Source organism: Bradyrhizobium sp. AZCC 1721 (assembly GCF_036924715.1).
In the GTDB taxonomy this organism is placed as follows: Bacteria; Pseudomonadota; Alphaproteobacteria; order Rhizobiales; family Xanthobacteraceae; genus Bradyrhizobium.
Map to the genome: position 1 here is coordinate 283,885 of NZ_JAZHSB010000001.1, position 56,605 is coordinate 340,489.

General features: G+C 62.7%; 53 protein-coding genes and 3 pseudogenes (1 of these 56 cut by a window edge). 15 read left to right on the forward strand and 41 right to left on the reverse strand.

The features are described 5' to 3' along the window. The first annotated feature begins 69 nt into the window (after positions 1 to 69). Positions 70 to 597 (forward strand): SH3 domain-containing protein, encoded by a 528-nt coding sequence (locus V1273_RS01365; protein WP_334365903.1) that lies wholly within the window; start codon positions 70 to 72, stop codon positions 595 to 597. Positions 598 to 724: 127 nt separating this feature from the next. Here V1273_RS01365 and irrA read toward each other — a convergent pair whose 3' ends face one another. Next, positions 725 to 1,195 (reverse strand): iron response transcriptional regulator IrrA, encoded by a 471-nt coding sequence (irrA, locus tag V1273_RS01370; protein ID WP_334369096.1) that lies wholly within the window; start codon positions 1,193 to 1,195, stop codon positions 725 to 727. A 356-nt stretch (positions 1,196 to 1,551) separates the two neighbouring features. Between irrA and fabA the strand changes: the two genes are divergently transcribed. The 3 genes from fabA to fabI all read left to right on the forward strand — a co-directional run bounded on the left by fabA (position 1,552) and on the right by fabI (position 4,339). Beyond that, positions 1,552 to 2,076: a 3-hydroxyacyl-[acyl-carrier-protein] dehydratase FabA gene (fabA, locus tag V1273_RS01375; RefSeq protein WP_057844746.1), complete on the forward strand. Its 525-nt coding sequence runs from the start codon at positions 1,552 to 1,554 to the stop codon at positions 2,074 to 2,076. Between the two features lie 61 nt (positions 2,077 to 2,137). Next, positions 2,138 to 3,361 (forward strand): beta-ketoacyl-ACP synthase I, encoded by a 1,224-nt coding sequence (gene fabB, locus V1273_RS01380; protein WP_334365904.1) that lies wholly within the window; start codon positions 2,138 to 2,140, stop codon positions 3,359 to 3,361. A gap of 171 nt (positions 3,362 to 3,532) precedes the next feature. After that, complete coding sequence (gene fabI, locus V1273_RS01385) at positions 3,533 to 4,339, forward strand: enoyl-ACP reductase FabI (RefSeq protein ID WP_334365905.1); 807 nt, start codon at positions 3,533 to 3,535, stop codon at positions 4,337 to 4,339. Between the two features lie 137 nt (positions 4,340 to 4,476). Here the strand turns inward: fabI and V1273_RS01390 are convergent, their stop codons facing one another. The 4 genes from V1273_RS01390 to V1273_RS01405 form a co-directional block, all read right to left on the reverse strand. Then, complete coding sequence (locus V1273_RS01390) at positions 4,477 to 5,073, reverse strand: glutathione S-transferase family protein (protein WP_334365906.1); 597 nt, start codon at positions 5,071 to 5,073, stop codon at positions 4,477 to 4,479. A gap of 191 nt (positions 5,074 to 5,264) precedes the next feature. Then, positions 5,265 to 6,101 carry a hypothetical protein gene (locus tag V1273_RS01395; RefSeq protein ID WP_334408482.1) on the reverse strand — a complete coding sequence of 279 codons (837 nt, stop codon included), beginning with the start codon at positions 6,099 to 6,101 and terminating at the stop codon, positions 5,265 to 5,267. 80 nt (positions 6,102 to 6,181) lie between these two features. Then, complete coding sequence (locus V1273_RS01400) at positions 6,182 to 6,637, reverse strand: GNAT family N-acetyltransferase (protein WP_334408484.1); 456 nt, start codon at positions 6,635 to 6,637, stop codon at positions 6,182 to 6,184. Between the two features lie 28 nt (positions 6,638 to 6,665). Then, entirely contained in the window at positions 6,666 to 7,604 is a 939-nt protein-coding gene (locus V1273_RS01405) for a LysR substrate-binding domain-containing protein (RefSeq protein WP_334365909.1), read from the reverse strand. Positions 7,605 to 7,707: 103 nt separating this feature from the next. Between V1273_RS01405 and katG the strand changes: the two genes are divergently transcribed. Further along, positions 7,708 to 9,861 (forward strand): catalase/peroxidase HPI, encoded by a 2,154-nt coding sequence (gene katG / locus V1273_RS01410; protein WP_334408486.1) that lies wholly within the window; start codon positions 7,708 to 7,710, stop codon positions 9,859 to 9,861. A gap of 81 nt (positions 9,862 to 9,942) precedes the next feature. Here the strand turns inward: katG and V1273_RS01415 are convergent, their stop codons facing one another. The 10 genes from V1273_RS01415 to rimP form a co-directional block, all read right to left on the reverse strand. Further along, positions 9,943 to 10,689, reverse strand: coding sequence for a superoxide dismutase (locus V1273_RS01415; protein WP_334365911.1), 747 nt, complete (start codon positions 10,687 to 10,689; stop codon positions 9,943 to 9,945). Positions 10,690 to 10,913: 224 nt separating this feature from the next. Continuing rightward, positions 10,914 to 13,070: a polyribonucleotide nucleotidyltransferase gene (gene pnp, locus V1273_RS01420; RefSeq protein WP_334365912.1), complete on the reverse strand. Its 2,157-nt coding sequence runs from the start codon at positions 13,068 to 13,070 to the stop codon at positions 10,914 to 10,916. Positions 13,071 to 13,389: 319 nt separating this feature from the next. After that, the gene (rpsO, locus tag V1273_RS01425) at positions 13,390 to 13,659 is read right to left on the reverse strand and encodes a 30S ribosomal protein S15 (RefSeq protein ID WP_028347859.1); all 270 of its coding nucleotides are present in this window, start codon (positions 13,657 to 13,659) and stop codon (positions 13,390 to 13,392) included. A 2-nt stretch (positions 13,660 to 13,661) separates the two neighbouring features. After that, positions 13,662 to 14,816 (reverse strand): tRNA pseudouridine(55) synthase TruB, encoded by a 1,155-nt coding sequence (gene truB / locus V1273_RS01430; RefSeq protein ID WP_334408487.1) that lies wholly within the window; start codon positions 14,814 to 14,816, stop codon positions 13,662 to 13,664. Beyond that, a complete protein-coding gene (gene rbfA, locus V1273_RS01435) occupies positions 14,816 to 15,229 on the reverse strand; it encodes a 30S ribosome-binding factor RbfA (RefSeq protein WP_334408488.1) in 414 nt (137 codons plus the stop codon). Before rbfA ends, truB begins: the two co-directional genes overlap by 1 nt. Next, the gene (locus V1273_RS01440; protein WP_334408489.1) at positions 15,226 to 15,801 is read right to left on the reverse strand and encodes a YcxB family protein; all 576 of its coding nucleotides are present in this window, start codon (positions 15,799 to 15,801) and stop codon (positions 15,226 to 15,228) included. Before V1273_RS01440 ends, rbfA begins: the two co-directional genes overlap by 4 nt. 149 nt (positions 15,802 to 15,950) lie before the next feature. Next, positions 15,951 to 18,605, reverse strand: a complete 2,655-nt coding sequence (gene infB, locus V1273_RS01445) for a translation initiation factor IF-2 (protein WP_334379588.1) — start codon at positions 18,603 to 18,605, stop codon at positions 15,951 to 15,953. Between the two features lie 75 nt (positions 18,606 to 18,680). After that, a complete protein-coding gene (locus V1273_RS01450) occupies positions 18,681 to 19,364 on the reverse strand; it encodes an RNA-binding protein (protein WP_334408492.1) in 684 nt (227 codons plus the stop codon). Between the two features lie 75 nt (positions 19,365 to 19,439). Next, entirely contained in the window at positions 19,440 to 21,050 is a 1,611-nt protein-coding gene (gene nusA / locus V1273_RS01455; protein ID WP_334408493.1) for a transcription termination factor NusA, read from the reverse strand. A 3-nt stretch (positions 21,051 to 21,053) separates the two neighbouring features. Continuing rightward, positions 21,054 to 21,812, reverse strand: coding sequence for a ribosome maturation factor RimP (gene rimP / locus V1273_RS01460; protein ID WP_334408494.1), 759 nt, complete (start codon positions 21,810 to 21,812; stop codon positions 21,054 to 21,056). A 340-nt stretch (positions 21,813 to 22,152) separates the two neighbouring features. On the opposite strand from rimP, the gene V1273_RS01465 reads away from it, so the two are divergent. Continuing rightward, positions 22,153 to 23,223, forward strand: coding sequence for a DUF2336 domain-containing protein (locus V1273_RS01465; RefSeq protein ID WP_334408495.1), 1,071 nt, complete (start codon positions 22,153 to 22,155; stop codon positions 23,221 to 23,223). A 48-nt stretch (positions 23,224 to 23,271) separates the two neighbouring features. On the opposite strand, the gene V1273_RS01470 is transcribed toward V1273_RS01465, so the two are convergent. The 6 genes from V1273_RS01470 to V1273_RS01495 form a co-directional block, all read right to left on the reverse strand. Beyond that, positions 23,272 to 24,183, reverse strand: coding sequence for a heme o synthase (locus tag V1273_RS01470; protein ID WP_334408496.1), 912 nt, complete (start codon positions 24,181 to 24,183; stop codon positions 23,272 to 23,274). Between the two features lie 69 nt (positions 24,184 to 24,252). Then, positions 24,253 to 24,660: a cytochrome C oxidase subunit IV family protein gene (locus tag V1273_RS01475; RefSeq protein ID WP_334365919.1), complete on the reverse strand. Its 408-nt coding sequence runs from the start codon at positions 24,658 to 24,660 to the stop codon at positions 24,253 to 24,255. A 9-nt stretch (positions 24,661 to 24,669) separates the two neighbouring features. Continuing rightward, on the reverse strand, positions 24,670 to 25,392 hold the full coding sequence (locus tag V1273_RS01480; protein ID WP_334365920.1) for a heme-copper oxidase subunit III family protein: 723 nt from the start codon (positions 25,390 to 25,392) through the stop codon (positions 24,670 to 24,672). Between the two features lie 11 nt (positions 25,393 to 25,403). After that, positions 25,404 to 26,108: a cytochrome c oxidase subunit 3 gene (locus V1273_RS01485; RefSeq protein WP_334365921.1), complete on the reverse strand. Its 705-nt coding sequence runs from the start codon at positions 26,106 to 26,108 to the stop codon at positions 25,404 to 25,406. Beyond that, entirely contained in the window at positions 26,105 to 27,880 is a 1,776-nt protein-coding gene (locus V1273_RS01490) for a cytochrome c oxidase subunit I (RefSeq protein ID WP_334379584.1), read from the reverse strand. The genes V1273_RS01485 and V1273_RS01490 overlap by 4 nt, the downstream gene beginning before the upstream one ends. A gap of 76 nt (positions 27,881 to 27,956) precedes the next feature. Further along, positions 27,957 to 28,790 carry a cytochrome c oxidase subunit II gene (locus tag V1273_RS01495; protein ID WP_334365923.1) on the reverse strand — a complete coding sequence of 278 codons (834 nt, stop codon included), beginning with the start codon at positions 28,788 to 28,790 and terminating at the stop codon, positions 27,957 to 27,959. Positions 28,791 to 29,317: 527 nt separating this feature from the next. On the opposite strand from V1273_RS01495, the gene V1273_RS01500 reads away from it, so the two are divergent. Further along, positions 29,318 to 30,226 (forward strand): DUF2189 domain-containing protein, encoded by a 909-nt coding sequence (locus V1273_RS01500; protein ID WP_334365924.1) that lies wholly within the window; start codon positions 29,318 to 29,320, stop codon positions 30,224 to 30,226. Positions 30,227 to 30,695: 469 nt separating this feature from the next. Here the strand turns inward: V1273_RS01500 and trmB are convergent, their stop codons facing one another. The 18 genes and pseudogenes from trmB to murJ form a co-directional block, all read right to left on the reverse strand. Further along, the gene (gene trmB, locus V1273_RS01505) at positions 30,696 to 31,469 is read right to left on the reverse strand and encodes a tRNA (guanosine(46)-N7)-methyltransferase TrmB (RefSeq protein WP_442893788.1); all 774 of its coding nucleotides are present in this window, start codon (positions 31,467 to 31,469) and stop codon (positions 30,696 to 30,698) included. Beyond that, positions 31,469 to 32,596, reverse strand: coding sequence for a M20 family metallopeptidase (locus V1273_RS01510; RefSeq protein ID WP_334408497.1), 1,128 nt, complete (start codon positions 32,594 to 32,596; stop codon positions 31,469 to 31,471). The genes trmB and V1273_RS01510 overlap by 1 nt, the downstream gene beginning before the upstream one ends. Before the next feature lie 121 nt (positions 32,597 to 32,717). After that, positions 32,718 to 33,134 carry a helix-turn-helix domain-containing protein gene (locus V1273_RS01515; RefSeq protein ID WP_334365927.1) on the reverse strand — a complete coding sequence of 139 codons (417 nt, stop codon included), beginning with the start codon at positions 33,132 to 33,134 and terminating at the stop codon, positions 32,718 to 32,720. Between the two features lie 260 nt (positions 33,135 to 33,394). Further along, positions 33,395 to 35,006, reverse strand: a pseudogene (gene lnt, locus V1273_RS01520) (apolipoprotein N-acyltransferase). Then, positions 35,003 to 36,121 (reverse strand): hemolysin family protein, encoded by a 1,119-nt coding sequence (locus tag V1273_RS01525; RefSeq protein WP_334408498.1) that lies wholly within the window; start codon positions 36,119 to 36,121, stop codon positions 35,003 to 35,005. Before V1273_RS01525 ends, lnt begins: the two are co-directional and overlap by 4 nt. 1 nt (position 36,122) lies before the next feature. Beyond that, the gene (gene ybeY, locus V1273_RS01530) at positions 36,123 to 36,635 is read right to left on the reverse strand and encodes an rRNA maturation RNase YbeY (RefSeq protein WP_334412148.1); all 513 of its coding nucleotides are present in this window, start codon (positions 36,633 to 36,635) and stop codon (positions 36,123 to 36,125) included. A gap of 62 nt (positions 36,636 to 36,697) precedes the next feature. Further along, positions 36,698 to 37,753 carry a PhoH family protein gene (locus V1273_RS01535; protein WP_035726726.1) on the reverse strand — a complete coding sequence of 352 codons (1,056 nt, stop codon included), beginning with the start codon at positions 37,751 to 37,753 and terminating at the stop codon, positions 36,698 to 36,700. Positions 37,754 to 37,757: 4 nt separating this feature from the next. After that, complete coding sequence (gene miaB, locus V1273_RS01540; protein ID WP_334408499.1) at positions 37,758 to 39,176, reverse strand: tRNA (N6-isopentenyl adenosine(37)-C2)-methylthiotransferase MiaB; 1,419 nt, start codon at positions 39,174 to 39,176, stop codon at positions 37,758 to 37,760. 199 nt (positions 39,177 to 39,375) lie between these two features. Further along, positions 39,376 to 41,298 (reverse strand): ArnT family glycosyltransferase, encoded by a 1,923-nt coding sequence (locus V1273_RS01545; protein WP_334408500.1) that lies wholly within the window; start codon positions 41,296 to 41,298, stop codon positions 39,376 to 39,378. Between the two features lie 249 nt (positions 41,299 to 41,547). Beyond that, a complete protein-coding gene (locus tag V1273_RS01550) occupies positions 41,548 to 41,943 on the reverse strand; it encodes a hypothetical protein (protein ID WP_334365933.1) in 396 nt (131 codons plus the stop codon). Positions 41,944 to 42,021: 78 nt separating this feature from the next. Continuing rightward, complete coding sequence (locus V1273_RS01555; protein WP_442894050.1) at positions 42,022 to 42,684, reverse strand: HAD family hydrolase; 663 nt, start codon at positions 42,682 to 42,684, stop codon at positions 42,022 to 42,024. A 54-nt stretch (positions 42,685 to 42,738) separates the two neighbouring features. Then, positions 42,739 to 43,189: pseudogene (locus V1273_RS01560) on the reverse strand (Fur family transcriptional regulator). Between the two features lie 52 nt (positions 43,190 to 43,241). Continuing rightward, complete coding sequence (rimI, locus tag V1273_RS01565) at positions 43,242 to 43,727, reverse strand: ribosomal protein S18-alanine N-acetyltransferase (RefSeq protein ID WP_442894051.1); 486 nt, start codon at positions 43,725 to 43,727, stop codon at positions 43,242 to 43,244. After that, entirely contained in the window at positions 43,724 to 44,419 is a 696-nt protein-coding gene (gene tsaB, locus V1273_RS01570) for a tRNA (adenosine(37)-N6)-threonylcarbamoyltransferase complex dimerization subunit type 1 TsaB (protein ID WP_334408502.1), read from the reverse strand. The genes rimI and tsaB overlap by 4 nt, the downstream gene beginning before the upstream one ends. A gap of 87 nt (positions 44,420 to 44,506) precedes the next feature. Beyond that, on the reverse strand, positions 44,507 to 45,076 hold the full coding sequence (locus tag V1273_RS01575) for a NifU family protein (RefSeq protein WP_334365936.1): 570 nt from the start codon (positions 45,074 to 45,076) through the stop codon (positions 44,507 to 44,509). Positions 45,077 to 45,191: 115 nt separating this feature from the next. Further along, positions 45,192 to 45,686 carry a universal stress protein gene (locus V1273_RS01580; protein ID WP_334365937.1) on the reverse strand — a complete coding sequence of 165 codons (495 nt, stop codon included), beginning with the start codon at positions 45,684 to 45,686 and terminating at the stop codon, positions 45,192 to 45,194. A 92-nt stretch (positions 45,687 to 45,778) separates the two neighbouring features. Next, positions 45,779 to 46,831, reverse strand: coding sequence for a tryptophan--tRNA ligase (gene trpS / locus V1273_RS01585; RefSeq protein WP_334379571.1), 1,053 nt, complete (start codon positions 46,829 to 46,831; stop codon positions 45,779 to 45,781). A gap of 193 nt (positions 46,832 to 47,024) precedes the next feature. Then, positions 47,025 to 48,569, reverse strand: a complete 1,545-nt coding sequence (gene murJ / locus V1273_RS01590) for a murein biosynthesis integral membrane protein MurJ (protein ID WP_334379569.1) — start codon at positions 48,567 to 48,569, stop codon at positions 47,025 to 47,027. Between the two features lie 112 nt (positions 48,570 to 48,681). Between murJ and V1273_RS01595 the strand changes: the two genes are divergently transcribed. The 5 genes from V1273_RS01595 to V1273_RS33975 all read left to right on the forward strand — a co-directional run bounded on the left by V1273_RS01595 (position 48,682) and on the right by V1273_RS33975 (position 51,429). Then, on the forward strand, positions 48,682 to 49,683 hold the full coding sequence (locus tag V1273_RS01595) for an adenosine kinase (protein WP_334365940.1): 1,002 nt from the start codon (positions 48,682 to 48,684) through the stop codon (positions 49,681 to 49,683). A 155-nt stretch (positions 49,684 to 49,838) separates the two neighbouring features. Next, positions 49,839 to 50,045: a hypothetical protein gene (locus V1273_RS01600; protein WP_334408503.1), complete on the forward strand. Its 207-nt coding sequence runs from the start codon at positions 49,839 to 49,841 to the stop codon at positions 50,043 to 50,045. Positions 50,046 to 50,049: 4 nt separating this feature from the next. Then, positions 50,050 to 50,250: a hypothetical protein gene (locus V1273_RS01605; RefSeq protein ID WP_334365942.1), complete on the forward strand. Its 201-nt coding sequence runs from the start codon at positions 50,050 to 50,052 to the stop codon at positions 50,248 to 50,250. Positions 50,251 to 50,617: 367 nt separating this feature from the next. Further along, the gene (locus tag V1273_RS01610) at positions 50,618 to 50,782 is read left to right on the forward strand and encodes a hypothetical protein (RefSeq protein ID WP_334365943.1); all 165 of its coding nucleotides are present in this window, start codon (positions 50,618 to 50,620) and stop codon (positions 50,780 to 50,782) included. A 344-nt stretch (positions 50,783 to 51,126) separates the two neighbouring features. Continuing rightward, positions 51,127 to 51,429 carry a LuxR C-terminal-related transcriptional regulator gene (locus V1273_RS33975; RefSeq protein WP_442893789.1) on the forward strand — a complete coding sequence of 101 codons (303 nt, stop codon included), beginning with the start codon at positions 51,127 to 51,129 and terminating at the stop codon, positions 51,427 to 51,429. On the opposite strand, the pseudogene V1273_RS01615 reads toward V1273_RS33975, so the two are convergent. Continuing rightward, positions 51,417 to 51,816, reverse strand: a pseudogene (locus V1273_RS01615) (hypothetical protein). The gene V1273_RS33975 and the pseudogene V1273_RS01615 sit on opposite strands and share 13 nt — an antisense overlap. Positions 51,817 to 52,060: 244 nt before the next feature. On the opposite strand from V1273_RS01615, the gene V1273_RS01620 reads away from it, so the two are divergent. Next, on the forward strand, positions 52,061 to 52,324 hold the full coding sequence (locus tag V1273_RS01620; protein ID WP_334379567.1) for a hypothetical protein: 264 nt from the start codon (positions 52,061 to 52,063) through the stop codon (positions 52,322 to 52,324). A gap of 1,729 nt (positions 52,325 to 54,053) precedes the next feature. Here V1273_RS01620 and V1273_RS01625 read toward each other — a convergent pair. Further along, complete coding sequence (locus V1273_RS01625; RefSeq protein ID WP_334379565.1) at positions 54,054 to 55,247, reverse strand: serine hydrolase domain-containing protein; 1,194 nt, start codon at positions 55,245 to 55,247, stop codon at positions 54,054 to 54,056. Between the two features lie 355 nt (positions 55,248 to 55,602). On the opposite strand from V1273_RS01625, the gene V1273_RS01630 reads away from it, so the two are divergent. Next, complete coding sequence (locus tag V1273_RS01630; RefSeq protein WP_334365946.1) at positions 55,603 to 55,926, forward strand: hypothetical protein; 324 nt, start codon at positions 55,603 to 55,605, stop codon at positions 55,924 to 55,926. Between the two features lie 117 nt (positions 55,927 to 56,043). Then, a protein-coding gene (locus V1273_RS01635; RefSeq protein ID WP_334365947.1) for an NAD-dependent succinate-semialdehyde dehydrogenase crosses the window boundary here: on the forward strand, positions 56,044 to 56,605 show its 5' end (the start). 935 nt of this gene lie beyond the right edge of the window; the window shows 562 of its 1,497 coding nt (coding positions 1-562); it begins with the start codon at positions 56,044 to 56,046; the stop codon falls past the right edge of the window.

Here is a 56,605-nt window from a genome sequence, read left to right on the forward strand (position 1 = left end):
TTCGGGCGTTAGCGGGCGGTTTCAACTCGGAGAATTCGAGTTGGGCGTGGCTCGGCAGGAGACGGGTTGATGGCGTTGGGGCGTTTCTGTTCGGTAGCGGTGCTGGCGGCGTGCTGGCTTGTCGCTTCCGTCAGCACAGGGTTTTCGGCCAAGGATTCGGCCACCACCACGAGCGGCCTGCCGGTGCCACGATATGTCAGCCTCAAATCCGATCATGTGAATGTGCGGGCCGGTCCGACCAAGGACAACGACGTCGCCTGGGTCTATACCCGCTCGGGCCTGCCGGTCGAAATCACCGCCGAGTTCGAGAACTGGCGGCGCGTGCGCGATTCCGAAGGCGCCGAGGGCTGGGTCTATCATTCGCTGCTGTCCGGCCGCCGCACTGCGGTCGTAACCATGAAGAGCAAGGACGAGTTGGCGTCGCTGTACGATAGTCCCGATCCGACCAGCGCGGTTGCGGCCCGCCTGCAAGCCGGCGTCGTCGCGCAAGTCAAGAAATGCGCCAATGGCTGGTGCCGCGTCGTCGGCAACGGCTTTGACGGCTGGATCGAGCAGCAGCGCCTATGGGGCGTGTATGCAGACGAGAGGGTGGATTGAGGATATTGGTCGTCCCTGCGAACGCAGTGACCCATACGCCGCGGCTTCTCAATAGGGCGCGCGGGTAGACGCCTTTCCTCACAACATAGATTTGTGGTTATGGGTCCTGCGTTCGCAGGGACGACAGCTAGCGCTTCTTGCGCAGTCGCACGACCATGTCGACGCGTGCGATCTCGTAGCCCTCGGGCACGTCGGGCATCTTCGACAACACCAGGTGCGGATCGGGAATGTCGACCAGTTCGTGATTGTTCTCGAGATAGAAGTGGTGATGCGCGGTGACGTTGGTGTCGAAATAGGTCTTGGTGCCGTCGACCGAGACCTGGCGCAACAGGCCGGCGTCGGTGAGCTGATTAAGCGTGTTGTAGACCGTGGCCAGTGACACCGGAACCTTGGCGAGCGTAGCTTCTTCGTAGAGCATTTCCGCGGTCAGATGGCGGGCACCCTTGCCGAACAGCAGCCAGCCCAGCGCCATGCGCTGGCGGGTGGGCCGAAGACCCGCGGCCTGCAGCATTTCGTTGACGTCGTGCCATGGACAGCCGGTCAACGCCGGCTGGTGTCCGGAGGCGCGGGCAGCCGGATCGATACCGTCGTCGTTCAGGGGCGAGGTCTGGTCGTTTCTGTCCACTTCGGTACCACACGCGCTAACTTGAGCAATATTCTTGCCCAATATAAAAGGAAATCAGGTAGATGCAAGTTTTTCGCAACTAGAACCGGCCCAAGGTTAAGAGGAACCAGCGAGACTATGGGGCGTTTTAGCCCGTTCCAGTGCTTTGCCGGGCCGTAATGCCTATGTTACAGAGCGCGCGGACCACATATGCGATTTCGGCAGAGACTAGTGCCGATAGCACCCTAAGTAGCGCCAAATTGCGGGAGCCAAACGTTCTCCCGTGGGGAAACGGGTCCGGTTCGCTCAAAAGCGCTCCATCGGGACATCTTAAGGTGAGGCTGAATACGATGCTGGATCGGCGCAGCGGTTATGAATACGAGGATTTGCTTGCCTGCGGCCGCGGCGAGATGTTCGGCCCCGGAAATGCGCAGCTACCGCTGCCGCCGATGCTGATGTTCGACCGCATCACCGAGATCACCGACAAGGGCGGCGAGTTCGGCAAGGGTCTGATCCGCGCCGAACTCGATGTGAAGCCGGACCTGTGGTTTTTCGGCTGCCACTTCAAGAATGACCCGGTCATGCCGGGCTGCCTTGGCCTGGACGCGATGTGGCAGATGGTCGGATTTTACCTCGGGTGGATCGGCGGCGAGGGACGCGGCCGGGCGCTGGGGCTTGGGGAATTGAAGTTCTCCGGCCAGGTGCTGCCGAACGCCCGCAAGGTTGTGTACAACATCGACATGAAACGCGTGATGCGTTCAAAGCTGGTGCTCGGCGTCGGCGACGGCTGGCTTTCCATGGATGGCGAGATTATCTATCGCGCCAAGGATCTGAAGGTCGGGCTGTTCAAGCAGGGCTCCGCGCCGGGCGGCTGAGCAACACGGTCACGCAGCAGCAAACCTTCACAGAACACGTAAACGGCGAGGCGAGGCGATCATGAGGCGGGTTGTCATCACGGGGATGGGTATCGTCTCATCCATCGGAAACAACACCCAGGAAGTGCTTGCGAGCCTTCGCGAGGCAAAATCCGGCATCACGCGTGCGGAAAAGCACGCCGAGCTCGGTTTTCGCTCGCAGGTGCACGGCGCGCCAACGCTCAATCCCGCTGACGTCATCGATCGTCGCGCCATGCGATTCCTTGCCGAAGGAGCGGCTTGGAATCACGTCGCGATGGAGCAGGCGATCCGCGATTCCGGCCTTGAACCCAACGAAGTCTCCAATGAGCGCACCGGCATCATCATGGGGTCGGGCGGACCGTCGACGCGGACGCTGGTGGAAGCGGCCGACATCGCGCGCACCAAGGGTCCGAAGCGGATCGGCCCGTTCGCGGTGCCGAAGGGCATGTCATCAACGGCCTCGGCGACATTGGCGACCTGGTTCAAGATCAAGGGCGTGAACTATTCGATCTCGTCGGCCTGCGCGACCTCGAACCATTGCATCGGCAACGCCTACGAGACGATCCAGATCGGCAAGCAGGACGTGATCTTCGCCGGCGGTTGCGAGGAGCTCGACTGGACCCTGTCGGTGCTGTTCGACGCCATGGGCGCAATGTCGTCCAAATACAACGACACGCCGGCGACGGCCTCGCGTCCCTACGACATCAGCCGCGATGGTTTTGTCATTGCCGGTGGCGCCGGCGTGGTGGTGCTGGAAGAGCTCGAACGTGCCAAGGCGCGCGGCGCGCGCATTTACGGCGAACTGGTCGGCTATGGCGCGACGTCGGACGGTTACGACATGGTGGCGCCGTCGGGCGAAGGCGCCGAGCGCTGCATGCGCATGGCGATTTCGACGGTGAAGACGCCGATCGACTACATCAATCCGCACGCCACCTCGACGCCGGCCGGCGATCCGCCGGAGATCGAGGCGATCCGAAAGGTGTTCGGCACCGGCGACAAGTGCCCGCCGATCTCGGCGACCAAGGCGTTGACCGGCCATTCGCTCGGCGCTACCGGCGTGCAGGAGGCGATCTACTCGCTTCTGATGCTGAACAACGGCTTCGTCTGCGAGAGCGCCCATATCACCGAACTCGATCCGGTGTTTGCCGACATGCCGATCGTGCGCAAGCGCATCGACAACGCCAAGCTCGGCACCGTGCTGTCGAACTCCTTCGGCTTCGGCGGCACCAACGCCACGCTGGTGTTCAAGCGGTTGGATGCGTGATGTACTCGTCATGCCCCGCCACCGGGTCTCGCCTTCGGCGAGCCCGATGACAGGCTCCGTCGGGGCATCCAGTGCGCCGCGGCCTCTCGGCTAAATCACTGACCCCTCTGGAATACTGGATCACCCGCATTCGCGGGTGATGACGTCGAAGACAATGGGAGCGAGCGTACGATGCAAGACCTGATGAAAGGCAAGCGCGGGCTGATCATGGGCGTCGCCAATGATCATTCGATCGCCTGGGGCATCGCCAAGACGCTTCACGCGCAGGGCGCCGAACTCGCCTTCACCTATCAGGGCGAGGCGCTCGGCAAGCGCGTCAAGCCGCTGGCGCAATCGCTCGGCGTCGATACGGTGCTGTCGTGCGACGTCGAAGACCTTGCCAGCGTCGATTCGGTTTTCGCGGCGCTGAAGGCCAAATGGGGCGGGCTCGACTTCGTCGTCCACGCGATTGCGTTCTCCGACAAGAATGAGTTGAAGGGGCGCTATGCCGATACCACGCGCGAGAACTTTTCGCGCACCATGCTGATCTCCTGCTTTTCGTTCACCGAAATCGCCAAGCGCGCCGCCGAGCTGATGCCCGAGACCGGTGGCTCGATGATCACGCTGACCTTCGGAGGGTCGGTGCGCGTGATGCCGAATTACAACGTGATGGGTGTGGCGAAAGCGGCGCTGGAAGCGTCAGTACGCTATCTCGCCGCCGACTTCGGCCCGCGCAAGATCCGCATCAATTCGATCTCGGCCGGCCCAGTGCGCACGCTGGCGGGCTCCGGCATCGGCGATGCGCGCGCGATGTTCGCCTTCCAGCAGAAACACTCGCCGCTCGGTCGCGGCGTGACGCTGGAAGAACTCGGCGGCTCCGCGCTCTATCTGTTGTCCGACCTGTCAGGCGGTGTCACCGGGGAAATCCACTACGTCGATTCCGGCTACAACGTGATCTCGATGCCGCGGCCCGAAGAGCTGAAGGGAACGGCCGAATAGCCCATTTCTCGTCATGCCCCGCGTATGCGGGGCATCCAGTACGCCGCGGCCTCTCGTTTCAATCACCAACGTCTCTGGGATACTGGATCACCCGCCCCAGTGCGCAATTGCGCACAAGGCGGTGATGACGGCGAGGTTCACCCCGCCGCGATCTTCTCCGCGCGCTGAAAGGCCGGACGCGCCGCGCAGCGGTCGATATAAGCGTCGAATGACGGCCGTGGCGGCACCATCTTGAACATCCGCACCGCAAAATTCAGCCCCGAGCCGAGCATGATGTCGGCGGCCGAAAACTTCTCGCCGAGAATCCAGGGGCCCTTCTGCAGGGCGGCATCGAGCACGTCGAACGTTTGGGTCGCGCTGCCCCATGACGCTGTGCTCGACGGCACCTCCAGCTTCGTGAAGAGCTGGATCAGCGCCGGTTCGATGCAGCTCGGCGAGAAGAACAGCCACTGCAGATATCTTGCGCGCAGCGGATCGGTGGCGGCCGGCGCAAGGTTGGTTTCGGGATAGCGGTCGGCGATGTAGGCGCAGATCGCTGCCGCCTCCCCGAGCGCGGCGTCGCCGTCCTTCAATCCCGGCACCTTGCCCATCGGATTGATCGCTAGATATTCCGGCGCCTTCTGCGCGCCCGTAGTGATGTCGGTGAGCACGCGTTCATAAGGCAGCCCGGCTTCTTCCAGCAGCCAGATCGCGGAGAAGGAGCGGGAGCGCGGCGACCAGTAGAGTTGGATCATGGGACGAGCCTTTCTTCGGCGTGGACGAACAGCGCTTGTTCATTGCGCGTCTGCCGCGAATTGGCAACGCACTATGCCTGGAACCAACGAGCCGTGCTCCAACGATATGTTGGTCAACTTCATTTCGCGCAGCAGATCGGTTGGCAGTTTCCAGAGACTCTAACCACCGGGGCCCCGCCATGCAGGAGTGCTCAATCGTTCTTGAGATAGTCGGGCAGCGTCTGATCGAGCCTTGCCGCAACCAGCGCACGGGTTCTTTCGCGAAGCATCGCATTACCCGGAACGGCTGTCGCCGGCTCGGGAAACAGCGAGTTGTCGAGTTTGGTGAGCGGATCCTCGGTCAGTCGCAAGCCTTCGGCCAGTCGCGTGCCTAAGCCAGCGAACGGACGACCAATAGTCTCGTAGTTGCCGCCGTCGAGCAGAGTCACGCCAACATTGGCGAACAGGTGCGAGTGCCTGACGACCGATCCTAGTCCGCGACTATATGCGCCGATGCCGTCAAGCATCAGATTGGTGCCCGGCACCTGCCCCTTGAATCGGGTTACAACAAGGTAGCGCTCGCAGTTCGCAGCCGGCGTGATGCTTCTGACGATCGCCGGCAGGCCCTCGCGGGGATCGGGTAAGAATCGTGACGTCGGATTATAGAAGGGCTCAAACGCGCCCTTCGGATAGGTGATCCTCCGCACGGCTGGATCAGTGCCGGTTGCCGCGCGTACCCGCGCGACTACGAGATCATCGAGTCCCCACCCCTCGACCGTGACCGCGCTCTCCTCGGTCTCAAATATCGTGAGGCCAAATCTTTGTACGGCAAAGCGGTCCCCGAGCGCCGAAATGACGCCAAGTCGGCAGGGACCCGTTTCCGCAGCAAGTGGTTGCTTCGCGGCCGCCTTGGCCTTGGGCGCCGCCTTCTTTGCGGCGGCTCTTGCGGGTGTCGATGCCGCCGGGGCACTGGTTGCTGAAGGGGACTGGGCCCACCCGTCTACCGCGAAGCATGACACGAGGATGGCGGCAGCGAAGCTACGGAACATGGCCTGAAGAACGAGAGTTGATGACAGTGAGCAAATAAACTAGAGGATGCGGGCTCCGTTCGCAAGCCGAGCGATGGCCTTCACGCCGATTTTCGCCAGCGATAATATTTCATGAAGCGGCTGATCGCCGGTTCGACCTCTTCCTTCTCGAACACAAAGCCCTCGCGCTCGTACCAGCGCCAGGCCTTTTCGTTCTCGCGCACGCAGCGCAGCCAGATTTCGTCCGGCAGATGTTTGCGCGAAAAGGCGAGTAGTTGGCGTCCGACGCTGTTGCCCTGATATTCCGGCGCGACGAACAACTGGTCGAGATAGCGATCTGAAAGATGCAACGCGAGCATCGCCGCCAATTTCCCGTTGTCGTCGGCGACGTAAAGGCTCCAGCCCTTCTCCACCTCCATCGGGACACGCGCGCGCAACTTTGCCAGCAGGGCGTCGCTGGCATCTTCCAATCCGGTCGAGACCCAACTGTCCATCCAGACCCGGGCGATACGGTCATACTCGTCTGGTCGGGCGAGGCGGATGATGATTTGTGACACGGTGATATCTCCCGAGGCGCCTGATGCGTCAGGTCCGTGATTTCCGTGATGACGATCCCGTCTTGCGCTGTTCGCGCAATGCGTCGGCTGCGAGGCAAACCACTTCGGAGATTTGCTGGAGCTGTCCGGCGAGCGGGCTTGTCTTGCGCCAGACCATGCCGATGGTTCGCGACGGCTGCGGATTCCTGAAGCGGGCAACGGAGACCGGCGCCGAGCGGGTTTCCACCGCAACCGCCATTTCCGGGATCAGGGTGACGCCGATACCGGCGCCGACCATTTGCACGAGCGTCGACAGCGAGCTCGCGTCCAGAACTTCCCGCGGCGGCGAGGACTGCATGTTGCAGAACGACAGCGCCTGATCGCGGAAGCAATGGCCCTCCTCGAGCAGCAAGAGCCGCATTTCGCGCAGCGTGTCGTGGCTCGGTACCGGCGTTCCTTCATCCTCGCCCGGCCGCACCAGCAGGAAATTCTCAGAAAAGCACGCGACCTCGGTCAGTGAAGGCTCCGACACCGGCAGCGCAACGATCGCGGTATCGAGCCGGCCCTCGACAACTTCCTTGATCAGCTTCGGCGTTAGCGTCTCACGCACGTGAATGTCGAGCTCCGGATGCAGGCGCGCGAGATTCTCGATTACCTTCGGCAAAAGATAGGGCGCAATCGTAGGAATCATGCCGATGCGTAAGCGCCCTGCGAGCCGGTCACGCGAGGCACGGGCAAAATCTCCGAGTTCGTCGACCGAGCGCAGGATGTCGCGGACACGCTGGACGATCTCTTCGCCGAACTTCGTCAGCGTCACCTGTCGCGCGCTTCGTTCCAGCAGCACGCCGCCCAGGACCTCTTCCATTTCCTTGATTTGCATCGACAGCGCCGGCTGCGAGATCGAACATGCCTCCGCTGCGCGTCCGAAATGGCCGTGACGTGCCAGCGCATCGAAATAGCGAAGCTGTCTGAGTGTCATCTGGATCATCAGAATATCTTATCAGATCGATCATTAAAATCAACTTCACCTGATGGAAGGCACTGCTTAGAGTGCTTCCAATCCGAACAGGAAGCGACCTCAGGAGACAATCATGGATGACAAGACCAAATGCCCGTTCTCGGGCGGCAACCGCGCGCGCACGAACCGCGACTGGTGGCCGGACGCGCTCGACGTTTCGATCCTTCACCGCAATTCCACGCTCTCCGATCCGATGGGCGAGGCGTTCGACTACGCCAAGGAATTCAAGACGCTCGACCTCAATGCCGTGATCAAGGACCTGCACGCGTTGATGACGGACTCGCAGGAATGGTGGCCGGCCGACTTCGGTCACTACGGCGGCCTGATGATCCGCATGGCGTGGCACAGCGCGGGCACCTACCGCATCACGGATGGCCGCGGCGGCGCCGGCGCCGGTCAGCAGCGCTTCGCGCCGCTGAATAGCTGGCCTGACAACGCCAACCTCGACAAGGCGCGCCGGCTGTTGTGGCCGATCAAGCAGAAATACGGCCGGAAAATCTCATGGGCCGACCTGATGATTCTGGCTGGCAACGTCGCGCTGGAATCGATGGGCTTCAAGACGTTCGGCTTCGCCGGCGGCCGCCCCGACGTCTGGGAGCCCGAGGAGCTGTTCTGGGGGCCTGAGGGCACCTGGCTCGGCGACGAACGCTATAGCGGCGAACGCCAGCTCGCCGAGCCGCTCGGCGCCGTGCAGATGGGCCTCATCTACGTCAACCCGGAAGGGCCGAACGGCAATCCGGACCCGATCGCGGCGGCCAAGGATATCCGCGAGACCTTCTTCCGCATGGCGATGAACGACGAGGAAACCGTCGCCCTGATTGCGGGCGGCCACTCGTTCGGCAAGACCCACGGCGCCGGCGACCCGTCGCTGGTCGGAGCGGACCCGGAAAGCGGTGCGCTCGAGGATCAGGGCCTCGGCTGGAAGAGCAAGCATGGCACGGGCGTCGGCGCCGACGCCATCACCGGCGGCCCTGAAGTCACCTGGACGCAGACGCCGACCAAGTGGAGCAATCTGTTCTTCAAGAACCTGTTCGAAAACGAATGGGAACTGACGCAGAGCCCGGCTGGCGCGAAGCAGTGGAAGGCAAAAGGGACGGAAGCCACGATCCCGGACGCCTACGACAAGTCGAAGAAACATGTGCCGACCATGCTGACCACCGACCTGTCGCTGCGCCTCGACCCGGCCTACGAGAAGATCTCGCGGCGCTTCTACGAGCATCCGGACCAGTTCGCGGATGCGTTCGCGCGTGCCTGGTTCAAGCTCACGCACCGCGATATGGGCCCGATCGCGCGTTACCTCGGCCCGCTGGTGCCGAAGGAAACGCTGATCTGGCAGGACCCGATTCCGGCGGTCGATCATCCGCTGATCGGCGAGCAGGACATCGCCGCGCTGAAGGCGAAGATTCTCGCCTCCGGCCTGTCGGTGTCCCAGCTCGTCTCGACTGCATGGGCATCGGCCTCGACGTTCCGCGGCTCCGACAAGCGTGGTGGCGCGAACGGCGCGCGGATTCGCCTCAGCCCGCAGAAGGACTGGGAGGTCAACCAGCCGGCCGAGCTCAAGACCGTGCTGCAGAAGTTAGAGTCGATCCAGAAGGAGTTCGGCAAGAAGGTTTCGCTTGCCGACCTGATCGTTCTCGCCGGCTGCGCGGCGGTCGAAAAAGCCGCCAAGGACGCCGGACTGGACGTCAAGGTTCCGTTCTCGCCGGGTCGCATGGACGCCTCGCAGGAGCAGACCGACGTCGAATCCTTCGCCCCGCTCGAACCGCGTGCCGACGGCTTCCGCAACTTCGTCAGCGCCAAGAAGCACCAGTTCATGAAGCCCGAGGAAGCATTGGTGGACCGGGCGCAGTTGCTGCGGCTGACGGGGCCCGAGATGACAGTTCTCGTCGGCGGCCTGCGTGTCCTCGGCGCCAATTTCGGCGGGTCGAAGCACGGCGTGTTCACCCAAAAGCCCGGCACGCTGACGAACGACTTCTTCGTCAACCTGCTCGACATGGGCACGCAATGGCAGCCCGCCGGCTCCGACGGCGTATACGAGAGCCGAGACCGCAAGACGAATGCCGTCAAGTGGACCGGCACCCGCGTCGACCTGATCTTCGGTTCGCACTCGCAGCTCCGCGCCTTCGCGGAAGTCTATGCGTGCACGGACTCGAAGGAGAAGTTTGCGAAGGATTTCGTGGCGGCGTGGACCAAGGTGATGAACCTCGATCGATTCGACATCGCCTGATCCTGGCAAGAGCCATCCGGAAAACAAAAAAGGGCGGCCGAGAGGCCGCCCTTTTCACATGGGATTTCACTTGGGATGCGCTCAAACGCCGAGTGTACCGGCCTTCGCCGCGGCATAACGCTCGGCGATCTTGGCCCAGTTCACCGTATTCCACCACGCTTTCAGATAATCCGCGCGGCGGTTCTGGTAGTTCAGGTAATAAGCGTGCTCCCAGACGTCGTTGCCCATCAGGGCGCGCTTGCCGTCCATCATCGGATTGTCCTGGTTCGGACGGGTCTCGATCGCAAGCTTGCCGTCCTTGCCCACCGTCACGAACACCCAGCCCGAGCCGAACTGGCGTCCGCCGGCAGCATTAAAATCGTTCTGGAATTTTTCCATGCCGCCGAGATCGCGGTCGATCGCCGCCAGCACCTCGCCTTCCGGCTTGCCGCCGTTCGGACCCATGATCTCCCAGAACATGGTGTGGTTGGCATGGCCGCCGAGATTGTTGCGGACGGTGAATTTGATGCTGTCGTCGAGCGCATTCAGGTTGCCGAGCACGTCCTCGATCTTCGCCGTGCCCAATTGCGCATTGGTCTTGGCGACGTTGTTGAGGTTGGCGACATAGGCTGCATGGTGCTTGCCATGGTGGATTTCCATCGTCTTGGCGTCGATGTGGGGTTCGAACGCGTTGGTCGGATAGGTCAGCGGCGGCAGCGTGAACGGCCCGGTTGGGGCGGCGGCCGGGGCGGGAGCGGCGGCCTGCGCGAAGACGAGACGTGGGGCTGTAGCCACGGCCGCGATACCGGTTGCAGCAAACATCAAGTGGCGTCGGGACATGGATGGCATCGACTTCTCCTGTAAGTGAACTGAGTGAATATCCGTTGGACAGAACGCCGTAGGCCGCTGCGCGCGGCAATGTACGGATGATGGGCAGGATCGGGTTTCGTTTTCTGTCCTCGTAAGCCTGCGACGTAATCGCACAGGTGCTGCCGTCCCGACAATGTAACTCAGGCCGCCAACAAAAAAGGGCGGCCGTTCGGCCGCCCTTTTGTTCACATTTTAGCGATGCCTTACTCGCCGGCGGCTTCACGCGGCGCCTGGCCTTCTGCCTTCTGTTTGGCCTCGAGGTCCTCGCCGGTCACCTGATCGACCACCTTCATCGACAGCCGTGTCTTGCCGCGGTCGTCGAAGCCCAGCAGCTTGACCTTGACCTTGTCGCCTTCCTTAACGACGTCGGAGGTCTTCTGCACGCGGCTGGCGGCGAGCTGGCTGATGTGGACCAGGCCGTCCTTGGCGCCGAAGAAGTTCACGAAGGCGCCGAACTCCATCACCTTGACCACGGTGCCCTCATAGATCTGGCCGATCTCCGGATCGGAGGCGATCGACTTGATCCACTTGATCGCGGCCTTCATCGCCTCGCCGTCGTTGGAGGCGACCTTGACGGTGCCGTCGTCCTCGATGTTGACCTTGGCGCCGGTCTTTTCGACGATCTCGCGGATCACCTTGCCGCCGGTGCCGATCACTTCACGGATCTTGTCGGTCGCGATCTTGAAGGTCTCGATCCGTGGCGCGTATTCGCCGAGCTCGGCGCGGGCGTTGGTCAGCGCCTTGGCCATTTCGCCGAGGATGTGGACACGCCCTTCCCTCGCCTGACCGAGCGCGACCTTCATGATCTCCTCGGTGATGCCCTCGATCTTGATGTCCATCTGCAGCGAGGTGATGCCCTGGTCGGTGCCGGCGACCTTGAAGTCCATGTCGCCGAGATGATCCTCGTCGCCGAGAATGTCGGACAGAACCGCAAAGCGTTGGTCTTCCAGGATCAGGCCCATCGCGATACCAGCGGTCGGCCGCTTCAAGGGAACGCCGGCATCCATCAGCGCCAGCGAAGCGCCGCACACCGATGCCATCGACGAGGAGCCGTTGGATTCGGTGATCTCGGAGACCACGCGCACCGTGTAGGGGAATTCGTGGTGCGGCGGCAGGACCGGGTGGATCGCGCGCCAGGCGAGCTTGCCGTGGCCGATCTCGCGGCGCTTGGTGCCGCCGAGGCGTCCGGTTTCACCGACCGAGTAGGGCGGGAAGTTGTAGTGCAGCAGGAACGTTTCCTTATACGTTCCCGACAGCGCGTCGATGTACTGCTCGTCCTCGCCGGTGCCGAGCGTGGTCACGACCATCGCCTGGGTCTCGCCGCGGGTGAACAGCGCCGAACCATGGGCGCGCGGCAGGACGCCGACTTCGGCGATGATGTTGCGCACGGTCTTGACGTCGCGGCCGTCGATGCGCTTGCCGGTATCGAGAATGTTCCAGCGAACGATCTTGGCTTCGAGCTCCTTGAACACGCCGGCGATGCGCAGCTTGTCGTATTTCGGCTCCTGGCCTTCCGGGAAATAGTGCGCAATCACCTTTTCCTTGGCCTTGCCGACCGCTGCATAGCGCTCCTGCTTGACCGGAATCGCGTAGGCCGAGCGCAGGTCCTGCTCGACCAGGCCGAGCATTTCCTTCTCGATCTCGCTGTTGTCGATGATGGTGACTTCGCGCGGGTCCTTGGCGGCCTTTTCGGCCAGCTCGATGATCGCCTTGATCACCGGCTGGAAGTGGCGGTGACCGAACATGACCGCGCCGAGCATGATCTCTTCCGAGAGCTCCTTGGCTTCGGATTCGACCATCAGCACCGCGTCCGACGTGCCGGCGACGACGAGGTCGAGCTGCGTGTCGGTCATTTCATCGAGCGTCGGGTTGAGGATGTATTCGTCGTTGCTGAAGGCAACGCGCGCGGCGCCGATCGGTCCCTTGAACGGAGCGCCCGACAGTGTCAGCGCGGCCGAGGCGGCGACCATCGACAGCACGTCGGGATCGTTCTCCATGTCATGCGAGAGCACGGTGACGATTACCTGGGTTTCATTGCGCCAGCCGTCGGCGAACAGCGGACGGATCGGGCGATCGATCAGGCGGGAAACCAGCGTCTCCTTTTCGGTCGGACGTCCCTCGCGCTTGAAGTAGCCGCCCGGAATGCGGCCCGCGGCGTAGGTCTTTTCCTGGTAGTCCACGGTCAGCGGCAGGAAGTCGACGCCTTCGCGCGGCGCTTTGGCGGCAACGACGGTGGCAAGCACCACGGTCTCGCCATAGGTCGCCATCACGGCGCCGTCGGCTTGACGGGCGATCTTGCCGGTTTCCAGCTTGAGGGGACGTCCACCCCAGTCGATCTCGACGGAATGCGTATTAAACATAGTGGTCTTCTTTCATGGGTTCACGAGAGAGCGGAGCCCAAAAACACAAAGACCATGCGCAAGATGGCGGGACGCTGATCGCAACATGAGATCAGCACCCGGCGATCCTGCCATGGTCTTTATCTTTCGGATGGCGTCCATCCTCCCGGCAGTCATGGGCACCTTGCCCTGTCCAGCGGCCGGATTGCTGCTGGACGTTTGTCGAGCACGATCCTTGTCGGATGATGCTCCTTGCGCATGATCGTCTCCAAAAACTGGAGTCCGCTTCTTCGGAAAATCATGCGAAAACGCGCGCAAACTGCGCGCGCGCACACTCAAATCAACGGCGAATGTTATGCTTTTCGAGCAACGCCTTGTAACGCGCCTCGTCCTTCTTCTTGATGTAGTCGAGAAGCGAGCGGCGCGTCGACACGAGCTTCAGGAGGCCGCGGCGTGAATGATTGTCCTTCACGTGGGTCTTGAAGTGGCCCGTGAGATTGTTGATGCGTTCCGACAGGATCGCAACCTGGACCTCGGGCGAGCCGGTGTCGCCGGCTTTGGTGGCATTCGTCTTGATGACTTCCGCTTTGCGTTCGGCGGTAATCGACATCGTCAAACTCTCTCATTGCTGCGACCGGGACTGGCAGTCAGCCCGGTCAGGTTGAACACGCGCTTGGGGATGAGTTCGCCATTGCCAATTTCAGCAAGCGCCAAAAGGCGGCCTGCCACCGTGACATAGACTGTGCCGCTACTATTGGGCGCATCCCGTCCGCGCAACAAAACGGCCTGGCCCCTGTGGAGCCTTGCCGCATCAGCCCGTGTGACGGCCAGTGCCGGGATGTCGTCCAGCGCGGTCTCAACGGGCAAAAGCGCGTCGGCGAGGCTTCCCTCGCCAGACGCGGCTCTATTGCATAAAGCCTCCAACTCTTCCAGCGGAATCATGTCCGTCTCGCGGAACGGGCCGACCAACGTCCGCCGCAACGCGCAGATATGGCCGAAACAGCCCAGAATCCGGCCGATATCGCGGGCCAGGGCCCGGACATAGGTACCCTTGCCACACTCCGCCTCGAACACGGATTGGCCGTTATCTACATGTTCTACAAGGGTTAATTCGTGAATCTCGACCGGCCTGGGCTTCAATTCGACGGTTTCGCCGTCACGCGCCAGGTCATAGGCGCGCTCGCCCTGGACCTTGATCGCCGAATATTGCGGCGGGATCTGCTCGATCAGCCCGGTGAACTGGGGCAGCAGGGCCCGGATCGCGTCCGCTGACGGGCGGAGTTCGCTGCGCTGGGTCACCCGCCCCTCGGTATCGTCGGTGTCGCGCTCCTCGCCCCAGGCGACCGTGAAGCGGTAGCGCTTGCGGCCGTCCATCACGAATGGAACCGTCTTGGTGGCCTCGCCGAGCGCGATCGGCAGGCCGCCGGACGCCAGCGGATCGAGCGTGCCGGCGTGGCCGGCGCGCTTGGCCTGGAACAGGCGCTTGAGAATGGCAACCGCGTGCGTCGAGGTCATGCCGATCGGCTTGTCGAGAATCACCCAGCCATGAACATCGCGCTTGTCGCGCCGCGGCTGGTTGTTCTGGCGCGGCTGTTTGGTGTGGCGCGGATCGTTGTTGTCGCGGCGATTACTATCGTCCGCGCGGCGTTCGCCGTTGTCGACGCGGCGTTCACCATCGTTGCGTGAATCGGAAAAATTATTTTTTTCAGGGTCGTGCGAATCGGCAGTTTGCTGCTCGATCGCGCGGTTGGCAGCGGTCGTAACCATCACTTGTCGTCCGAATCGGGTGCGAGGTCTCTTTGCACCGCAGGTGTTCGCAGTAATTTCTCGATCCGTTCCGCTTCGTCGAATCGTTCGTCGACGCGAAAGCGAAGGTCGGGAGCAAATTTTAAGTTAACGCGATGCGCGATCTCGCCGCGCAGGAACTTCTTGTTGCGTTCGAGCGCCGCAATCACGACGTCGGTGTCGCGTCCACCGAGCGGCATCACGTAAATCGTCGCGAGCTTCAGGTCCGGCGACATTCGCACCTCGGGAACGGTGATGATGTGGCCTTCGAGGTCGGGGTCGTGCACGTTACCGTGCGACAGAATATCGGCGACCGCATGGCGCACCGTTTCGCCGACGCGCAATTGTCGTTGCGAGCCGCCGGGAGCGGAACCCTTGTTTTTCCTGGTCATCATGGCCTTGCCCCGGTGCTTGTCCGAGTTTCCATGTAGCGTGCTGCGTCCGCAAACGCATTCTCGGATGTGAAAGCCCGTCGCGGCAGCACAAACGCCTCGGCTTTGCTGACGAAGACAAGAATGCGCCGCGGCGTCCTGATAATGTCCTGGATCCCGGACCATGCGACGACGCCGGAATGGTGTGACATGCTCCAATGAATGCCGTCCGCCTCGAATCTCAAAACGACATCGGCGTCGGCTATCGCCAGCCGCCGATAGGCAAGACGCGCAATAAGCCACTCCAGCAGCCAAGCGAAGATCATCAATCCGGCAAAGCCGGCGAGCGCCAGCGCGGTGCTGCCCAGATCGGGCGAGCCTTTTGTCTTCAGATAATCCAGGATCACCTGGGCGCTGACGATCACCAGGAAAAGCGCGGCCCACATGCAATAGCGAATCCAGTAGGTGTGGCGTCCGAATACGCCGTTCCACGCCCGCGCCCGTGTCGCCGCGAGATAGTCCTCAAAGAGATAAGTATACTTGATGCCGGGCGGCATGGCCGCCTCGGTGGCCTGATGGCCTTCCGTTGACAACATTCTGTATATCCAATTGTCATCATCACCCGCGACTGCGGGTGATCCAGTATTCCGTGCTCGAAGCAAATAGCGGTGACTACTGGATGCCCCGCTTCCGCGGGGCATGACGGTTCAGTTCAAAAATCCCAAGCTCTTCGTAAGACTTGGACTTACAGAGAGCGCTGGATCGTCTCCACGCGATAACATTCGATGACGTCGCCGACACGCATGTCGCCGTAATTCTCGAACGCCATGCCGCATTCCTGGCCGGACTGCACTTCCTTCACTTCGTCCTTGAAGCGTTTCAGCGTCGAAAGCTTGCCTTCGTGCACGACGACGTTGTCGCGGATCAGGCGAACATTGGCGCCGCGCTCCACGGTGCCGTCGGTGACGCGGCAGCCGGCGACCTTGCCGACCTTGGAAATGTTGAACACTTCCAGGATCTGCGCATTGCCCAGCATGGTTTCGCGCAGCGTCGGCGCGAGCAGGCCGGACATCGCCTTTTTGATGTCGTCGACGAGATCGTAGATGATGTTGTAGTAGCGGATCTCGATGCCGTTGCGCTTGGCGGCCGCGGCGGCTTCCTTGTTGGCGCGTACCGAAAAGCCGATGATCGCGGCATTGAAGCCTTCCGCCAGCGTGACGTCGGATTCGGAGATGCCGCCGACGCCCGCGTGCAGGATGCGCGCGGCGACTTCGTCGGTGCCGAGTTTTTCCAGCGAACCCAAAATGGCTTCGAGCGAGCCCTGCACGTCGGCTTTGACGATCAGCGGGAATTCCTTGCGGCCCGCGGTCTTGAGCTGCGACATCATCTGCTCGAGCGAGCCGCGCATGCCGGAAATCGAGGCAGCGGCGTTCTCGCGCTTCTGGTGGGCGCGATAGCTCGTTACCTGGCGGGCGCGGGCTTCGTTCTCGACCACCGCAAGGCGGTCGCCGGCTTCCGGCGGGCCGTTGAAGCCGAGCACCTCGACCGGCACCGAAGGTCCGGCTTCGTCGATGTTCTCGCCCTGGTCCGAGATCAGCGCGCGGACACGGCCCATTTCGGCGCCGGCCACGATGATGTCGCCAACCCTCAGCGTGCCGCGCTGGACCAGCACGGTCGCAACCGGGCCGCGGCCACGATCGAGCTTGGCTTCGATCACGGTGCCTTCGGCAGGCCGTTCCGAATTGGTCTTGAGGTCGAGCAGCTCGGCCTGCAGCGCGATCATTTCGAGCAGCTTGTCGAGATTGGTCTTGTTCTTGGCGGAGACCTCGACGTCGACGACTTCGCCGCCGAACGATTCGACCTGAACCTCGTGCTGCAAGAGCTCGGTGCGCACGCGTTCCGGCTTCGCGTCCGGCTTGTCGATCTTGTTGATCGCCACGATCATCGGCACCTTCGCCGCCTTGGCGTGGTTGATCGCCTCCACCGTCTGCGGCATGACGCCGTCATCGGCCGCCACCACCAGGATCACGATATCGGTGACCTTGGCGCCGCGCGCACGCATCGCGGTGAACGCGGCGTGGCCGGGCGTATCGATGAAGGTGATCTTCTTGCCGCTTTCGGGCGAGGTCACCTGATAGGCGCCGATATGCTGGGTGATGCCGCCGGCTTCGCCCGACACCACGTTGGCGTGGCGCAGTGCGTCAAGCAGCGAGGTCTTGCCGTGATCGACATGACCCATCACGGTGACGACCGGCGAGCGCGGCTCGGTATCGGTGGAATCGTCGACGACGTCGAACAGGCCTTCTTCAACGTCGGACGCGGCGACGCGCTTGACGGTGTGGCCCAGTTCCTCGGCGATTAGCTGCGCGGTATCGGCATCGATCACGTCGGTGATCTTATGCATCGCGCCCTGCTTCATCAGCAGGCGGATGACATCGACCGCGCGCTCCGACATGCGGTTGGCGAGTTCCTGGATCGTGATCGCTTCCGGAATCGTGACCTCGCGGACCAGCTTTTCCTTCGGCTCGTTAGCGGCATGGCCCTTCAGGCGCTGGGTGCGGCGGCGGAACGAGGCGATTGAACGCTCGCGCACGTCATCATTGAGCGCGGTGACCACGGTCAGGCGGCCGCGCTCCTTTTGCGGGCCGGGCTTGTGGGTGGTCTTGGGAGCGGCTACGGGGCGCATGGCGCCGCCGGGGCCGCGCCGAATCTGACGTGGACCTTCGTCTTCATCGGAACCGTCGGCGGCAACGCCCGGGGCACGCGCGGGCGGCACTGCTGCCGCCGGCCGGGCGCCGGCCGGGCGGGCCGCGGCGGGTCGCGCTGCGGCGGGTGCCGGTGTCGCCGCGGGCTTGGCCTCGGTCTCGCCAAATCGCTTCTTCGCCTCGACTTCGGCCTTGCGCTTGGCTTCCTCTTCCAGGCGGTGCCGTTCTTCCTCGGCCTTGCGGCGGGCTTCGGCGGCCTCACGTTCGGCCTGTTCGATGCCTTCACGGCTGGCGCGGCGCTTGGCCTCTTCCTCGGCCAGACGCCGTTCCTCGATTTCGCGCATCTTGGCGTCGGCCAGCGCGCTAGCGCGGGCGGAACGCTCGTCTTCCGTCAATGTTCGCAGCACCACGCCCGAACCGCCGCGCGGCCCGGCACCCGGCGTTGCTGCAGGGCGGGAGAGGGGGGCCTTTGCGGCGGGCGCCGCCTTGGCGGCGGTCGGCTCGGGCGCATGCGTCTCAGTGGCGGGCGCGTCGCCGCCGACGCGGCGCTTGCCACGCTTTTCGACCACGACCTGCTTGGTCCGGCCATGGCTGAAGCTCTGGCGCACGGTGCCCGTCTCGACCCGCGGCTTCAGCGTCAAGGTCTTGGTCGGAACACTCAAAGTCTTGTCGCCAGGCGTTTTGGTATCAACCATTCAGCAGTCCTAATCTCGTTAGCGTTGTGCGTTTTCCGCACCGTCATTGAAGCAGGTCTTCGGAACCAATCTTCGTCAGTCAGAATTTCTGGCCGCCATCCCGGTCTTGTCGTCATCGTCCGTCCGGTATCGAACCAGGATCTGGCAGCGCGACAGGAACGTCTTGCTCGCCGGGCCCGCGAGCAGCGCAGCATGTATCACATTTGACCGGCCCAGTGCCAAATCCAATTGTGCCGAGGTTAAAGCACTAACAATCGGCAAATCCCGCGATTCACCGATATTTCGGCCCCTTTGCCCGGCGATCGCGTCCAATTTGCGGATTCCGTCGGCCGCGCCGTCGGAAGCGTGGACCAGGACTTCGGCCCTGCCCTGCTCGAGCAGGCCCTCGACCTTGGCAAAGCCGGAAATCACCTGACCGGCCTTGGCCGCCATGGCCAGTGCCTCGGTGCAGCTTCGCTCCAGCAGGGCCTCGGTATCGGCGGGAAGGGTCGCCGCGACCCGGACGTCGCGCTTGAACCCTCTGGTAAATTGGTGACGCCGCACCGCTTCCGCAACCGTCCGGCGCGAGGCCGATACCCAGAGGCCGCGGCCGGGCAGCTTGCGTTTCAAATCGGGGATCACCTCGCCCGAGGGGGCGACAACGAACCGGATCAGCTCGTCGACCGGACGCACCTCGCGACTGACCGCGCACATCCGCATGGTCGCGGACTTGTCGGTCCGCGGCCCATGGTCGAGATCGGGGTCAGCCAAAGCAAGCATGCGTGTTTTATAGCTCCAGTCATCTGCGCACGGTCTGCGCGCAGAAAAGAGTTTCGGTTTTGCGGAACACCCGCATTACGCCGTCTGGTCTTCGGTGGCTTCAGCCGTCTCGGATTGCTTGGCGAGTTCGGCCGCGGTGATCCAGCCGGCAATGACGCGAGCCTGCATGATCATGGCTTCCGCATCTTCGCGCGAGATCTCGTTGGCGTCGAGAATGCCGGGATGCTTGGTCGGCTCGCCGCCTTCCTTGCGCTCGGTCCAGCCGACCAGATCGTCGGTGGCGCAGCCCGCCAGATCCTCGACCGTCTTGATGTCGTTTTCGCCGAACTTCACCAGCATCTTCGAGGTCACGCCGGGGACCTTCTTCATTGCATCTTCCACGCCGAGTTCCTTGCGCTTGTTTTCCAGCTCGGTTTCGAGCTGCTCCAGATATTCTCTCGCCCGGCTCTGCAGCTCGTTGGCGGTTTCCTCGTCGAACCCCTCGATGCCGGCCAATTCCTTGGCATCGACCAGCGCCAGTTCCTCGACCGACGTGAAGCCTTCGGATGCCAGCAACTGACCCACCACTTCGTCGACGTTCAGCGCTTCCATGAAAACGCGGGTCGAGTTCTCGAAATCGGCCTGACGGCGCTCGGATTCTTCCTGCTCGGTGAGAATGTCGATATCCCAGCCGGTCAATTGCGAGGCGAGGCGCACGTTCTGGCCGCGGCGGCCGATCGCCAGCGAGAGCTGGTTGTTGGTGTCGGGAACCACGACCTCGATCCGCTCGCGGTCCTCGTCGATCACGACCTTGGCGACTTCGGCGGGCGCCAGCGCGTTGACGACGAAGGTCGCGATGTCGGGCGACCACGGAATGATGTCGATCTTTTCGCCCTGCAGTTCGTTCACCACCGCCTGCACGCGCGAGCCGCGCATGCCGACGCAGGCGCCGACCGGATCCACCGAAGAATCCCGGGAAATCACGCCGATTTTCGCGCGCGAGCCGGGATCGCGGGCTACCGCTTTGATCTCGACGATGCCGTCGTAGATTTCCGGCACTTCCTGCGCGAACAGTTTGGCCATGAACTGCGGATGGGTGCGGGAGAGGAAGATCTGCGGTCCGCGGGTTTCGCGGCGGACGTCGAAGATGTAGGCGCGGACGCGGTCGCCGTTGCGGAACACCTCGCGTGGCAGCATTTCGTCGCGGCGGATGATGGCTTCGCCGCGGCCGAGATCGACGATCACGCTGCCATATTCGACGCGCTTGACGACGCCGTTGACGATGTCGCCGATGCGGTCCTTGAATTCCTGGTATTGCCGGTCGCGTTCGGCCTCGCGCACCTTCTGCACGATCACCTGCTTGGCGGATTGCGCGGCGATGCGGCCATATTCAAGCGGCGGCAGGGTATCGGCGATGGTGTCGCCGACCTGGGCGCCCGGATTGGCGCGCTGCGCGTCCGCCAGCGAAATCTGATTCGCCGAGTTCTCGACGTGATCGACCACCAGCATGTGGCGGGACAGCCGCAGTTCGCCCTTCTTGGCGTCGATCTCGGCGTGAACGTCGGTCTCGCTGCCGTAACGGGCGCGGGCCGCCTTGGCGATGGCGTCTTCCATCGCGGCGATCACGATGCCGCGGTCGATCGACTTTTCGCGGGCAACCGCGTCTGCGATCTGCAGCAACTCGAGTTTGTTGGCACTGACTGCCATGGTCTAGTCTCCTTCGGTAGGATCGATCTCGCCCCTGCGGAGTCTCTCTGCAGCGAGGCGGTGTTTCTTTGTATTCGTCGGCTCCGGCTTCTTGCCGGTCTTCGGTTTCTTGCCCTTCGCCGGATCGCTCTTTTTTGCGTGCGGCGGAGGCGGCGGCACCAGCCCGAGATTCTGCTTCAACTCGCGCTCGGCTTGCTTGCCGCGCCGCATCGATTCAGCGACCAACTCGTCGGTCAGAACCAGCCGGGCGTCGGAGATGTCTTCCATCACCAGGAGCACGTCGGCATCTTCGTCCGCGCGTGTGTCATCCCGATGTAGCCGCACGGCATTGCCTTCGACACCTGCCAGGAGCCCGCGGAAGCGCTTGCGGCCCTGATGGGCGACCGCCATTTCGATCTTCACGAGATGACCGGCGTAGCGCTCGAAATCGGAACGGCGCACCAGCGGGCGGTCGATGCCAGGCGACGAAATCTCCAGACGGTAGGCGCGGTCGATCGGATCGGCGACGTCGAGCACTGGCGACAGCGCCCGCGAGATCGCCTCGCAATCCTCGATCTGCATCGAGCCGTCGGGCCGCTCCGCCATGATCTGGACGGTGCAGCCGGCCTCGCCGGAAATCTTGATCCGAACCAGCCGGTAGCCCATTCCCTGCAAGACCGGCCCGGCAACGGCCGACACCCGCGCCGCCACGCCCGGCTCGACGACGAGACGGGGCTCGGCCAAGAGGTCGGCATCCTCGGGAACAGCAGTTGGATCGGTCATGTCCAGGGTCAAAAGCGTCTTACTTGCATGGGTTTAGGCCGGGCCTAACCGGAGGTCCGGCCGGTTCCCCGAACCGCCCTTGAGGCCCCGTTCTGGGCAAGGCGGGTTCAGGTAATAAAAAAGAGCGGGTCCCGGGGGGCCCACTCTCAATACGCGATCGTATGAGAACCATAAGTTGCCGCGGATATAGCGGTTTTTCCGCAATCCGACAAGGCCCACAATCCCGTTAAGGCCGATTTTGCCAAGCTTTGAGAGCGGGGTAAAGTCTAACCCTTCATTCATGAACGCTGCCTAGATTTCCCGAAAAAACCAGCCAATTTTGGCCGGTTTAGGTGGGTTTATGATTGTTTCACCATCGCTGATCCCTGAACTCGACGACATTGTCAGTCGTGGCGACCCCAAGCGCCGCGCCGATGCCGCGCGTCGTATCAGCGAGCTTTTCCTGCAGGGTGCAGCAAGCTTCCGCCCCGATCACGTCGATTTTTTCGACGGCGTCCTGACCAGCCTCGTTCCGCATGCCGAGATCGAGGCGCGCGCCGAACTGGCCGAGCGCTTGTCGACACTGGCGAATGCGCCGCGTGGCCTGGTCGGCCAACTCGCCCATGAGGATGAAATCGCCATTGCAGGCCCGTTGCTGCGCCGCTCGCCGGTCATCGACGAAAAGATGTTGCTCGAAATTGCGTCCATGAAGGGCCAGGGTCATCTGCTGGCGATGGCGGAGCGGCCGACGCTTTCGGCCGATCTCACCGACGTCATGATCGCCCGCGGCGACCGCGCGGTGGTCAGGCGCGCCGCCGGCAATGCGGGCGCGGCCTTTTCATCGGAGGGCTATTCGACGCTGATCAAGCGCGCCGGCCAGGACGGCGTGCTGACGATCAGGCTCGGCCAGCGCGACGACCTGTCACCTACGCAATTGAAGGAGTTGCTCTCCGGCTCCATCGACGTCATCCGTCGCCGCCTGTTCCAGGTCGTCAAGCCCGAGCGGCAGGCCGATATCAGGCAGGCAATGACCGCTATCGCCGGCCCGTCCGAACGCGAGGAGCGACGCGACTTCGTGCCGGCGCAGCGCACGGTGCTGAAACTCCACCGTGAGGGCGCGCTCGGCGAAGGCGCGCTGCTCAACTTTGCCAGGGCCTTCAAATACGAGGAATCCATCGCCGCGCTGTCGGCGATGACCGGCGTCAAGATCGAAACCCTCGACCGCCTGATCAGCGGCGATCGCTACGATCCGATCCTGATCGCCGGCAAAGCCATCGATCTCGAATGGGCGACGGTGCGCGCGCTGATCATCCTTCGGCTCGGTCCGAACCGGACGGCATCACCTGCCGACATCGAAAGCGCGCGTGTGAACTACGTGCGCCTGATGCCTTTGACCGCCCAGCGCGTCGTCGAGTTCTGGAAGACGCGGTAGCAGTCTCGCCGGCCGCCGGCGTCATTGCGCGTAGCGGCGGACTTCGTTCTAGCGGAGCTGAGCGTAGGGTGTAGCATTCATCAGCAGCACACCAAACAGAAGAACCAGATAGAGTATGGAAAACGCAAACAGGCGACGAGCAGGCCGCCGTTGCTTATCGTCGCTCCGATGTACTTGCCATGAAAGAAAAACCATGATCGCCCCAAGGATCGCCGCAGCCGCGCCATAAATCGCTCCGGCGAACCCCAGCGCCCAAGGTAGCAGTGAGATCAGAGCGAGAAAAACGCTGTAGAGAAGAATCTGGCGTCCCGTTTCCGCCCTGCCGGCTACGACCGGCAGCATCGGCACGCCGGCCCTTGTATATTCTCCGGCAAGATTGAGCGACAGTGCCCAGAAGTGGGGTGGCGTCCAAAGGAAGATGATCAGGAACAGGATCAGCGGTTCGATCCCGGCACTTCCTGCGGCAGCAACCCAGCCGATCACCGGAGGAAGTGCGCCAGCAGCACCGCCAATGACAATGTTCTGCGGTGTTCGACGCTTGAGCCACATCGTGTAGACGACGACGTAAAAGAAAATTGTGAAAGCAAGCAGCGCAGCCGCGGCCAAGTTCAGCAAAGTGCCGAGAGCCAGAACGGCGCACACGCCGAGCATCAGTCCAAAAACCAATGCTTCCGAGCGAGATACGCGGCCGCTGGGAATGGGACGCATGGCGGTACGCGCCATCACCGCATCGATGTCGGCGTCGTACCACATATTGAGAGCACCTGCAGCGCCGGCTCCGGCAGCTATGCAAAGAAGGGCAGCCATACCGGCGAATGGATCGATGTCGCCTGGCGCGACCATGAGACCGACGAGTGCCGTAAAGACGACCAGCGACATAACGCGCGGCTTTGTCAGCGCGACATAATCCCCGACGTTGGCATACCTGCCGCGAAGGAGAATTGAACGATTGATTTGCATGAGACTGATGCCCCCTGTTGCAAGCGGATCGGCGACGCCTTGAAGCACCTCCGCGCGAAGCAAAAATAACTATGTCGGTGACGCGAAGAACAGGACCCGGATGAGGTGCGTGTACTCGGATTCGAACACCATGATGGCCACGAACACCAGCACCAGCACCGGCGGCAGCAGGATCGCATAGGCCAGGGCCAGCCGCTCCCAGGCCATGTGCATGAACACGGCGACGATCAGGCCGGCCTTCAGCACCATGAACAGCAGGATCAGCGACCATCTGAGATAGCCGTGCAAGCCGAAATAGTCGACGAGATAGGAGCAGGTGCTGAGAACGAACAACCATCCCCAGACCACGAGATAGAGCTTGATCGGGTGCTGCTGCCCTTCTGCGTGCGCGGCTCCAGCAGCGACTGCGACTGCCTCATGCGTGCGAGTGTGCAGCGAAGGTTGTTGGGTTCCCAAATCTACCGCCACGTTTGTCATGCGCTGACCTCACCAAAGATAGAAAAACGCAAAGATGAACACCCACACAAGATCGACGAAGTGCCAGTACAGGCCCATTATTTCGACGATCTCGTAGTTCCCCTTCCGACTCGTGAAGAATCCGCGTCGTCCGTAATCAAAATCTCCGCGCCAGACCTTTCGCGCGATAGCGATCAGGAAAATCACGCCGAAGGTCACGTGCGTGCCGTGGAAGCCGGTGATCATGAAAAAGCTGGAGCCGAACTGCGCCGCACCCCAGGGGTTCTCCCAAGGCCGCACTCCCTCCATGATCAGCTTGGTCCACTCGAAGGCCTGCATCCCGACGAACGTTGCGCCAAGTGCTGCCGTAACCAGCATCAGGACTGCAGTTTTGACGCGATCGCGGCGGTAGCCGAAATTAACGGCCATCGCCATCGTCCCGCTGCTGCTGATCAGGATGAAGGTCATGATGGCGATCAGGATGAGCGGGATGTGATGCCCCCCAATCTCGAGAGCGAACACCTCACTCGGATTGGGCCACGGCACGGTCGTGGACATTCGCGCCGTCATGTACGAGAGCAGGAAGCAACTGAAGATGAAGGTGTCGCTCAGGAGGAAGATCCACATCATGGCCTTCCCCCAGGACACGTTCTTGAACGCGCGCTGATCCGAGGACCAGTCGGCGGCGACACCCTTCAAGCCGGCAGTCCGCGCAGGCGACTGTCCATGGGTTGTCAGCGCAGTCTCTGCCATCTGGGTCCTCCCTAGCTGAGCAACCGGCGACAGATGTTGACGAAATCGTCCGTCCAGCCCGTCAGCAGGCCAAGCACGACGAGCCATACCAACAGCAGGAAATGCCAGTAGATGACACAGAGCTCCACGCTCAGGCGTAGCTGGGGCATCTCAGCGCCACGCCACACCTTGGCGGTCGTTCTCCCCAGGGCCGCCAGACCGCCCATCAGATGCAGCCCGTGCGCCGCGGTGATCAGGTAGAAGAAGGAATTGGCTGGATTGGAGGCCACGAAATACCCCGCGACGCTTAGCTGTCGCCACGCCAGCAACTGCCCGATCAGGAATATGATGGCGGATGCTCCTCCCGCGCAGATGCCGACGATTACACCATCCATGTTGTTCCGTTGCACGGATACGTATGCCCATTGCATCGTGACACTGCTCAAAACCAGGACGCCGGTGTTGAACCAGAGCAGTGCCGGGACAGGCAGTGCCCGCCAGTCCACCATGTCCATGCGCATGGAGTAGGCGCTGATGAAGAGCGCGAACAACGAGGTGGCGACAGCGAGAAACACTCCCAATCCGAGCTTCGCCGCCGGCACGGTCATCGCTCCCGTGCCCGGGAAGTCATCGATCGAACCTTCTTCCAGCCAGGGCTTGGCTGTCAGCCGTTGCTGTGACAGCCACCATCCCACGATGACCGCAATCACCGCCATGAACAGGACGATGGCGCTCACGGCGTGGCTCCCTGGAGGGCCCGTGTCGCCGGCGGCTGGTTCTGCGGAATGAAATCTTCCTTGGCGCCTGGCACGCTATAGTCATACGCCCAGCGATAGACCACCGGGAGCTCCTTGCCCCAGTTGCCATGTCCAGGCGGCGTCTCCGGCGTCTGCCATTCCAGTGTTGTCGCCCGCCACGGATTGCCGCCGGAAGGCCTGCCCTTGAAATAGCTCCAGACGAGGTTGAACAGGAACACGATCTGGGCGAGGCCCACGATCAGCGCCACCACGCTCATGAAGGCATTCAGTGTATGCACGGATGGCGTGATGAACGCCGCTTCGCCGATCTCGTGATACCGGCGCGGCACCCCGAGCAGTCCAAGGTAGTGCATGGGAAAGAAGATCAGGTAGGCGCCGAGGAACGTGACCCAGAAATGGAACTTGCCCATCCAGTCATCCAGCATCCGGCCGGTGACCTTGGGGTACCAATGATAGATCGCGCCCAGCACGACCATGATCGGCGCCACGCCCATCACCATGTGGAAATGCGCGACAACGAACATGGTATCCGAAAGCGGGACATCCACGACGACGTTGCCGAGGAAGAGACCGGTGAGCCCGCCGTTCACGAACGTTATGATAAAGCCGAGGGCGAACAGCATCGGCACCGTGAGATGAATGTCGCCGCGCCACAGGGTTAGCACCCAGTTGTAGACCTTGATGGCGGTCGGGATGGCGATGATGAGCGTCGTTGTGGCGAAGAAGAACCCGAAGTGCGGGTGCATGCCGCTCACATACATGTGGTGCGCCCACACGATAAAGCTGAGTGCGCCGATCGCCACAATGGCCCAAACCATCATGCGATAGCCGAAGATGTTCTTTCGCGCATGCGTGCTGATCAGATCGGAAACGATGCCGAAGGCGGGCAGGGCGACGATATAGACTTCGGGATGACCGAAGAACCAGAACAGGTGCTGGAACAGGATCGGGCTGCCGCCGCCATACTTCATCTGCTGCCCCATCTCGACGAGTGCGGGCATGAAGAAGCTGGTTCCGAGGAGGCGGTCGAACAGCATCATGACGGAGGCGACGAACAGCGCCGGGAAGGCCAATAGCGCCATGATGGTGGCCGTGAAGATGCCCCATACTGTCAAGGGCAACCGCATCAGCGTCATGCCGCGGGTGCGCGCCTGCAGCACCGTCACCACGTAATTCAATCCACCCATGGTGAAGCCGATGATGAACAGGATCAGCGAGGACAGCATGAGAATGATGCCCCAGTCCTGCCCGGGGGTGCCGGACAGAATCGCCTGCGGTGGGTATAGCGTCCAGCCGGCGCCGGTGGGCCCGCCGGGTACGAAGAAGGTCGAAGCCAACACGATGACGGCGAGCAGGTAGACCCAGTAGCTCAGCATGTTCACGTAGGGGAAAACCATGTCCCGGGCGCCGACCATCAGCGGGATCAGGTAGTTGCCGAAGCCTCCCAGGAACAAGGCTGTCAGCAGGTAGATCACCATGATCATGCCGTGCATGGTGATGAACTGGAGATACTGGCTTGCATCGATGAAGGAGAATGTGCCCGGAAATCCCAGTTGCAGGCGCATCATCCACGACAGCACCAGCGCTACCAGGCCGATTGCCGTCGCCGTCAGCGAGTATTGGATCGCGATGACTTTGGCGTCCTGCGAAAAGACGTACTGCGTCCACCAGCTTTTGGGGTGATAGAGTTCGACCTCTGCCACTTCGGCAGGCGGAACGTCGACGGTTGCTTCATATGGAACATCGACCATAGAAATACCTCCTCGGTCGTTTCCGTCGGGGGTGAAGACCCGGTCTCACGCGCCCGATCTATCTTCGCAGCGGCACCTACTTGCCGCCTGATCTGTATGTCGCCTTCGTAACGGCGCTTCGGCCTGACAATTCCGCAAACGTCTTCTGTTGCTCTAGCCAGGCGTGATATTCGCTTTCTTCCTCGACGACGACTTTCGCCCGCATCTGCGCGTGCGCTGCGCCGCACAACTCGGCGCACAGCACGTCGAACGTTCCGGTTCGGATCGGAGTCATCCAGAAATAGGTGACCATGCCGGGCACCATATCCATCTTGGCCCGGAATTCAGGCACATAGAAATCGTGCAGGACGTCGACTGAGCGGAGCAAAACCTTGACCGGCTTTCCAACCGGGAGGTGCATCTCGCCACTTTCGATCACGACGTCGTCCTGCCCGTGCGGGTCGTCGCGATTCAAGCCCATAGGGTTCTCGGCACTCACGTGGCGGACATCGGTCGTGCCCATCCGGCCATCCTTCCCCGGCAGGCGGAAGCTCCATTGCCACTGCTGGCCCATGACCTCGATCTCGGTAGCGTTCGCCGGAACCGTGACGAACTGGTGCCAGACGAACAGGCCAGGCGCCAACATGGCTGCGACGCCGACGGCGGTACCGATGCTGAGCCACCACTCGAGCTTCTTGTTCTCCGGATTGTAGTGCGCCTGTCTTCCTTCCTTGTGATGGAAGCGGAAGACGCAATAGGCCATGAAAGCGATCACCGCGAAGAAAACCGCCCCAGTGATCCAGAAGGTTATGTTGATGGTGTCGTCAATGTAGCGCCAATTGGTGGCGATCGGCGTCCACCACCACGGGCTGTAGATGTGAAACAGCACCGAGCCGACTGCGACCAGAAGCAGGACAATGGCGACAATCATCCCTCATTCCTCCTTGCCACCTAAGGCAATGGAGACAAATCAGAGGGCGGAGCTCGCATCTGTCTTGATGGCCGACTGCGCCATCGCAGTGCGTCTTGCCTCGCCCACTTTGACCGGTCGCGACATCCAAACGTGGCGCCGAGCACACGTTACGACCGATTACCATCAAATCTGGGGCGTCAGGAGTGAGGATGGTACGCGTCGGGGCTGGCGTCAATAGATCACTTCAGCGTCTGCGCGGATGCCGCAAGCCGGCCGAGCGTCAGCCGGCACAATCGTTTGAGATGACGCAACGCACCAAATGACCGTGAACGTGCACTGTTCACCGAACCGTGAGCGCTGTTCGGTTCGCTTAGCGCTAAGCTGTGAGGGAGGTCGCGACAAGTTTCGTCCGGCTAAGCTCCTTTCGATGCATTTGGGTTTGCCGTACTCGGCTCGACCGCGACTCTCGCACACCAGGGCGGAGACGCGCATGTTGCGGCGCGTCGTTTCGACCGCCGCAACTGTGAGCACGGGAGGGTGCGTCCATGGCCACTGTCTATTCCGACAACATCTCAAAAGTTGCACGGCACGTATTCGGCGACGCCGCCACATATCCCGTTCGCAAGATCAAACTATCCGACCTGGGCGAGGCGCTGCGCCTGGGCTGGGAAGACTTCAGTGCGATGCCAAGTCACGCGGTCGTCCTGTGCGTGATTTATCCCGTTCTCGGTATTTTTCTGTTCAGGTTGGTCCTTGGCTATTCGGTATTGCCGCTGCTGTTTCCGCTGGCAGCCGGGTTTGCCTTGATTGGCCCCTTTGCCGCGATTGGTCTCTACGAACTCAGCCGCCGCCGCGAGCGCGGCGAGGAGGTCGGCGCATGGGATGCGCTTTCCGTGCTGCGCGCTCCGGCTTTCGGGGCCATGATCGAGCTCGGCGTGCTCCTGCTCGTTCTGTTCGGGGCCTGGATCGGCGCTGCGAACGCTATCTACGTCTCGATCTTCGGCCACGCTCCGGCTGCGAGCATTCCCGATTTCGCAACGCGCGTGCTGACGACGCCGGAAGGATGGTCGCTCATCATCGTCGGTTGCGGCGTTGGTTTTCTGTTCGCGGTCGTGGCGCTGTGCGTCAGCGTTGTGTCGTTTCCATTGATGCTCGATCGCCATGCGACTGCAATCGACGCCATCCGGACGTCGCTGCGGGCTGTCATGATGAATCCGGTTGCCATGGCCGGGTGGGGGCTGATCGTCGCGGCGCTGCTGGTTGCCGGCTCGCTGCCGGTCTTCGTCGGTCTCGCCGTCGTTCTGCCCGTGCTCGGTCATGCCACCTGGCATCTGTACCGGAAAGTGGTGGAGCCGGATCCCAACCCTCCGCAGCAAGAACCCCGCCTGCGGAAAGGACACCGCTACGCCGCGGATTTCCCGGCCAATCTCTTCCCGTGGAGCCGTGAGCGTTAGCGTGTGGCGGTGAAATAGAACGGGGGATGGCGCCATCGAGTGGCCGTCGCCCTTCGAGGGCCGCGCTTTGCGCGGCCACCCCGGGATGAACGCGATCGCGTTCATCCCGGGGTGACGGAGCACATTGATTGAAGCTTGCTTTATCAGGCTCTAGAAATTGGCCCCCGACACCAACAGAACTCCTCCGAGTGCCATAAGGAGAATGCCCGGCCAATTCGCGCCAAGCCCCAAGAATCGCACGCTGCGCTGTGGCGGCTCCAACGTCTGGCGAACCGGTCCGGCGGAATCCCGGCCGCTAAGCGGTCCCCGCCAAATAGTGGTGCGCGCCATATACAGGAGTCCGCCGATAACGAGGAGCGCGCCAAGTCCCATCAGGAACATTACCGCCTCTCAATTCGTCGCTGCCCCGCACAATATGGCGTGGACTCAAGTATCCGGGCTCCAAAACGTTCCGGCCAGGCGCTGTAATTCAGCAGGTCGCTTTGTCCGACATGGGTGACGTCTGGCCGACCCGCCGAAACCGCAGATACGCCGCCACTCTTCCCTCGCGTTCAGCTTTGCGGCCGTAGCGCGTCATCGTGTAGCGGTCCCAGGGCTTTTGCCAGTCGGCGGCACGCTCGGCGGTCCAGACAAAATCCGGCGAGCGCATCAGATGCGTCAGCGTCCAGGCACAGTAATCGTCAATGTCGCTGACGAAACGAAACTCGCCGCCGTCTTTAAGGATACGCGCCATCGCCTTCACCGTTGCGTCCTGCACGAAGCGCCGCTTCCAGTGCCGCCGCTTCGGCCAGGGATCGGGATGGATCAGGTCGATCCGCGCCAGCGAACGCGGCGGCAGCCAGGCGAGCAGTTCCGCGGCGTCGCCGGCATAGAGCCTGATATTGCCGATGTCGTGTACCTCGATCTGCGTCAGGATCTTGGCCATGCCGTTGACATACGGCTCGCAGCCGATGAATCCGATGTTCGGATAGGCCTGCGCTTCCGCGATCAGATGTTCGCCGCCGCCGAATCCGATCTCGAGCCTGACATCCGTAGCTCGGCCATCGAACAGATCGGTAAGCCGCCCCGGCACAGGCGTCGCAATGTCGAGCGCGAGTTGCGGCAGCAGTTTGTCGATCAGGTCGGCCTGGTGGATGCGGAGCTTGTGGCCCTTGCGGCGGCCAAAGAACGAACCGTGCGCATGTGCCGACGCGCCGTCATCGGGCGGTGCGTCGCGGTCGCCGGTGTCGCGCGGGGCGGTCATCATCGCAGCGTCTGATAGAGACGGTACAACAGCCGCGCCCTCGGCTCGATCGAGGAGATGTACATCTGCTCGTAATGGGTATGCGCGCCCTGGCCGTCGACGCCGAGGCCGTCGAGGGTCGCGGTATGCGGCGCGGTGAAATTGCCGTCGGAGCCGCCGCCGGTCGAGGTGTCGACCAAATCGAAGCCGATCTCCGCCGCAATCGTCCTGGCGTGCTCGTAGAGCGCGGCGCCGGCATTGCTTTTTTCGTATGGCGGTCGATTCAACTCGCCGATCACTCTGACGCTGACGCCCTCGGTGCGCGATTTCAGATTGAGGATTCTTGACGCGAGCTCGTCGGCATCCGACATCGTCGGCACGCGCAAATCGACCTCGGCGTAGGCTTCTTCCGCGATCACGTTCGGCCTGGTGCCGCCGCGGACAACGCCGACATTGACGGTGATACCGCGCGCAAGATCGTTCATCGCCTCGAGCGTCTGGATGACATTGCCGAGTTCGCGGATGGCGCTGCGGCCGTCCTCCGGCCTGGTACCGGCATGCGAGGGCACGCCCCTGATGAAAACCTCGAACCGCCCGACACCCTTGCGTCCGGTGACGATCTTGCCGCCGTCGCGCGCCGGTTCGGTGACCAGCACATATTTGGCCTTGCGTCCCTCGGCCTCGATCAGCGCGCGCGAGGTCGGACTGCCGATCTCTTCATCGGAGACATAGAGCTGCGTGATGCCGAGCGACGGCCGCGCACTGTCGGCGCAGACTTGCCGAAACGCGTGATAGGCGAGATAGGCGCCGCCCTTCATGTCGTAGATGCCCGGGCCGAATGCGCTGTCGCCCTCGATCCGGAATGGCAGCCGCTCGATGAATCCAAGCGGATGCACCGTATCGAGATGGCTCAGCACCAGGTTGCCTGGTTCGTCCTGTCCCCATGACGAGCGCGCCACCAGATGATCGCCGCAGCCGAAATGCCCGGCGATCCGCTCTAGCGTCGCGGGCAGGCCGCGATAGCCTTCAGCGACGAGGTCGACGAGCTTATTGACCTGCTCCGGCGCTTCGGTTGGGCTCTCGATCTCAACCCAGCGGCGGATGCCCTCGAGGATCGGCGCAGGGTCGAAGGGATTGTCTGTCGTCATGTCGTATCCGATACGGCGTCATGCCCCGATGCGCAATTGCACATCGTAGGCCCGCGCCAATGCAGCGCGAAATGACGGCATATTCCGGAATACGAAATTCTCAAACCGTGCGGGATGAAAGTCAGCGCGGGTCCGGGCCGTCGCGCGACGCGATCTGCTCGACCAATTCGACGATGGAGCGGCGCATTTTGGAATCGGTGATGCGCGTGAACGCGCGCGTCAGCGCCAGACCCTCTGACGTCGCGAGGAAATCGGACACGTAGGCCGGAGAGGCACCGTCGCCAAACCCGTCCGCATTCGCTATGCCGCTCGGCCCGCCATCGAACAGAAACGATACCGGCACCTGCAAAATCTCGGAAATCTGCTGCAGGCGGCTGGCGCCGACCCGGTTGGTGCCCTTTTCGTACTTCTGGACCTGCTGGAACGTGAGGCCGAGCGCTTCGCCCAGCTTTTCCTGACTCATGCCCAGCATGATGCGGCGCATCCGGACGCGGCTGCCGACATATTTGTCGACCGGATTGGGCGCTTTGGTGGACATCTGCATCACTCCTAGGATTGCGCGCCGGGAATGAGGCAGTGGAAATTCGCAGTGGAAATTCTATGCCTCAGGCGCGCCGGTACCGTCATATCCTGCTCGGAGGATCGGGTAGAATTGCGGACGATCTGAGCAACGGAAGTGACTGGTTGTCGTTTTTGGCTTGCAAGCGCAGAAAGCGAATCGCAGGCTGTCTGTCAACTGGTGGAACCGCGCACGCAGCTTTTTTAGTAAACCAGTGACAACTCGGTCATGTGCAAATCTCAGGCAGCGTGCTTCGCAACGCGGCGTCTGACGACGACCAACAAGGCTGCGGCCACAATCACGGCCGCCGCGATATCTCCAAGGCGAGCATAAACCGTTGGCGACAGCGCGAACGGCAGGCTGGCATCCAGCACGCCTTCGATGCCGAGGCCGAGCTGTGCCACAATTCGCCCCGAGGGATCGATCACCGCCGAGATGCCGGTGTTGGCGGCGCGCACCATCGGCAGACCTTCCTCGATCGCACGCAGCCGCGCCTGCTGCAGGTGCTGGTAGGGGCCTGTTGAATTTCCAAACCAGCCGTCATTGGTCAGGTTGACGATCCAGCCGGGGCGGTCGTCACGCGCTGCAAGATTTCCGGGAAAAATCGCCTCATAACAGATCAGCGGTAGCGCGCGCGGCGCATTCGGTATCTCCATCGCGCGGAGCCGCGTGCCCGGAATGAAGCCGCCGTGGACTTTTGTAAGCTGCACGAACCCGAGCTTTTCCATCCATTCCTGAAACGGCAGATACTCGCCGAACGGCACCAGATGCAGCTTGTCGTAGACCGACAGCACGCTGCCGTCATGGTCGATCACATAGATCGAATTGTAGGCGCGCGAGACACGCACGCCGGGCGGGGTGTCCGGAGCGCGCACCGAGCCGGTCATCAGCACCGTGCCCTTGGGCAGAAGCTCGGCGATCTGTGCCATCGCGTCGGCTTCGCGCGTCAGGAAAAATGGGGAAAGCCGATTCCGGCCAAATCAGGATTTGCACGTCGCGCACGCCGGTGGACTGCGGGCCTGAAGCGCGGTCGGACAGAGCAAGGTATTTCTGCATCACCTCCGCTTTGGCGCCATAGTTGAATTTGACGTCCTGCTGCAGGTTCGGCTGCATGATACGTAGCTTGACCTTGGTCAGGGCCGTCGGCTGCAGCGACAGCCGCACAGCGCCGTAAATTCCCATCGCCACGAGCAGCAAGAGTGCCGCCACCGGCGCGATCCAGGGCTTGCGGCCGCGCGATGAACCGTCGATCAGCGCCGCCGGGCTGGCAAAGATCGCAACGCTGAGGAAGGTCATGCCCCACAGCCCGATCAGCGACGCTGCCTGCGCCAGGGCCAAGGGCTCCGACAGCGCGTAGCCGAAGGCATTCCAGGGAAATCCCGATAGCACATAGCCGCGCAGCCATTCGCTGACCGTGAGCCCGATCGCGAGCGCCAGAACCCGCGACGCATCCCGCGTCCAGATCAGCCGCGCCAGTGCGAAGCCGAGCGCCGGAAACAAGGCGAGATAGGCCGGCAGGCCGAGCACCGCGAACGGCATCAGCCAGGCAAAGGTCGGCGCGTCGACCAGGAAAGCGTTGCCGATCCAGTAGAGCCCGGGCACGAAATAGCCGAGCCCGAACCAGAAGCCCGCCATCGCCGCCGCCGGCAACCCCCGCCATTTTCCCGCCGCCGCGCCGTCGATCAGCCAGACCACGACCGGAAACGTCACAAACAGCACCGGCCAGGCGTTGAACGGCGCCATCGAAAGAGCCGACATTGCGCCGGCGACGAGCGCAATCGCTGCGCGCTTCCAGCCCCAGGCCAGGATGATCGAAAGTCCCGCGGCGCGGAATTTGCTGGTTGGGATCACTGCGAGCCGGCTCCATCGCCGGAAGCCGGCGGCGTATTGTCATTGGTCGGCGGCGTGCTGGTGTCGGGCGTGGCCTCGCGGCGGCTTCGCTCGCGCGTCGCGCGCGGCGCGGGGCGTTCTTTCCGGATCCCGATCCGCAGCCGCTTGACCCGCCGCGGATCGGCATCGAGCACCTCGATCTCGAAATTGCCCGGACCGGCAATGACCTCGCCGCGCACGGGCAGCCGGCCGACCTGGGACACCAGATAGCCACCGAGGGTGGCGACTTCCTCGCTCCCCTCGCCGGTCACGAACTCCTCGCCGATCATCTTGCGTGCATCCTCGAGGCTGGCGCGGGCATCCGCGATGAAGGCGTTATCTCCCTGGCGGACGATCGATGGCGGCTCGTCGCTGTCGTGCTCGTCGTCGATTTCGCCGACGATCTGCTCGACGATGTCCTCGATCGAGACCAGCCCGTCGGTGCCGCCATATTCGTCCACCACCAGCGCCAGGTGGATGCGCGAGGCCTGCATCTGTGCCAGCAGATCGATCGCCCGCATCGACGGCGGCACGTACAGGAGCTTGCGGATGATGTTGGTCTCGGCCAGAGGCATCGCGAGGTCGACCGCGCGCAGGTCGAGCCCCGCCGGGAACGGCTTCTTGCGCTTGGGCTTGGTGGTATCGCCGACGCGCGCCTTCGCGGTCATGAACGCCAGCAGGTCACGGATGTGAACGATGCCTTCGGGGTCGTCGAGGGTTTCGTTGTAGACCACGAGCCGCGAATGCGCCGCGCTCTCGAACAGGCTCATTAATTCGCCGAGCGGAATATCTCGCTTGACGGCGACGATGTCGGCGCGATGCACCATCACGTCAACGATCCGCCGCTCGTTGAGGCCGAGGATGTTGCGCAGCATGGTGCGCTCGATGGCGGAAAAGCCGGCATCGTCAGGGGTGGACGTATCGAGCACGACCTGAAGATCGGCGCGCACCGATCCCGCCCTCCAGCCGAACAGTGTGCGGATCGCCCGTAACAGCCAGCTCTCGGCGGCCGGACGCAGCACCTCGCCTTCCTGCACCACCACCGGCAAGTTGCGCGTGTTGCGCGGGTTGTCCTGTATCGGGTCGGAGTCCGGCATTTCAGTCCATCCGCCCCCGGTCCGCATACGGATCGGGAATGCCGAGCTGCGCGAGTATCTCCCGTTCGAGATCCTCCATGGCCTCGGCGTCGTCGTCCTTTTCGTGGTCGTGCCCGATCAAATGCAGGAACCCGTGAACCGCAAGATGGCTGAGGTGATGATCGAACGGCTTTTCTTCCTCATCGGCCTCTTTCCGGGTGGTCTCATAGGCGATGGCGATATCGCCGAGCATACGCGGCGCGCCCGCGGCCGGCTGCAGCGCCGGAAACGACAGCACGTTGGTGGGCTTGTCGATGCCGCGCCAGTTGCTGTTCAGCGTGCGGATTCCAGCATCGTCGGTCAGCATGACCGCAAGTTCCGTGTCGCCGACGTCAGCATCGGCGATTTCGGCCGCCGCATTGATGGCGCGATGGATCACCGCCTCGGCCTCCGGCTCGGTCTGCCAGCAATCGGCGACGACGAGAACTTCGGTGAGGGGAAGGACGGACGACACGAGCGTTCCAGCGGTTTGCATTGCAAGGTTGGGGTTGCGGCCCCGGCCTGCCGGCGGCAGGTCCGGGCGCGAAGAGTTTGCGGTCAAGATTTTCCGGTTGCCGGTTTCTGCGGCAATCCCTCATAGGCGGCGACGATCCGCGCCACCAGTTCATGGCGGATGACGTCTTCAGCGGTGAATTTCACCTGCGCAATGCCTTCGACGTTGTCGAGCAGCTTGCAGGCCTCGGCAAGCCCCGAAGCCTGTCCGTTCGGCAGGTCGACCTGCGATGGATCGCCGGTGACGATCATGCGGCTGTTCTCGCCGAGCCGGGTCAAGAACATCTTCATCTGCATCGATGTGGTGTTCTGCGCTTCGTCGAGGATGATCACGGCATTGGTCAGGGTGCGGCCGCGCATGAAGGCCAGCGGCGCGATCTCGATTTCTCCGCCCTGCAATGCACGTTCCACCACTCGCGCGTCCATCAGGTCGTACAGCGCGTCGTAGATCGGCCTCAAGTAAGGATCGACTTTTTCGCGCAAGTCGCCCGGCAGGAAGCCGAGCCGCTCGCCGGCCTCGACCGCAGGCCGCGACAGGATGATGCGATCGACTTCCTTGCGTTCGAACAATTGCGCGGCATGCGCCACCGCAAGCCAGGTCTTGCCGGTGCCGGCCGGGCCGATGCCGAACACCAGCTCGTGGCGTTTCAGCGCGCGGATGTAGGAATCCTGCGCCGCGGTGCGGGCGCGCACCGGACGCTTGCGCAGGTTGATGGTCTCGAACGAGGGTTTTGCGGTCTTGGCGTCGAACTCGAACAGCGAGCCCTGCGCGAGGACGGCGCGGATCGCGCCTTCGACTTCGCCCTGCGAGAGGTCGTGGCCTTGCACGGCCTGTGAATAGAGCGTCTCCAGCACGCGCCGCGCGGCGTCGCAGCCGTCACGCGAGCCGGCGATGGTGATGTGGTTGCCGCGGGAATCGACCACAACGCCGAGCCGCCGTTCGACCAGCGCCAGGTTCTGGCCGTAAGGGCCGACGAGGGCGGAAGCGGCGCGGTTGTCGTCGAAATCGATGACGACTTGGGTCTCGGGCGGAATTTGCATGTCGCGATCAAATTTGCGGCTGGGAGCGAGCGAAGATGAATCCGATGCGCTTTTTGGCAAGGGTTCAGGCTCCCCGAGTTTCTTGAGAAGATCTGGTCATATATGAAAGCACCGAGGATCCGGCCCGCGTTGAGTGGCCAGCGAGTTCGCCGAGCAGGCTGTAACGCTCCAGGCTCTCGATCCTGACCGGCAGCACCTGTCCGATGATGTCGGGCGAGGCAAACACATGCGCGGGCTGAAGATAGGCGGTGCGGCCGACGATCTGGCCGGGATTGCGGGCCGCGCGTTCGAACAGCACATCGACGGTATTGCCAATCATGGCCGTGTTGAAGGCCGATTGCTGACTGTCGATCAATTCCTGGAGCCGCACCAATCGCTCGTCCATTTCAGCCGCTGACACCGTCTCCCGCATGTCCGCCGCCGGCGTGCCGGGCCGCGGCGAATACTTAAACGAATAAGCCGCAGCGTACCCGATTTGCGTGACAAGCGCGAGGGTCGCGGCAAATTCTCCCTCGGTTTCGCCCGGAAAACCGACGATAAAATCCGATGAAAATGCAATATCTTGGCGCGCCGAGCGAAAACGGTCGATGACGCGGCGGTAGTCATCGGCGGTATGCCTGCGGTTCATGGCGGCAAGAACGCGGTCGGAGCCGGACTGCACCGGAAGATGGACGAACGGCATCAGGCCCGCGAGATCGCGATGCGCTGCAATGAGCGAATCGTCGACGTCGCGGGGGTGGCTGGTCGAATAGCGCAGTCGCACGATGCCCTCGATTTCCGCCAGGCGATGCAACAGTCTGCCAAGCGGCCAGGTCCGTCCATCGGGGCCGCCGCCATGATAGGCGTTGACGTTCTGCCCGATCAGGGTGATCTCGCGCACCCCGTTGTCGGCCAGCCGCTTCACGTCATCGACGATTTTTGCGACCGGGCGCGACACTTCCGCGCCGCGCGTATAGGGCACCACGCAGAAGGTGCAGAACTTGTCGCAACCTTCCTGCACGGTGACGAAAGCGGAGATGCCGCGCGCGCGGATCGCATCCGGCTTGGGGGCGGGGAGAAAACCGAATTTGTCTTCGACTGGAAATTCGGTTTCCAGCGCGCGACCTTCGCTCTTCGCGCGCGCCAATAGCTGCGGCAAATGGTGATAGCTTTGCGGCCCGACCACGACGTCAACCGTCGGCGCGCGGCGGATGATCTCTTCGCCCTCGGCTTGCGCGACGCAGCCGGCAACCGCAATGCGCATCTCGCGCCCGTTGCGTGCCGCCTCGTCCTTGGCGACGCGCAGCCGGCCGAGTTCGGAGTAGACCTTTTCGGACGCCTTTTCCCTGATATGGCAGGTGTTGAGGATCACCAGATCCGCATCGTCAGCGCTTTCAGTCTCGACAAAGCCCTCGCCCGCCAGCGTATCCACCATGCGCTGTGCATCGTAGACGTTCATCTGGCAGCCATAGGACTTGATGTGCAGCTTGCGCGGCGGCTTCATGGGACCTTGGATATCGGGCTTGAGTGGCGCCAATCCGGCGCGCGGGGCTTACTTATAGGCTAACCCGTTGAAAATCCAGCGTGTGGGACGTCATTCCGGGGCGATGCGGCAGCATCGAACTATGGGGCGCCCCCTGCGCCCTGAGAATCTCGAGATTCCGGGTCTGGTCCTTCGGACCATCCCGGAATGACAGGCAGGTTCAGTTTGCAGCACCCCAGAGATCGAACAGTTCGGGCGGTGGAACCTCCACCCACTGGTTGCCGAGGTTAATGCGGTAGGGGGTGCTGCTCGAAGGCCCCGATGGACGCCACAATCCTGGATCGACGGGGCGACCGTTGGCACGCAGCCATCGAGCGATCGGCTCGAGCGCCGCCGCCTGCTTCGCGGGCGCCAGGGTAAATCCGCCAAGCATCACGAAGCGCAGTTGCCTGTCGGAGACCAGCCGTTCGATGTCGGAAGGTTTCAGGATCGGATCGTCGCCGAGATATCCGCCCATTGCCATGACAGGCAGGCCGGTCGAGATAATGAGTGGCGCGGCGACGTTTGCGTTGGGAACCGCGACGAGAACGTTTGCGGCCTCGCGATTGGCGATCAGGTAGCCGGTGAGTTTCTTGCGGAAGGCTTCCAGCCGCCATGTCCGCAATGCCACACGTTCAGTATCTGGCGGTGCGAGCAGCGCGCTCATGTTGGCGACCGGCGCCGCTAAGTTCGGGCGCCGCAGAACGACGCTCGCGGCGGTCAATGCCGGCGGAACCAGCAGTGCGCCGATCGCTGTGACCGCGAAGAGTTTCGATAATGTGTTCTGCAGCGGAAATACGTAGAGAGCGGCCGCGCACATCGTGGCGATTCCGACCGATGTCAGCCATGTCAGGCTGAGCCAGTCAGATCCGATCGTCTCGGATTGCGCGGTGCACAGATAAACCTGCCACGCGGCCGTGACCGCGATGATCAGCGGCAGGAATATCCGCGCTGGTGTACCCATCTTCCATCTTGACCAAAGCTCGACGACGGCGATGCCGGAAAGTACCGCAAGCGGTGGACCGAGCACGGCGACATAGTAGATGTGGATCAGCCCGCCCGCAAAGCTGAGCACGATCCAGTACATCACGAGCCAACCGGTCCAGACGGCAGCGGCGATGCGGCGTGACGCCGGCGAGGCCGGAGCCGATGCATCCGACCAGGCGAAAACGAGGCCTGCGAGCGCAAGCGGAAGCAGCCAGGCGAATTGTGTTGCAGCCTTCGGCCGGAACAGGCGGAGAATACCTGTCGGCGAGTCATCCGTCATAACGGGTTGCGACCGGACTTCCGCGCCTGCAGGTGCCGTCTCGCCCGAGACGGCGGGGGAGGGGTTTGCCGAACTCGTGGCGAGGAAGCGGACCGCGCCATTATGCACCAAGGCGAGCTCCAGCATCGAATTGTGCTTGGTGCTGCCCGCATAGGGCCGGTCCCGGGCCGGCGCGAGATCGAAGAAGATCGCCCAAGACAGCGAGACGGCAACAAGGACGACGCCCGCGATGGCCTGTTGTCCGATATGCCAGGTGATAGGCGCGGCCGGCCGGGCGAGGCTGAACGTCAGGGCCACGACCGGCGCCAGCACCAGCGCCGCGCCCATCTTCACGTTGAAGCCGACGCCGATCGCGGCCATTGCGGCGCAGAGCATCGCGAGCCGGCCGGTTTCGGCGGCCCGTATCGCAAGCCATGCGCCGGCCAGCAGCACCAGGATGAGACAGCTCTCGGTATTGTTGGAGCGGTCGACGGCAACATTGACCGGGCTGAGCGCGAGCGCCAGTGCGGCCATGGCTCCGGCCGTCCTCCCCCAATATTTCTGCACGAGGACGTAAACGAAGAGGATCGCGGCCAATCCCGCCATCACTTGCGCGAGCAGAATCGAAAGCCCGCCAAAGCCGAACAGTTTGGCGCTGGCGACCTGCAGCCAGATCGCCACGGGCGGCTTGTCGATAGAGACAAAGCCGGAAGGGTCGAACGCGTTGAAGATGAAATTGTGCCAGCTAGCCAGCATGCTGCGCACGCCGGCGGCGTAATATTGTCGTCCGAAATCGTTCTGCGAAAGCTGCCAGGTTCGCGCAAGCGCAGCCAGCGCTACGATGAGCGAGAGCGGCAAGGCCGTCTTCAATATCTGGCTGTCGGGTAATTTCAGAATGCGCCGCTCCCCTCGCGCAGGTCGATCTGAAATTATCACCTGCGGCGCCGGCGCCCAGTTAACTCGCGGCAAGGTTAGCTCGCGGCAAGGCATCTCATGTCCCGGACGCGTCGCAGCGCATCGCGCCGCAAGCCATCGCGTGTCTAGGACGCGCGTGAACGCACTCTGATCCAGGTCATTGCCAGCTTTGCGCACCCGGCAAGCTGACGCTCACTTGACTCCCAGGACGTCCTTGAGTTCTGCCGCTTTCTTCATGCACCCTGGTTCGTCGCCAGCCTCAGACATCTTGCGGGCTTCGGCCATCAGTTGGTTGGCATGCTCGGCGCTCTTCTGGGTGCTGCTCTTGCTCGTGACTTGTTCCTGATGCGGTGAAGTGGGCTGCACGGCCGCTGCCGTTGATCCGGTGGTTTCAGGCTCAGCGCTCTTTTGCTTACCGGCCAGAACCTCCTCCTGGTGCTTGGTCCCCGGCATTCCCGTTTCGCTCGCGCCCGTCCCTGCGGCAATGATATTCGGTTCGAGGGCCTTCAGTTCCTGGTTACAATCAGCAAACGCTGGCGAAGCGAGGATGAGGGTGAATGCTGCTGCGGTCACTATGCGTGTAGACATCTGAACCTCCTGCTTGAGGTTGTCTCTCGCTCGAAATGAGGGATACAGGAAAACGTCCACCAATATTCAGTGGTTCCTTCAAATCTGGCGACGGTCTGATCTGCAAAGCGCCTCAGCCCCAATCTTCCTGATGAGTCCGGGCAATTGCCGCATATCGTCGAAAACAGCGACGGCTCCGGCATCGCGCAGCCTGTCCCCATAGCCGGGGCGGCAATGGCTGCCACCGTGAAAACCGAGCACGGTCATGCCAGCGGCGCGGCCGCCGGTGACGCCGGGAACGCTGTCCTCAATCACGACGCAGCGTTCCGGTGCGACGTTCATCTGTTCGGCCGCGAACAGAAACAGGTCCGGCGCCGGCTTGCCATGGCGCACTTGCACGGCGGAAAAAATATGCGGCGCGAACCGATCGTACAAACCCGTGCAATTGAGGCTGGCGCTGATCTTCTCCGGCGGCCCGCTCGATGCGACGCAGACGGGCTGCACAATCTGCGCAAGGGCTTCGCCAATGTGAGGCATGGCTTCCAGCGAAGCCGCAAACAACCGGAAAATCTCGGCGTATGTTTGGGAGGCGAAGTCGTCCGGCAGGCTGCGGCCGAGCTCGGTTTCAACTTCGATCGTGGCCTGACGCATCGAGCGGCCGAGAAACCTTTCGAGCACCTGTTCTGCCGTGATTGGATAACCGTGGCGCGTCAGTGTCTCCGCATGCGCGCGGCACGAAATGACTTCGCTGTCGACCAGCACGCCGTCGCAGTCGAAGATGACCAGATCGAGGTTCGGATTCAAGTCGGCACGCGATCAGGATTTGTCGTCGTCAAGCGGCACGCAATAAAGCTCCAGCCGGTGATCGACCAGTTTGTAGCCGAGCTTGCGGGCAATCTCGGCCTGCAATTTCTCGATCTCCTCGGAGGTGAACTCGATCACTTTGCCGTCGCGCAGATTGATCAGATGATCGTGGTGGCTGTCGGGCATCTGCTCGTAGCGCGCGCGGCCCTCGCGGAAATCGTGCCGCTCGATGATGCCGGCATCCTCGAACAGCTTGACGGTGCGATATACCGTCGAGATCGAGATCTTGTCGTCGACCGCGACGCAGCGCCGGTAAAGCTCCTCGACATCCGGATGGTCGGCCGATTCCGCAAGCACACGCGCGATCACCCGGCGCTGCTCGGTCATGGCGCATGCCGGTGGCGGCGCAGCGAGCCTCGATGCCGGTATTTTTTTGCGCAGACGGGGATTTCAGTACGGGCATGACCTTGGGGCCTTGAAGAACATGTCGGGGCTGTTGTGCCACCCTGCGCATATTACGACAAGTCACGCCGCATCAGAAGTGCATTCAATTGCTCCCCGCCGGGTTGCTGATAGTAGCGTTCCCGGCGGCCGACGACCTCGAAGCCGGCCCATTCATACAGCCGCCGCGCCGGCTGATTATTTTCTTCAACCTCGAGGAACACCTTGCGCACGCCGCGGCCGGCGAGATGGCCGAGATGCGTCAGCAACAGGTTGCGTGACAGGCCGCGGCCACGCTCAGTCGCGTCGATGGCGATCGACAACAGCTCCGCCTCGTCGGCCGCCATGCGCGACACCGCAAAGCCGATGATCTTGCGCCCGAGCCTGAGACGGTGCGCGAGCGTGTTGCGCTCGGTCAGCATCACCTCGAATTCGCCTTCGCCCCAGCCGCGGTGAAACGATGCGCCGTGCAGTTGCGCCAGACGTCGCGCATCGCGCGGAATGGCCGGTTCGATCACCGAAGTGCCGCCGCCCCACCATTCGGTGAACCAAGTCATCATGATGTCGGCGGCTGCGATGCGTCGGATAACGCATTTTTCGGCGGCTTGGCGTCGGGGGCGCGCAGATAATAGGGCCGTGCCGGTGAGCTGTCGGGATTGACCGCGGCGCCCAGCCACGCCACCCAGGCGATGTCCGGCGCGGCCTGCTGATTGATTTTGAAAGGCGGCGGCGCATCGGCGGGCCAGCGCTCGGCCATCATTTTCGCTGCATTGCCGACCAGATGCGGCGCGCCGAAGCGCGCCGCATCGAGCGCTTCGGCGATCGGCGCCACCTTCGGCTTGACCAGCGAACTGCCGTCGCCGCCGAGCACCTGGAAATAGACGTGATCATGCCGCGCATCGATCGCGGCGATGACGGGATGTTCGCTGCTCTCGCTGACGATGGGGGCGGCAAACACGGTCAGTGTCGTCACGCCTACCACGGGCTTGCCGGCGGCGAGTGCAATACCACGGGCGGCGGATAGGCCGACACGCAATCCGGTGAAGCTGCCCGGACCGGTCGTCGCGGCGACGCGGTCGAGCGCGGCAAAGGCAACGCCGGACGCCTTCATGACGCGCGCGATCAGCGGCATCAGCGCCTCGGCATGACCGCGCTTCATCGCCAGCGATTCCCGTGCGATGACGCCGCCCGCGGTGTCGAGCACGGCGGCGGCGCAGGCATCGAGCGCGGTATCGATGGAAAGGATCAGCATGAGGGGGCGAATAGCGAATGGTGAGTGACGAATAGATTATCGATATCCGTCTCTATTCGCCACTCGCTACTCGCCATTCGCGTCCCCTTACATCGGCCGGACTTCGACCACGTCAGGCACGAAATGCCGCAACAGATTCTGGATGCCGTGCTGCAACGTCGCCGTCGAGGACGGGCAGCCGGAGCAGGCGCCCTTCATGTTGAGATAGACGACGCCGTCCTTGAAGCCGCGGAAGGTGATGTCGCCGCCGTCATTGGCCACTGCCGGCCGCACCCGCGTCTCGATCAGGTCCTTGATGGTCGCCACCGTGTCGGCGTCGGCCTCGTTGAAGAACTCGCCTTCCTCGTCCGCCGCCTCGTCATTGCCGACCGTGCCGTCCGCCAGCAGCGGCGCGCCGGACATGTAGTGCTCCATGATGGCGCCGAGGATCGCGGGCTTGAGGTGTTGCCAGTCGCCGTCCGCCTTGGTCACGGTGACGAAATCGTAGCCGTAAAACACGCCGGAGACGCCTGATACACCGAATAGTCGCTCGGCAAGCGGCGAACGGGCGGCGGCTTCGCGGCTAGAAAATTCCATCGTGCCGGTGTCGAGCACGGTGCGGCCAGGTATGAATTTCAGGGTGGCGGGATTGGGCGTGGCTTCGGTCTGAATGAACATTGGTTTTCTCCGGCGTCGCCGGTTCAAGGCCGGCGCGTGGGGTGTCCCATAGCAGATGGCGACCGCCGGCGCACGGTCAAGGGGGAAATCAGAAATTCTCTAACCAGATCAAGCCCTAAGACAGCCCGTCAATCTCGGGATCGCTGAGATCGCCGGGGACGATGACGACCGGAATCGGGAACGAGCCGGCGGCCTGGGCCATCATGCTGATCAGCGGCCCCGGCCCCTCGGGACCCGGATTGGCCGCCAGCACCAGCATCGAAATATCGACGTCCTGGTCGATCACGTCGAGAATCTGGGTGGTGGGATCGCCCTCGCGAATCACCCGTTCGGGCGTGATCGCGGCGATGCCGTTGGCGCGGCCGGAGGCGCGGTCGAGCGCCTCATTGGCGGCGTCCTCGGCCTCGGCGCGCATCAGGTCGGCGACACCAAGCCATTGCTGGTTCTGGTCTTCGATCGCGATGATTCGCAGCATCACCACGCCGCCGCCGACGCGCACCGCCCAGCGGCTGGCGTAATACACCGCGCGGTCCCATTCCGCGGTGTCGTCAACGATGACGAGGCATTTCGGTTTGTGACCCGTCTCGTAGCTTCGTCGCTGGGTGGTCATGCATGTCCCGGTGCTGCGCCAAACCGCCGCATGCTGCCACGGCGCAGCCGCTTTCGACAAGCGGCGACGCTGTTGCAACGCAGTGGCGAGCGCTAGCTCTTTCGGATGAAACCGACGATGTCCCGCGTCGCCCGCATGGTTTCGTCGGCGAGGACGCGCGCGCGGTCGGCGCCATCGACCAGGATCTTGTCGACATGGCCGGGATCGGCGACCAGCCGCTTCATCTCGGAGGCGATCGGCGCGAGTTTTGCCACGCAGAGTTCCACCAGTGCATTCTTGAAGCTGGAGAACTGCCCGCCGCCGAATTCGCGCAGCACGTCGGATTTGCTGCGCTCGGCCAGCGCCGCATAGATTCCGACGAGATTGTCGGCCTCGGGCCGGTTCTCCAGGCCCTTTTCCTCCGACGGCAACGGTTCCGGATCGGTCTTGGCCTTCCGGATCTTCTGCGCGATCAAATCCGCATCGTCGGTCAGGTTGATGCGCGAATTGTCCGAGGCGTCCGACTTCGACATTTTCTTGGTGCCGTCGCGAAGCGACATCACCCGCGTCGCCGGGCCGGTGATAAAGGGCTCCGGCTGCGGGAAGAACAGGCCGTCGTTGAAACCGTGGCCGCGTATAGAATCGCCGAAATCGTTGTTGAACTTCTGCGCGATGTCCCGCGACAGCTCCAGATGCTGCTTCTGGTCCTCGCCGACCGGCACATGGGTGGCGCGGTACAGCAGAATGTCGGCCGCCATCAGCACGGGATAGTCATAGAGCCCGACGGAGGCGTTCTCGCGGTCCTTGCCGGCCTTCTCCTTGAACTGCGTCATGCGGCTGAGCCAGCCGATCCGCGCCACGCAATTGAAGATCCAGGTCAGCTCGGCGTGGCCGGCGACCTGGCTCTGGTTGAACACGATATGCTTGTTCGGATCGATGCCGGCAGCGATGAAGGCCGCCGTGACCTCGCGGGTGTTGCGGGCCAGTTCCGCCGGGCCGCCCCAGACGTCCATGCCCATCGTGATCGCGTGCATGTCGACGACGCAATAGATGCAGTTATGAGTTTCCTGCATCTTCACGAAGTTGACGATCGCGCCGAGGTAATTGCCGAGATGCAGATTACCGGTCGGCTGGACGCCCGAAAAAACCCGTTCAACAAAAGCCATTGTCAGCTTCCCCAAGGATCCTGTTTCGGATGCCTGTTTCGCGCCGTCGTTTGCCACGCAGGGGCTATCAGCGCAAGTCAGGCATGATCCGGAAAAGTGGGTACCGGTTTTCCCTCGGGACAAACGCGAAGCGTTTGCCCGGAGATCATGCCCAAATCAAAGAGATAGAGCAGGATGACAAAGTCATCGTGCTCTACCCCTTTGTTTGCCTGACGGCGTTAACCGCGTCGCGCCAGCCGATGACGCCGAAAAGCCTTAAGAGCAGGCCGTAAATCGCAATTCCTGCCGAGATCACGACCAGCAGCAGGATGGCCTGCACAAGGCCGTGTGCGCCCGAGGTGAGGGAAGGCAGCGACCGCGTCGCAAGCCACAGCAACGCGCCCATGGCGAGCGCGGATAGCGCGATGCGCGGCAGCCGCCGTTTTGCTTCCCTGTCGATCGAAAACCCGAAGGTTTTCGCGCCGCGGCGGATCAGGCTGAACGCCATGCTCCAGGCGCCGACAGCAATGGCCGCCGCGATGCCCTCAGTGCCGTACCAATGGCTGAGCAGGAAGGCAGAAGCGATCGCCAGCACCACGCCTTTCAGCGCGGCGGTCAGCGGCGTCATCGTATCCTCGCGCGCAAAGAACGCCGGCGACAGTGCCTTCACCAGCACATGCGCCGGCAGCGCCAGCGTCAGCCACATCAGCGCGCGGGCGGTGGCTTTGGTGTCATCGGCGGTGAACGCGCCATGCTCGAACAACAGCCGCACGATCGGCGCAGCTAACACGATCAGGCCGAGCGTTGCCGGCAGTGCGAGGCCAACCGCGAGTTCGAGGCCGCGCGATTCGGCGTGAGCAACGGCGGCACGGTCCTCAGCCCGCACCGCGCGCGTCAGCTCCGGGATCAATACCGTGCCCATGGCGACACCGACAATGCCGAGCGGCAGTTCGACCAGGCGGTTGGCGAAATAGAGCCACGATACCGCCGACGGCGAGGAAGACGCGATGATCGCGCCGGCCACGACAAGCAATTGCGGCGCGCTCGATGCCATCATGCCCGGCACAGCCTTGCCGAGAAAGCCGCGGATCTCCTTGTCGAACGAGACGCGCAAAGGTGTCGCGATGGTCTCGCCACGGCGCAGCACCAGCACGGAGAGTTGCAACAGCCCGGCGATGCCGACGGTCGCGGCGATGATCTGCGCGGCCCGTGTGGCATCCGGCTGCACGGCCAGCAGCACGGCCATCACCGCGATCAGCGCGATGTTGAACAGCAGCGGCGAAAACGCCGTCAGCGCAAATCGCCCCTGTGCGTTCAAGAGCGCCATCATCACCGTCACCGGACCGGCAAAGGCGAGGTAGGGCAGCATCAGCCGCGCATTGTCTGTCGCGAGCTGCAGCGTCTCGCGGCCGGCAAATCCCGGCGCCAGCACGGTGATGATCAGAGGCATGACGAGCGCCATCAATGCCGTGGCTGCGATCAGAGCAGCCATGATCGTGCCGAGCACCCGGCCCGCATAGGCCGCCGCAGCCGCCACGCCGCCGCTCTCGCGCACCCGCAGCCAGGCCGGCACCAGCGCAGCGTTCAGCCCGCCCTCGGTCAGCAGCCTTCGCGCCACATTGACTAGCTGAAACGCCGCCAGGAACGCATCCGCCACGGGCCCGGCGCCAAGCAGCGCGGCGAGCACGGAATCGCGCACGAAGCCGAGCAGCCGCGAGGCCAGCGTTCCCGAGGATACCGTGAGGAAAGGGCGGATCATGGCGGGCTGTATAGCAGCAGCTTCCCTTGCTGGCGCTACGCCGATCTGGTAGGCCGCAGCCTTCTTAGCCGTGCTCGGCTTCTTCGCGCAACGCCGTAAACAGGACGGGTGGATGACTGACGCAAAATACGACGTTCTCGCTATCGGCAATGCGATTTTCGACGTCTTCGCGCAAACCGATGAGAAATTTCTGGCCGATCACGGCATGACCAAAGGCGGCATGGCGCTGATCGACGAGGCCCGCGCCACCTCGATCTACCGCGACATGGGGCCGGCGACGGAGGTGTCGGGCGGATCGGCCGCCAACACCATCGTCGGCATCGCCAATTTCGGCGCCCGTGCCGCCTATGTCGGCAAGGTCAAGAGCGACCAGATCGGCGGCCTCTACACCCACGACATCCGTGCCGCCGGGGTCACCTATGAGACCAGGGCGGCTGAAGCCGGCCCGGCCACCGGCTGCTCCTACATTCTGGTGACGCCGGACGGCGAGCGCACCATGAACACCTATCTCGGCGCGGCGCAGGACCTGAGGCCGGCCGACATCGACGAGGCGCAGATTGCGGCATCGCGCATCGTCTATCTCGAAGGCTATCTCTGGGATCCCCAAAACGCCAAGGAAGCCTTCGTCAAGGCAGCGGGCATCGCCCATGGCGCCGGCCGACAGGTGGCGCTGACGCTGTCGGACTCCTTCTGCGTCGATCGCTATCGCGACGAGTTTCTCGATTTGATGCGCAAGCGCACCGTCGATCTGGTGTTCGCCAACGAGGCCGAACTGCACTCGCTGTACCAGACCTCGGATTTCGAGGGCGCGCTGAAGCAGCTCCGCGAGGATACCAAACTCGCCGTCGTCACCCGCAGCGAGAAGGGCTGCGTCGTGGTGTCGTCCGATGGCGTTGTCGCGGCGCCCGCATTCCCGATCGAAAAGCTCGTCGACACGACAGGTGCCGGCGACCTGTTCGCCGCCGGCTTCCTGTTCGGCCTGGTGCGCAATGCGAGCCATGAGACGTGCGGCCGGCTGGGCGCGCTGGCGGCAGCGGAGGTGATCCAGCACATCGGCGCAAGGCCGCAGGTGTCGCTGAAGGAATTGGCGGGGCAGAACGGGCTGCCGGTGTAGGCGGCGAAGGTCTTTCCACTCGTCATGGCCGGGCTTGACCCGGTCATCCACGTCTTCCTTCCTTGCTGCATCTCAAGAGCATGGATGCACCGATGTCGCTCCAATGAGCGGTCTACAGGCTTCCGATCAGGCGCAATTTCGCTTAGAAGTTGATCGTGAACGAAGCCGCGTTGCACCCGAAGGACAAGGCCGTCAGCAAGGTCCGCGACAAGCCGATCCCTGAGCCGCTGAAGAAGAAGCCGTTCGATGCGAAGGCGTGGTTCGCGCGTCTCGATGGGCTTGGTGGACGCGATTTCTTGCCAGAAGGTATCCCCGACGAACCGCCGGCTGAGCCGGACCCGTGCGTCTTCTTCGACGAGTGATTTGATGAAGGATAATTATGATTTCTTGACCGCAAAGCGCGGGAAGTTCTTTCGGGAAGGCGCGCGCCTGGTGCCGCCGATCCACCTGGACCCCGAGGTGCTTGACTATCTCTCCGAGCGGGCCTTGGCTGGGGGAGTCTCGTTGAGTTCGCTGGTAAACGCGCTGTGCAAGAAGGGCATCGAACTGATCGAAGCGGCAAAGTAGCCGCCGCGCATCAACTTCGCTATGCGCAGTCCGATCACGCGATTGCTTTCTAGCCCCAGCATCATCCAGTTCCACATGCTGTGATTCCTAGCCAAGGCGTTGATTTGCACGGCGGCACGCCGTTAGGAATCACATCGACGACCACGGTGTGCACGACGTCCAATCAAAGCCGCGTGGCTGTCATGACGGGCACAATCTGCTCGCTCATTCCCTCCTGAGCCTCCCTTGGCAACACACGTCCCTATGACCACCGACCTTGCAAGGGTTCCTTCACCTTGATCTAGGGAACACCCGAATTGGCAATAGCCGGGGCTCGCTTCGCGTGAAAAATCAGACTGCCGCTGCTGGGGGCCAACGGAGATATCCGATGGGTGTGGTAGGCTGGCGCTTTGCGCATGTGAAGAGAACTATCCGCGTCCGGGCGGCCCTTGTGGGCCTACTCGAAGAGTTGCCTTTTATCTGCCCGGTGGTCGTAGCAGTCGGCTCGACGGTCATGATCGTAATCAAGCTCTGCAAGGATTTGCCGCAGTGAGGCCGCCCGACCGCCAAGGCGCTCGTGTGCACGCCTTTGTGTGCCGATCGGCATAAAATATAGCCGACATTGCGCGACTGCAAATATCCTCAAACGGCGCGGTCGCGCGGTCCCGGCACCAATACCCCCCTCGTCAAAGGACCCGCGAAACGAGGAAGCCCATAACCTTTGAGTTGCCGACTGGCACAAAACTGCACATGCCATCAGCCGCCCTAGGGTGTATGGTTTCCGACGCGCAGTAAAGTTGGGGTACGGGCCATGGCAGACGACCTTACGTATCGCATATGCGTGACCGTAGGTGGCTTGATCCCCGTCGTGTTGGTCGCAATCGCAGTCTTCGCTTGATGGACAACCCGATACTCAGCCCGCGTGAGAAGCGCCTCTTGCGGCGTCTAGCCCGAGGCCGGTCTGACCATGCTATTGCGGTTCAGATTGGAGGAAGAGAAGATCAGGTTGGCGAACAGCGGAAGCGCCTGTTGCAGAAACTGCAAATCAGTTCGCAGTCTGAGATCGCAGAAGCCGCCGCGCGGTTGGCGTTCTGGCCATCTCACAGGGCCGCTGACGAGTTGGCTCTCCTTGGCCGAAGCGCAGGGAGGACGGCGGCCACGAACCGCCGTCCTGAACTTCGGTTGCATCAATACCGATAAGGATATTGCCCCGGACAAATGTACTGTCCGTAGCTGTCATAGTAGCAGCCGGAGTTGTAGTAGCCGTAGGCGCCCGCCGCAGCGGCTGCGCCCACTGCGGCAGCGCCATAGCCCCCAACCCGGGCGATAGTAGCCGCGGCCATAACCGGGGTAACCCGCGATCGGACGGCCGGGACGACCCGCGATCGGACGCCCCGCTATCGGATGCGCTGGCCGCGCAATGCGTCCGGCATGTATGCCACCGGCATGCATGCCGCCGCCGTGAAAGCCGCCTCCACCGCCACGGAAGCCGCCGCCTCCGCCACGGCGCGCATACGCATCATCGGGAATGAGAGTTGCAGTGAGCAGGACAAATGCCGCTAGACCGGCGAGAATATATTTGAGCATCATGCTCCTCCCGACCTTGGAGTTCGCGAGCGAGACTGCTGCGCCGCCTGCAGGCGACGTTGATGTAGATCAACGTTTACCCGCGGCGGCCGGACGCTAACTGAAATCGCGGCGCGTCACCTAGCCCCGGCACACGCTCCCCTCGGACGACCTTGGTCTCGATCCCCACAATCAAGAAAGGCCAAATCGTTCGGAAGTCCGCGGCCGTTCCACGCAAGTCATCGTATTACAACGGAGCATGCCGATGTGGGTCCTGATGTACGTCTTCTCCTACTCAGTTAGCCCGGCCGCCACCAACGACAGGGCGGAATGGCGGCTCCTTCCGACCGTGGTGTTTCAAGAGTTCTCGAACGAAGAACGATGCAGGGCGGCTAAGTCGGCGCTTGAAGGAAGTTTAAGGGACGCCGGAGACAAGCTGAGAAGCGGCCTAGAAGACTTGAAGACCATTGGCAAAGCTGACCCGGCGCAGATTATCATTGCCTATCATGTGGAATGCCTTCCGAAATGAAGGCGGCAGCCACGGGGCTGAAGACATCAAGCATTTGCCGTGAGGTCTACTTATGGCCCATCGGCGCAACGCCATTGTGTACCGATCTGCATAAATTTAGGGCGATGCAAAGAACTTCAAATACGTTTCCAGTGGGCCATCGCGCGGTCCCGGCACTAACCCCTCCCTATCGGTAGTACCTGCAAGCAATGAATGGGCGCACACCTCGCCCTCACCATCGCCAGCCGTGGCGCGCGCATCACGTCGACCTCGACCACGACCACAGCGGCAGCGTCACGACGGCAGCGGCAGGTGATCTGTTTCGCCAGGCGGCACGCCTGACCAACAATTGTCCCTATGGACAATTGCACGCTTCGGTTTTGTCGTCTTTTATGGGCGGGCGTATCACCCAGCCCGATATGCCCTCGGCAACGGTCCCGTAGCTGCCGCCAGTTGTGGGACTGTTGTTGGGGGGCGAGACCACCGAAATCATGCATGGCGTCGCGCGCTAGCGCTCGCACCGCATCGACCTTGTTGTCAGGGTTCGATGACGGACGGCATCCCGCACGGGAGCGAGACAGGCACAGAACAACGACTCGCATCGTCGCCGCATCACGGCTACCAAAGCTTATTTTGGACAGACAAGCTCAATGACGGCGCCCCACGATCTTCGCCCGGCTCGGCTAGTGGACCCACAGGGCTACGAAGGCACAGGCGAAGCCCACCACTAGGAGGCCTGAGGCTGCAATTGTGACTAGGTCAATTGACCAGTGATGGCCGACCAAATCGAGGTGTCTGGAGTGATTTTCGTCCCGATATGTCTGAAGGCGCATGGCAGCAGCACCTCCTCGTGCGCGTCTGGCACCTAATTCAATCGGCTGTTGCTAAAATAGTTCCCTGCGTCGCCCCAACGTTGCCGGTGACCCAAATCCAACACCGTGGCGGATGTGGATATTCGGTGCGCCGATCTCGCCAAATCCCACCGGAGACCATTTCGTGCGCGCGCCGCGTCGACCGAACGAACGCAGCGCCCGTTCGCACATTCTGGCAGATTTTGCAGACACAAGATCACGAAGTACGCCGTAAAACCATTGCGCAGGGAAGGCCGGATGCTCTCCGCTGGACCTGTATGCTCGTGTGCGCGTTCTTTTTGCGCAATTGCACACGAGACCGCGGGTGCAGCGCGCACCCGGTCTTCCCTGCGCCCTCTTTCTCAAGGGGCGCGAAAGATAAGGGCAAAGCTCGGGCGGAACGCGCCGCGAGATCGCGAAAGCATGTTAGTAGATCAATGCGAATCTATCTCAGCCGTCATTGCGAGGAGCGACAGCGACGAAGCAATCCACCTTTCCGCATATGCGGCACGATGGATTGCTTCGCGGAGCCTGTCATCGGGCGCGCGTTCGCGCGACCCGGTGGCTCGCAATGACGCTGGGGAGACAGCGATGATTGAATCGATAGGCCGCAGCGTGCTGGATGCCCCGCCTTCGCGGGGCATGACACGCTTGGATGAGGTGAGGGCGTACCACGCGACGAAGCGTCGCCGCCCTCGTTGTTCATTTTCCAGATGCTCGCCACGAACTCCGCTGGGCCCTCTCCCCCCTTGCGGGGGAGAGTTGGAGAGAGGGGTAAGCCACGCACACCGGCGCTCGTGGCTACCCCTCTCCCTGATCCTCTCCCGCAAGGGGAGAGGGAACGGAGGGAGCGTGCTGTGACGCACGAAGAGCAAAGGCGATCGCGTCGCCTCTTGCGATCACGCCGCGCGCTGACCGCTGCCGGCATCGAGCCCGGCATAAACCCCGCGCTCAAACCCTGCAAAGGCCTCCAGGCATTTTGCGTCGGCGAACGGCAACAACTGCATCAGGATCACACCGCTGACGTCGCGCGCCGGGTCGATCCAGAAATAGGTGTTGGCGAGACCGGCCCAGGCCAGGCTTCCGGCGCTGCGCCCCTCGGCCGTCTGGGCGGTGTTGATGAGGAACGAGAGCCCCCACTTCTTGACGATGTCGGGATAGAGATCGACATCGTTGGTGTAGATCGGCGCCACCGTCACCATCTTGCCCATCGTGAGATCGCCGATGTGGTTCTGGCTCATCAGCGCGACCGTCTCGGGCTTCAGCACCTCGTTGCCGTTGCCGCGGCCCTTGTTGAGGATCATCTGGGTGAACTTGATGTAGTCGGCCGCCGTGCCGTAGAGGCCGCCACCGCCCATGTGGAATTCCGGCTCCTGCTCGAGTTCGAACGGGATCGGCGCCAGCGAGCCGTCCGCGCCGCGGGCATGCATGCCGACCAGCCGCTGGCGCATCGAGTCAGTGATCTTGAAGGCGGTGTCGTTCATGCCGAGCGGCGTGAACATGTGGTCGCGCAAATACGCATCGAGCCGCTTGCCGCTGACGGCTTCCACTGCCCTGCCGACGAAATCGATACTGGTGCCGTATTCCCAGCGCGTGCCGGGCTCGGTCATGATCGGCGTCTTCAGCGCGGCGAGCTGGCAGGTGGTGATCGCCGGGGTTCCGGTCTTGTCGAGATACTGCGCGCACTCGACGCTCCACATGTTGTAGGCAAAGCCGGCGGTGTGGGTCATCAGATGACGCAGCGTGATCGGCTTCGTCGCGGGACGCAGCTTCGGCTCGCCATTGGCGTCGAAACCCTCCAGCACTTGCGGGCTGGCGAGGTCAGGCAGCACTTTTCCGATCGGCTCGTCGAGCGAGAGCTTGCCTTGCTCCACGAGCTGCATGCCGGCCGCGGCCGTGATCGCCTTGGTCATCGAGGCGATCCAGAACACGCTGTCTGCGGTCATGGCATCGTCCTTGGAAAGGTCGCGCTGGCCGAACGCGCCCTGGTAGATCACCTCACTCCCGGTGGCCGCCATCGCGACCACGCCGGGAATTTCCTTCGCCTCGCATTTCTGACGCAGAATCTGATCGATCGCGGCCTTGCTTTGCATCGGTCTCCTCCCGCTGTTTTTTATGGAGTGGCGCGATCTTCCTCCCGGCCGCGTGATCCCGCAAGCGCTCGGCGGACGCTGCCGCCAATGTCGCGATCTCGTGATAAGCAAGGACGGTGGGCAGCAGGCGCGCCGGGCTGGCGGCACAAAACGGCAACACCTCGCCGCATTCTGCGGGGGACGCAGGGCAATGGCAGTGACCGGTTTAACCATCCACGATAACGTGATTAGGCCTGCGATTCCCTTCGCCGATCTTTTTCAGTAAGGCGTTCAGATTCCAGCACAAACGCCAGAGCGTTGGCTGGGTCAAATTAACCAAAATGGTTGTCATTTCTCTGCTGTGCATAGGTACGCAATGATTTCGACTTGGAGTGAATGGAAGCGCTATCCCCGTCCCGGGCGTAGCGAAAATATCGAGGCGCCGATCTCGCCCGGCATTTATGAGGTGCGCTACGCGGGCACCGGCGCGCTGCACTCGTTCGAGGCGGTCGATAACGTCGCCCAGGCGCTGGCGCTTTTGCCGGTCGGTGGTTCCAAGTCCTGGTTCAGCCGCCGCGACCCCGCCAAACTGCCCGATCTCGAATACCGCACCTGCGCGACCTCCACCAAAGCCGACGCCAAGGCCGCCGCGCAGCGCATGATCGGCCGCCGCGAGGCGTATTTGAGCGGGGCGGCGTAACGCGACACCGTCACCCTCAAAATTGCTTGAAGCAGACCCGCGTCTGCCGCCGGTGCATCGGCGCTGGTTTGGGCCTATACTCGGACCAATCCTTCAATAAAATCCGAGGAGTACGCCATGAACCCGCCCGTCGCCGCACGCGCTTCAAAAACCTCCACCCCCTCGCTGCACGATCGCCTGAAAGACCCCTCGCTGCTGCGCGACCGCTGCTACATCGACGGCGCCTGGGTCGGCACGCCGTCGCGCCCGGTCACCAATCCGGTCAACGGTGTCGAACTCGCAAAAGTCCCGGCGTTCAGCACGGCCGAAGCGACGCAAGCCGTCGAAGCCGCCGAGCGCGCATTCCCCGCCTGGGCCAAGCTCACCGCCAAACAGCGCTCCAACATTTTGCGAAAGTGGTTCGAGCTGATCGCGGCCAACCGCGAGGATCTCGCGCTGATCCTCACGTCGGAACAAGGCAAGCCGCTGGCGGAAGCGCTCGGTGAAGTCGATATCGGCGGCGCCTATGTCGAATTCTTCGCCGAGGAAGCCCGCCGCGTCTATGGCGAAACCATTCCGACCCAGCGGCCGGATGCACGTCTGCTCGCCATCAAGCAGCCGATCGGCGTCTGCGGCGCGATCACGCCGTGGAATTTCCCGTGCTCGATGATCACGCGGAAAGTTTCGCCGGCGCTCGCCG

What these genes read in the sequence shown, in the direction of transcription:
- V1273_RS01365 (WP_334365903.1), top strand. Translation starts at nt 70, where the DNA reads ATGGCGTTGGGGCGTTTCTGTTCGGTAGCGGTGCTGGCGGCGTGCTGG.
- fabA (WP_057844746.1), top strand. Translation starts at nt 1,552, where the DNA reads ATGCTGGATCGGCGCAGCGGTTATGAATACGAGGATTTGCTTGCCTGC.
- fabB (WP_334365904.1), top strand. Translation starts at nt 2,138, where the DNA reads ATGAGGCGGGTTGTCATCACGGGGATGGGTATCGTCTCATCCATCGGA.
- fabI (WP_334365905.1), top strand. Translation starts at nt 3,533, where the DNA reads ATGCAAGACCTGATGAAAGGCAAGCGCGGGCTGATCATGGGCGTCGCC.
- V1273_RS01390 (WP_334365906.1), bottom strand. Translation starts at nt 5,073, where the DNA reads ATGATCCAACTCTACTGGTCGCCGCGCTCCCGCTCCTTCTCCGCGATC.
- V1273_RS01395 (WP_334408482.1), bottom strand. Translation starts at nt 6,101, where the DNA reads ATGTTCCGTAGCTTCGCTGCCGCCATCCTCGTGTCATGCTTCGCGGTA.
- V1273_RS01405 (WP_334365909.1), bottom strand. Translation starts at nt 7,604, where the DNA reads ATGATCCAGATGACACTCAGACAGCTTCGCTATTTCGATGCGCTGGCA.
- katG (WP_334408486.1), top strand. Translation starts at nt 7,708, where the DNA reads ATGGATGACAAGACCAAATGCCCGTTCTCGGGCGGCAACCGCGCGCGC.
- V1273_RS01415 (WP_334365911.1), bottom strand. Translation starts at nt 10,689, where the DNA reads ATGCCATCCATGTCCCGACGCCACTTGATGTTTGCTGCAACCGGTATC.
- pnp (WP_334365912.1), bottom strand. Translation starts at nt 13,070, where the DNA reads ATGTTTAATACGCATTCCGTCGAGATCGACTGGGGTGGACGTCCCCTC.
- rpsO (WP_028347859.1), bottom strand. Translation starts at nt 13,659, where the DNA reads ATGTCGATTACCGCCGAACGCAAAGCGGAAGTCATCAAGACGAATGCC.
- truB (WP_334408487.1), bottom strand. Translation starts at nt 14,816, where the DNA reads ATGGTTACGACCGCTGCCAACCGCGCGATCGAGCAGCAAACTGCCGAT.
- rbfA (WP_334408488.1), bottom strand. Translation starts at nt 15,229, where the DNA reads ATGATGACCAGGAAAAACAAGGGTTCCGCTCCCGGCGGCTCGCAACGA.
- V1273_RS01440 (WP_334408489.1), bottom strand. Translation starts at nt 15,801, where the DNA reads ATGTTGTCAACGGAAGGCCATCAGGCCACCGAGGCGGCCATGCCGCCC.
- infB (WP_334379588.1), bottom strand. Translation starts at nt 18,605, where the DNA reads ATGGTTGATACCAAAACGCCTGGCGACAAGACTTTGAGTGTTCCGACC.
- V1273_RS01450 (WP_334408492.1), bottom strand. Translation starts at nt 19,364, where the DNA reads ATGCTTGCTTTGGCTGACCCCGATCTCGACCATGGGCCGCGGACCGAC.
- nusA (WP_334408493.1), bottom strand. Translation starts at nt 21,050, where the DNA reads ATGGCAGTCAGTGCCAACAAACTCGAGTTGCTGCAGATCGCAGACGCG.
- rimP (WP_334408494.1), bottom strand. Translation starts at nt 21,812, where the DNA reads ATGACCGATCCAACTGCTGTTCCCGAGGATGCCGACCTCTTGGCCGAG.
- V1273_RS01465 (WP_334408495.1), top strand. Translation starts at nt 22,153, where the DNA reads ATGATTGTTTCACCATCGCTGATCCCTGAACTCGACGACATTGTCAGT.
- V1273_RS01470 (WP_334408496.1), bottom strand. Translation starts at nt 24,183, where the DNA reads ATGCAAATCAATCGTTCAATTCTCCTTCGCGGCAGGTATGCCAACGTC.
- V1273_RS01475 (WP_334365919.1), bottom strand. Translation starts at nt 24,660, where the DNA reads ATGACAAACGTGGCGGTAGATTTGGGAACCCAACAACCTTCGCTGCAC.
- V1273_RS01480 (WP_334365920.1), bottom strand. Translation starts at nt 25,392, where the DNA reads ATGGCAGAGACTGCGCTGACAACCCATGGACAGTCGCCTGCGCGGACT.
- V1273_RS01490 (WP_334379584.1), bottom strand. Translation starts at nt 27,880, where the DNA reads ATGGTCGATGTTCCATATGAAGCAACCGTCGACGTTCCGCCTGCCGAA.
- V1273_RS01495 (WP_334365923.1), bottom strand. Translation starts at nt 28,790, where the DNA reads ATGATTGTCGCCATTGTCCTGCTTCTGGTCGCAGTCGGCTCGGTGCTG.
- V1273_RS01500 (WP_334365924.1), top strand. Translation starts at nt 29,318, where the DNA reads ATGGCCACTGTCTATTCCGACAACATCTCAAAAGTTGCACGGCACGTA.
- trmB (WP_442893788.1), bottom strand. Translation starts at nt 31,469, where the DNA reads ATGACCGCCCCGCGCGACACCGGCGACCGCGACGCACCGCCCGATGAC.
- V1273_RS01510 (WP_334408497.1), bottom strand. Translation starts at nt 32,596, where the DNA reads ATGACGACAGACAATCCCTTCGACCCTGCGCCGATCCTCGAGGGCATC.
- V1273_RS01515 (WP_334365927.1), bottom strand. Translation starts at nt 33,134, where the DNA reads ATGTCCACCAAAGCGCCCAATCCGGTCGACAAATATGTCGGCAGCCGC.
- V1273_RS01525 (WP_334408498.1), bottom strand. Translation starts at nt 36,121, where the DNA reads ATGCCGGACTCCGACCCGATACAGGACAACCCGCGCAACACGCGCAAC.
- ybeY (WP_334412148.1), bottom strand. Translation starts at nt 36,635, where the DNA reads ATGCAAACCGCTGGAACGCTCGTGTCGTCCGTCCTTCCCCTCACCGAA.
- miaB (WP_334408499.1), bottom strand. Translation starts at nt 39,176, where the DNA reads ATGAAGCCGCCGCGCAAGCTGCACATCAAGTCCTATGGCTGCCAGATG.
- V1273_RS01550 (WP_334365933.1), bottom strand. Translation starts at nt 41,943, where the DNA reads ATGTCTACACGCATAGTGACCGCAGCAGCATTCACCCTCATCCTCGCT.
- rimI (WP_442894051.1), bottom strand. Translation starts at nt 43,727, where the DNA reads ATGATGACTTGGTTCACCGAATGGTGGGGCGGCGGCACTTCGGTGATC.
- tsaB (WP_334408502.1), bottom strand. Translation starts at nt 44,419, where the DNA reads ATGCTGATCCTTTCCATCGATACCGCGCTCGATGCCTGCGCCGCCGCC.
- V1273_RS01575 (WP_334365936.1), bottom strand. Translation starts at nt 45,076, where the DNA reads ATGTTCATTCAGACCGAAGCCACGCCCAATCCCGCCACCCTGAAATTC.
- V1273_RS01580 (WP_334365937.1), bottom strand. Translation starts at nt 45,686, where the DNA reads ATGACCACCCAGCGACGAAGCTACGAGACGGGTCACAAACCGAAATGC.
- trpS (WP_334379571.1), bottom strand. Translation starts at nt 46,831, where the DNA reads ATGGCTTTTGTTGAACGGGTTTTTTCGGGCGTCCAGCCGACCGGTAAT.
- murJ (WP_334379569.1), bottom strand. Translation starts at nt 48,569, where the DNA reads ATGATCCGCCCTTTCCTCACGGTATCCTCGGGAACGCTGGCCTCGCGG.
- V1273_RS01595 (WP_334365940.1), top strand. Translation starts at nt 48,682, where the DNA reads ATGACTGACGCAAAATACGACGTTCTCGCTATCGGCAATGCGATTTTC.
- V1273_RS01605 (WP_334365942.1), top strand. Translation starts at nt 50,050, where the DNA reads ATGAAGGATAATTATGATTTCTTGACCGCAAAGCGCGGGAAGTTCTTT.
- V1273_RS01610 (WP_334365943.1), top strand. Translation starts at nt 50,618, where the DNA reads ATGGGTGTGGTAGGCTGGCGCTTTGCGCATGTGAAGAGAACTATCCGC.
- V1273_RS33975 (WP_442893789.1), top strand. Translation starts at nt 51,127, where the DNA reads ATGGACAACCCGATACTCAGCCCGCGTGAGAAGCGCCTCTTGCGGCGT.
- V1273_RS01620 (WP_334379567.1), top strand. Translation starts at nt 52,061, where the DNA reads ATGTGGGTCCTGATGTACGTCTTCTCCTACTCAGTTAGCCCGGCCGCC.
- V1273_RS01625 (WP_334379565.1), bottom strand. Translation starts at nt 55,247, where the DNA reads ATGCAAAGCAAGGCCGCGATCGATCAGATTCTGCGTCAGAAATGCGAG.
- V1273_RS01630 (WP_334365946.1), top strand. Translation starts at nt 55,603, where the DNA reads ATGATTTCGACTTGGAGTGAATGGAAGCGCTATCCCCGTCCCGGGCGT.